Source organism: Roseburia hominis A2-183, from assembly GCF_000225345.1.
Lineage (GTDB): Bacteria > Bacillota > Clostridia > Lachnospirales > Lachnospiraceae > Roseburia > Roseburia hominis.
In genome coordinates, this window is the sequence record NC_015977.1 from 1,844,901 (window position 1) to 1,902,571 (window position 57,671).

Consider the following 57,671-nt stretch of genomic DNA (forward strand, 5'->3'; position numbering starts at 1 on the left):
CGCGAACTCTCCGACTCTCGTGCGGAGCAGCGATTCCATGCACGCACCGCAGCCGAGCACCTCCCCCACATCCTGGCAGAGCGTGCGGATATACGTTCCCTTGGAACAACAGACACGCATCCTGACACGCGGCAGTTCGATCGAAAGGATCTCGATGGAAAAAATATGAACCGGACGCGCCGCACGTTCCACGGTCACGCCGGCCCGTGCCAGATCACACAGCTTCCTGCCGTCAACCTTTAAGGCAGAATACATCGGCGGCACCTGCATATAATCACCTACAAACGAGAGAACCGCTTTTTCCACTTCCTTTGCACTGCAGCGCACCTCCTGCTGCGTCAGGGTCTCGCCCGTCACATCCTGCGTGTCCGTCGTTCTTCCAAGCAGCATGACAGCCTCGTATTCCTTCGTCTTGTCCGTCAGCAGTTCGCAGATCTTCGTCGCCTTGCCGATACACACCGGGAGCACCCCCTCCGCATCCGGATCCAGCGTTCCCGTGTGTCCGATCTTTCTGGTCTTTAAGATCCCCCGAAGCTTAGCCACGACGTCAAACGAGGTAAATCCCTTTTCCTTATAGATATTGATAATTCCATTCATCATACTGCTTTTTTCTCACTTTATCTGTTCTGCCAGATCCGAAATAATCTGTTCGATGATGGCATCCGCATCGCCAGTCATGGAAAATCCGGCTGCCCGGATGTGTCCGCCACCGCCGTACTTTACCGCCACCTTCGAGACATCCACCACTTCCCTGGATCTGGTGCTCGCCTTAAACGTGCCGTCTCCCGTCTCATACAAAAAGACTGCCACTTCCACATCCTTGGTCACGCGGAGCTGATTCACAATGCCGTCCAGATGCTTTGGCAGCACGTCATACTGCGTCATCTCCTCCTCCGTGATCACGCTGGAAATACATTTTCCGTTCAGGTGCAGCCTGCTCTTTAACAGTGCAAGCCCCATAATGCGGTTCTGGTTGTATGTCTTTGTGTAGAAGGTATCATCCACAATCTTCGGATAATTGATCCCGCACTCCATCAGCGCTCCGGCGATCTCCATCGTCTTTCTCGACGTACACGAATACTGGAAGACGCCGGTATCATGTACCATTCCGGTATAAATGCACTCGGCAATCTCCTTTGTGATGCGCTCCTTTGGAAGCAGTTCATAGACAAGCTCCGACGCGGAACTTGCCTGCGGGAAAATGTAGTTGTCCTGTGCAAAGCTCTGGTTGCTGATGTGGTGATCCACACAGACGGTATGCTTCGCCTGCTCAAAGAAATGCGCCGCACCGCCCAGACGTCCCGTATCCCCGCAGTCCTGCGCGATAAACAGATCGTATACCGTATCCCCGGAAAAATCGGAGACGATCTCATTGGAGCGCGCCATAAATTTGAAAATATTGGGAATCGGCTCCAGATAAACCGTCACGTCGATGTCGGGATACCATGTTTTAATGTAATTATAAGTAGCAAGGCAGGAGCCCACACAGTCGCCATCGGGACGGATGTGTCCGCCGATGGCAACCGTATGAACCTCTGCCAGAAAATCATCAAAATTCGTCATTCTTCTGTTTCCTCTTCTGCCTCATCCGTCCGATCCGGAATATCCTTTGTCACATCATCAATCATCTTGGACATGCGCACACCGTACTCGATGGACTGATCCAGCACAAATGTGATCTCCGGCGTATTCCGGAGGTTGATGCTGTGGGCAAGCTGCCTGCGGATGTAACCCTCCGCACTTCTAAGACCTGCGAGCGTTGCCTTCTGGGATTCCTCATCCCCGAGCACGCTGATATAGGCCTTGCAGGTTTTCAGATCCGGTGCAACCTCCACCGTGACCACGCTGGTCATCGGGTTGATCCGCGGGTCCTTGATCTCCCCGCGGATGATATTCGACAACTCGCGCAGCACTTCCCCGTTGATCCGGGTATTTTTAATACTGTTTTTTCTCAATTTATAGCTCCTTCCATACACGCAAAACGTTTGTTAACGTGGTACCTCCACCATCGTGTATGCCTCAACGATATCAAGCTCTGCAATGTCATTAAAGCCCTCAAAGACAAGGCCGCACTCGTATCCGGCTTTTACTTCCTTCACATCGTCCTTGAAACGCTTTAAGGATGCCAGATTACCCTCGAAGATCTGCTCTCCGGCGCGGGAAATACGAACCTTGCAGCCTCTCTGGAACACACCGTCAAGCACATAGGAACCTGCGATATTTCCGATTCCGGATGCCTTGAAGATCTGGCGCACCTCCGCATGACCGAGCACCTTCTCCTCGAAGATCGGGTCGAGCATTCCCTTCATAGCCGCCTCTACATCCTCGATCGCATTGTAGATGACCTTGTAGAGACGCATATCGACGTTCTCCTTGTCCGCTGTTGTCTTCGCCATCGGGTCCGGACGAACGTTGAATCCGATGATGATCGCATTGGATGCGGATGCAAGGCTGACATCGGACTCGTTGATGGCACCGACACCGCCGTGAATTACTTTTACTACTACCTCTTCGTTGGACAGCTTCTCCAGACTCTGCTTTACAGCCTCCACAGAACCCTGTACATCTGCCTTAACAATAATATCCAGTTCCTTGACGTTACCGGACTGAATCTGCGAGAACAGATCATCCAGCGACATCTTCGCCTTGGTATCTTCGATCAGACGGTTCTTGCCTTCGGAAATATAGGTCTCGGCAAATGCTCTTGCCTCCTTCTCCGTATCCATGGCAACGAATGTCTCGCCTGCCTCCGGTACCGATGAAAGTCCGAGAATCTCCACCGGTGTGGACGGTCCCGCTTCCTTGACTCTTCTTCCCTGGTCGTCAATCATTGCACGCACTTTGCCGTAGCAGCTTCCGCATGCAATCGGCTGACCAACCTTTAAGGTACCCTTCTGTACCAGAACGGTGGCAACTGCACCGCGTCCCTTATCCAGACGAGCCTCAATGACAAGGCCTCTCGCATTACGCTTCGGATTTGCCTTTAACTCAAGTACCTCTGCGGTCAGAAGGATCATCTCCAAAAGGTTCTCGATACCTTCCTTAGTATGTGCAGATACCGGACAAAATACCGTGCTTCCGCCCCAATCTTCCGGAATCAGTTCGTACTCGGACAGCTCCTGCTTCACGCGCTCGATATTGGCACTCGGCTTATCAATCTTGTTGATGGCAACGATAATCTCAACTCCCGCCGCCTTCGCATGGTTGATTGCCTCAATCGTCTGCGGCATGACACCGTCATCTGCAGCGACTACCAGGATCGCAATATCTGTGGAATTTGCTCCACGCATACGCATTGCCGTGAATGCCTCATGTCCCGGTGTATCCAGGAATGTGATGTTCTGACCGTTGATCGAAACAACAGATGCACCGATATGCTGTGTGATACCGCCTGCCTCTTTGTCTGTCACACGGGTGGAGCGGATCGCATCCAGCAGGGATGTCTTACCATGATCGACATGACCCATGACGCAGACAACCGGCGGACGTGCCACAAGTGTCTCTTCCGGATCGTCTTCTTCTTTTAAGAGTTCTGCGATCACATCGATCTTCTCTTCCGGCTCACAGATGCAGTTGAACTCAAGCGCGATCTCCTCCGCCGTCTCATAGTCCACTTCCTGGTTCACCGTTACCATCGTGCCTTTCATGAAAAGCTTCTTCACGATCACGGACGGCTGCACTTTCATCTTATCGGCAAGCTCTTTGATCGTCAGCTTCTCCGGCAGAACGAGTGTCTTAATCACATCCTCTTCCTGCTTCGGCTGCGGCTGCTGGTTCGGCTTCTTCTTGCCGCCGTTCTTCTCCAGATTTACGAAGCGCTCCTGCTTCTTGCCGCCAAGTGCATCATAATCGTTTCTCTGTCTGTCGTTCTTGTTGCGGTCTTTCTCGCGCTCTCTGGACTCCTTGCCGCGCAGTTCCTCTGTGGATGCTGCGGTCTCCTTGTTCATACGGTCGATCTCACGATCCAGTCTGCCGGACGGGTTGCCACCGCGGTAACCATTGCCGCCACGGCCTCCGTTTCTGTCTCCCTGACCACCGTTTGCGCCAGGTCTTCCTCCGCCGTACGGTCTTCCTCCGCCATTATTGCCGCCGCGGTTGCCGTATCCATTCTGTCCCGGTCTTCTGTCGCGGTCTCCCTGCGGGCGACGATCCCCGTTCATCGGACGGCGGTCTCCGTTTGCTCCCGGTCTTCTGTCGCGGTCTCCCTGCGGACGACGGTCCCCGTTCATCGGACGGCGGTCACGGTCTCCCTGCGGGCGTGCCTGCGGATTCTGTGCATATACGTTCTCATACACATTCTCGTATACATTTTCACGGCGTTCCGGCTGCTTTGCTGCTGTCTCCTGCGGCTTTTTCTCCGGCGCTGCCGTTCTGGCCGCCTTTGCGCGCTCCGCTGCCTGACGCTCTGCCTCCTCGGCTGCCTTTGCAGCCTCCGGGTTGATTGCGCGCTCAAATGCTCTCTTGACATCAAAGCTGTTTGCCGGTCTTGCCTGACGCTGCTCCGGTCTGCCTCCCTGTGGGCGGCGGTCTCCATTCATCGGACGACGGTCTCCGTTCATCGGACGGCGGTCACGGTCTCCCTGCGGGCGGCGTCCGCCTCCCTGCTTGCTGTACTGCGGATTAAATACCGCGGTAATGCTGGACTTCTTCTTTGGACGCTCCGGTCTGCCCTCCGCGTTCTCAGCAGCCTTCGGTGCCGCTTCCGCCTTCGGTGCCGCTTCCGCCTTCGGTGCTGCTTCCTTCTTCGGCGCTGCCTCCGCCTTCGGCGCTGTCTCCGTCTTTGGTGCTGCCTTTTTCTGGAACTTGTCGCGCACCATTTTCTGCACATCATCCTCAATGCTGCTGCTGTGCGACTTTACCGCATGCTCCGTCGTACTTAAAAATTCAATAATCTGTTTGTTTTCTATTCCTAACTCTTTTGCAAGTTCATGAACTCTCATTTTTGCCATATATCCTGTTTCCTCCATTATTCAGTTGTTAACGTCAGTTTCAATTTATCTTCGATCGAATGGGCCAGCCCTTCGTTTGTCACTGCAAGCGATGCACGGAATTCCTTTCCAATGAAATGTCCCAATGTCTCTTTTTCTCCGTACACATACATCGGAACTTCATAAAAAGTCGTCATATCCCGGAAATGCTTCTGTGTATTCTCAGACGCATCCGACGCGACAATGACAAGCCATGCCCTGCCATCCTTCACCGCTTTTTCTGTGGAAAACTCTCCGCTTGCCACACCGCCCGCCTTGGCTGCAATGCCAAGCATCGACAACACTTTATCTGGTTTCAAACTTCTCCATCTCCTTTGTCAGTGTATCATAGACTTCCTTTGGAATTGGCATTTTTAATGATCGTTCCAGACCCTTGTTTTTTATTGCCGCGCGCAGGCACTCACTGTTCGGACACACATAAGCGCCTCTGCCGTTTTTCCGCCCCGTAGCATCAAGTACAATCTGTGAGGAGGCCTCATCTTCCGCCGCCGTCTTGATTACCCGGATCATATCTTTTTTCGGCTTAAGCTCTCTGCACCCCACGCACTGGCGCATTGGAATCTTTTTGTTTGCCATTCTCTGATCAACCCCTGCCTACTCTTCTTCATTCTCTGTGTCTGTCTCATCCGCAAGTTCGGATTCCTCAGCGTATTCTCCCTCGGCATCCGCATCCTCAGCATATCTGTCCCCGGCATACTCGCCGTCTTCGGTATATTCGCCGTCCTCTGCGTACTCGTCATCCTCGTAATACTCGTCGTCCTCGTACTCGCTCTCATAATCCATGAAGTCGCCGGACTCTCTGGCCTGTGTCTCGCTCTTGATGTCGATCTTAAAGCCGGTAAGTCTTGCCGCAAGTCTCGCATTCTGTCCTTCCTTGCCGATCGCCAGGGAAAGCTGATAATCCGGAACGATGACTTTCGCCGACTTCTCCTCCGCATCCGCGATAACAGAAATAACCTTTGCCGGGCTCAATGCGTTCTCGATCATCATTGCCGGATTCTCATTCCAGGTAATGATGTCAATCTTCTCACCGCGCAGTTCGTTGACGATCGCATTGACTCTCGCACCGTTCATACCGACACATGCGCCCACCGGATCCACATCCGGATCATTGGACCAGACGGCAATCTTGGTTCTGCTTCCTGCCTCCCGCGCGATCGCTTTAATCTCAACGATTCCCTCTCTCACCTCGGTCACTTCAGACTCGAACAGGCGCTTTACCAGCTCCGGATGGGTTCTTGACACGAGAATCTTCGGTCCCTTGGACGTATCCTTCACCTCCAGGATATAGACCTTGATGCGCTCGGTCGGCTGGAATACCTCGCCTCTCACCTGCTCGTTCTCGGTCAGGATCGCATCCACCTTGCCAAGGTTGACGCTCACATTTCTTCCGATGTAACGCTGTACCACACCGGTCACAACATCCTTTTCCATGCTGTAATACTGGTTGTATAAAACCTTGCGCTCCTCTTCACGGATCTTCTGTAAGATGACATTCTTGGCATTCTGTGTTGCGATGCGTCCGAACTCCTTGGACTGGATCTCGACATTCACGATATCTCCGATCTCGTATTTGGAATCCACCATCTTGGCATTGACAAGGCTGATCTGCTCTACCGGATCCTCCACCTGCTCTACTACGGTCTTCTCCTGGAACACATGATACTCACAGGTCTGCGGGTCCATCGTCACCTTTACATTCTCGGATGTACCGAAATGGTTCTTGCAGGCGGTCACCAGTGAATTCTCGATTGCCTCAAGCAGTGTCTCCTTGCTGATATTCTTCTCACGTTCCAGTATATTCAATGCTTCTAATAACTCATTATTACTACTCATTTTATTATCCTCCTGTTTCCTTAGTGGTTATTAGCATATATTTTATCAAAAATCGAATGCCAGACGGATCAGCGCGATATCCGGCTTCTCAAACGTCATTTTCTCTCCGTTTTCTGTCTCTATTGTCACAGTACTTTCATCATATGCAGATAAAATACCATAAAATTCCTTTTCCCGGTTGATTGCACGGTAAGTGCGGATCTCAATCTCCTTTCCCATGCTCCGGACATAATCTTTTTCTTTCTTGAGCGGTCTGCCAAGTCCCGGGGAACTTACCTCGAACACGTAGGAATCTTCCACGAAGTCCTCGCGGTCAAGAATCTCATTCATCTCTCTCGCCACTGCCTCGCAGTCGTTGACGGTGATCCCGCCCTCCTTGTCGATGTAGGCTCTCAGATACCAGGTTCCGCCTTCTTTTACATACTCCACATCCACGAGTTCAAAATGCATGCGCTCTAAGATCGGAGTAATCAGTTCTTCGGTGCGCGCTTCGTATGTTTCACGCTTTGACATGTGTACACCTTCTTTCTCCATATTCAATTTTAATTGTAACAAACTGCCCACCCGGCCTTTACACAGACTTTACAGGGCATAAACGTGAATTGAGAGAGGGCTTTCGTCCTCTCTCAATCAAGTCATCGTGTTATCATATATTAAAGTAGCACTTTTTTATGGGAAATGCAAGCTTTTTCTCGAAAATACAGGCTTTTATGCCGGCAGTTTGCAGACATCTACCCAGCACACCGGTTTTGCAAGCTGCTCCAACTGCGGTATCGTCAGTTCAATCGCGCTGTTGCTGCTCCCACACGCCGGAAAAACCGTCTCATATTTTTTCAAAGTCTCGTCCAGATACACCCGCACGCCTTCCTTGATTCCAAACGGGCAGACGCCTCCGATCGCATGTCCGATCCGTTCCTCCACCTCATCCGGCGCAAGCATCTTCGCCTTCGCACGGAAAAATGCCTTGTATTTTGCATTGTCAATCCGGGCATCTCCCGCACACACGATCAGCACCGCCTCTCCGTCCACCAGAAAAGACAAAGTCTTTGCAATCCGCCCTGCTTCCGTGTGCAGTGCTTCCGCCGCCAGTTCCACCGTTGCCGAGGAGACGGGGAACTCCCGGATCTGATCTTCCATCTTATATTCTTTTAAATATGCCTTTGCCCTCTCCAGCGACATCGCACAAACCTCTCTTTCTGCGTCAGGAAGTATCGTTTCTGCTTTTACTTTCCTGCACTTTACCACGTTACTCTATCGCAATCCATCATACTCCTTTTTTCACGAATTGTACAGAATTTTCAGCTTTTTAAAAAAATTTCAAAAAAGGGGTTGCTTTTTTTTGAAAGCCTGTTATAATAGCATTTGTTCGGTTCCTTGGTCAAGCGGTTAAGACGTCGCCCTCTCACGGCGAAAACAGGGGTTCGATTCCCCTAGGAACTGCTCAATTTCATAATATATTTGGTATACCGTATGGTTCCTTGGTCAAGCGGTTAAGACGTCGCCCTCTCACGGCGAAAACAGGGGTTCGATTCCCCTAGGAACTGCTACTGTTAGTAATAACAGCCCAACCCGAAGAAGAAAGCGTTTACGCTTTCTTTTTTTATTTCCAGAAAACGGAGTTGTCATGCTTTGCATCTTACCGGGATACGTTTTATGACAAGAAAAAGGGACTATCGCGTTCCAGATGCAACCGGAGGCGGCAATTCTTTGGAGGAAAATCCGAATATTTCTTCCATGCCGCGTTGGACATCGAATTCTGTGTCTTTCCATGTTTGGACTTTCCACAAGGTGTGTCCGGCAAATCCACAGACAATGAGCGGACTTTCTGGTGCCCCTAGTGGCACCGCTTCACAGACAATATAAAACCGCGTGAACCGAAACTCACTGCCATCTGCTATTGAAAATAAGGCAGATGGCAGCTCAGACATCGGCTTCGCGCGGTTATGTTTTGTTCATTGGTGCCAACAAGGGGCACACACAAAAGTCCTAAAATTGTCTGCGGATTACGAACACACCTTGTGGAATGTCCGAAACTTGGAAAAACACAGATCATCCAGAATGTTCGACGCGGCATGGTTAGAAATACCGGATTTTACGATTAGAATTGCTGTCCCAGATTGCATCTGGAACGCGATAGTCTCCTTTTCTTATCGCAAAACGTATCCCATTTAAAATACAATATCGTGTGGCAGCCCCGTCCGCTGCTTCACATCTTAATCTTCATATCCGTTCGGATTGTTCTTCTGCCATCTCCAGGAATCCTCACACATCTCACGGATACCATACTGTGCCTCCCAGCCAAGCTCGTTCTTTGCCTTGGACGGATCACAGTAGCAGGTTGCAATATCGCCCGGTCTTCTCGCCTTGATTACATAAGGAATCTTCACACCTGTTGCAGCCTCAAAATTCTTCACGATGTCAAGCACGCTGTAGCCGTGTCCGGTACCCAGATTGTAGATGCAGAGTCCCGCTTTCTCCTCAATCTTCTTGAGTGCCTTCACATGTCCGATGGCAAGATCGACCACATGGATGTAATCTCTCACGCCGGTACCGTCCGGTGTGTCATAATCGTTGCCGAATACACCGAGTTCTTTTAACTTTCCGACAGCCACCTGTGTTACATACGGCATGAGGTTGTTCGGGATACCGTTCGGATTCTCTCCCATCGTGCCGCTCTTGTGTGCACCGATCGGGTTAAAGTAGCGAAGCAGAATCACATTCCACTCCGGATCTGCCTTCTGGATGTCGGTCAGGATCTGCTCTAACATGGACTTTGTCCATCCGTACGGATTGGTGCACTGACCCTTCGGGCAGTTCTCCGTGATCGGGATCTCTGCCGGATCGCCGTATACTGTCGCTGAGGAGGAGAAAATGATATTCTTGCAGCCGTTCTGACGCATCACATCCACCAGTGTCAGCGTACCTGCAATGTTATTGTTGTAATACTCCCAAGGCTTTGCCACGGACTCGCCCACTGCCTTTAATCCCGCAAAATGGATACAGCAGTCGATCTTGTGCTCCGCAAAGATTTTGTTCAGGATATCACGGTCTAAGATATCCCCTTTATAAAAGGTTACCGGCTTTCCTGTCAGCGCCTCCACACGCTGTAAGGACTTCTCGGAGGCATTGCTTAAATTATCCAGCACTACCACGTCATATCCGGCATTCTGTAATTCTACGCATGTATGGCTGCCGATATATCCGGCTCCGCCTGTTACTAAAATCGTCATAATGATTCCACCTTTCCCCGTTATGATTCATTGTTCCATCTGCCTTACGAAAATTATATTACTCTATCCTCCGTAAAATGTATAGCCCAAAATGTATGAAATATATGTAATAATGTTGCTTTTCGGCTTTTCTGTTTTTATAATGGACTTATACGATAAGGATTTTACTGTCAGAAAGACAAGGAGTGTGTTCTATGCCGCATCATTACAAAAATTCCTACAAAGTGACCGAAAAAGAACTGGTTTCCCTCTCCGTCTACAACGTCGGCTTCCAGAAATGTGACGCCCTCTACCAATGGGGTCCCGGTATCCGCGATCACTATCTGATCCACTATATCATTTCCGGAAAAGGCACCTACCGCGTCGCCGGTCAGACTTACCATCTGTCCGGCGGAGATACTTTTTTGGTCTACCCAAACACCGAGGTTGTCTACTGCGCGGATGAGCAGAACCCCTGGGAGTATGCCTGGGTCGGTTTTACCGGAAGCGACGCCTCCATGATCCTGAAGGCCACGGACTTCTCCCCTGAGAATCCTTTTATACGGGACACCCCACGCGGCAATGATATTCACCGGCAGATTCTGCACATCTACGATGCACGCGGCAACGAATTCGAGCACGCGGTGGAGATGACAGGACGTCTCTATACCATGCTCGCCCTGTTCATGCACGGTGCTACGCACGCCGGCAGCCAGAATTCCGCGAACAGCTATGTACAAAAAAGCATTGAGTACATCTCCTCAAATTATTCCTACGCCATCACCGTGGAGGATATTGCTGGCTATGTCGGCGTGAGCCGCAGTCATCTGTTCCGCTCGTTTGAGGCTGTCCTAGGGCGCTCCCCCAAGGAATACCTGACGGATTTCCGCATGAAGCAGGCGTGCTATCTGCTGGAGCACTCCAGCCTGTCGATCACCGCGATCGCAAACTCGCTGGGGTTTGACAACAGTCTCTATTTTTCCAAAACCTTTCACCGGCAGAAAGGCATGTCGCCCAAAGAATACCGGGAAAAGAACCGCTCGTAATCACTCGCTTTTGCAGCCGTCCAACAGTTCCACCGCCTCTCTGCCAAGCACCGCGCGGGTAAAGTCATGGACGTCTTTTAGTTTTCTGGGAAAGACCATACCGCCGCCGATCATATGCGTGGTGTGCTGGTCTGATCCCGCTGTAAATGGCAGATTGTGCTCTTTTCCATAGGCCAGAGCCCGCTCGTTAAACAGCGGGTTCTTGTGGCAGTCGCTCGCCCTGCTCGAATGCATGGCGTTTACGCCCTCCACCGCATCCACATATTCCGGAAACAGCCGGATTTCGGGAATGTAATCCTCCTCCCGGAACGGATGCGCATGGCTTATAATGCCGCCGCCCTCATGTACCAGCGCGTACTGTTCTTCGATCGATGCATCCTTAATCTGCGGATGTGCAAGCAGCCATGCCTGATCCAGTCCGTATACCAAAAACTCCGTCCCCTCATAACATGCTTCCCATCCAAAAAACACCGAGAGCCCGATGCGTTCCCCCTCTGCCTTTGCATGCTCATATCCGAGACAGAAGCGCCGTACCCACTCCTCCCACGGCAGGGAACGGTCCACCGAAGTATTTCCGTAAAAAAAGTGATCCGTTACAATAATGCCGGTGTACCCTGCCTCTTTGTAGGCGCGCGCCATCTGGGCACCCGTGCTGCCGGCGCATGCGCTTGCCTCCGATGTATGCATATGTGTCTCATACAGGTATCTTTGTGTTTCCATCTTCATGCTGCTCCTTCTATTCTTCCTCATATCGGTCCTTCCCCGGTATCTCAACCGCAGACAGTTCCTCAATCGCTATGACGGTTCCATCTTCCATCCAAAGCGTCTTTTCGTATTCGTCTATCTTTTTTACCGCTCCGGTGACTGTCACATAGGCACCGCCCGCTTTTTTCGCGTCCGGGCGAAAATAGGTCACCGTCACCCGCTCTCTCGCATCCGGGTGCTCCCGCAGCCAGACGAGCTGCTCGTTTAACTCCTCTTTGCGGCTCTCGGAAAGCTCTGCGCGCTCCGTCGTAAGACGTGCCGTCTCGCGGATCGCGTCCTCGTGTCCGCTCAACGCGGCAAACGGAGAGAACTGCGCCGCCCGATCCCACAGGGACATCGGCGGATGCACGCGCGATCTGTGATGCACAAGCATCCGTATATCGTCATATTTGTGTTCCTCTGCCGCATGATCCCAGCCCATTATGCCTTATGCCCTCCAATCTGGCTGTTCCGCTCCATCGCGGTCGCGCCCTCCTGCAGATTCATGCCCTTAAGCATCGCGTTTTTCCCGTACTTTTTCTTCACGGAAAGCATTGCCTCCTGCAGGCTGCGCTCCTTTTTCAGCCGCAGTTCTTCCTGTTTTTTCTCCTCTTCCTGTCCGCCTGTATCTGTAAAAAGCTCCAGTTGTTCGTATTGTTCTTCCGCCTCGGCGCGGGCTTCTTCCACCAGCCGGTTGCCCACAAGCGTGATTCTCCGCACGAGAAGCTTTGGATTCACAATGTCGTCATACAGCCCCATCACCGCCTCCATAATCTTACGGGAAGAGGAGGTTCTGGTTTTCAGGTTGACCGTACCGTGCGCATGCTTGGGAATCTTTCTCCCGTAGCGGTCCGCCACAATCTCTCCGCGATAGTCTGCATAAAGTGCCGGATTTGTAATATTTTCAATGTCATAACCGACGGTAAGCACAAGCTGATCCGTCACAAGACGCCGTTCCACCAGATCCAGCGCCAGCGCATCCGCCATCTCCTGCACCACCAGCCGCGCGCCCTTCGCGTCGTAGGGGCAATGCAGTACCTGCCCCGAACTTATGCTGTTCACCTGCGGTCTGTACGCCTTAATCTGTTCCATCGTCACCGGCTCCCAGCCCCATGCATGATCGATGAGCAGCTCCGCATTGATGCCGAACAGCCGGTATAACAATTCCTCGTTGTGGAACTCTCTGGCTCCTCCCAGCGAGCAGCGCGCAATGTCTCCCATCGTATACAGACCGTTCTCCTCCAGCTTCTTCTGGTAGCCCCGTCCTACCCGCCAGAAATCCGTCAGCGGACGGTAATTCCAGAGCAGTCTGCGGTAACTCATCTCGTCCAGTTTTGCAATGCGCACACCATTCCGATCCGGCTTTACATGTTTTGCCACAATATCGAGCGCCACTTTGCACAGATAGAGATTGGTTCCGATCCCGGCGGTTGCCGTGATGCCCGTCTCAGCAAAGACATCCTGTATCATTTTCGCCGCAAGTTCTCTCGCTGTCATGTGGTATGTCCCCAGATAATGCGTGACATCCATAAACACCTCGTCGATAGAATAGACATGAATATCCTCCGGCGCCACATAACGCAGATAGAGATTGTAAATTCTGGTGCTGTAATCCATGTAGAGCGCCATGCGCGGCGGTGCGATCTGATAGGTCAGCCGCTCTTTCGGATGCCCAGCATTCACTTCTTTTACTTTCTGTACGACCTCAAAGAGCCTCGCTCTTCCCGGAATGCCATAGGCTTTCAGGGAAGGTGATACTGCCAGACAGATTGTCTTTTCCGTGCGCTCGGGGTCTGCCACCACAAGGTTGGTCGTAAGCGGATCCAGCCCACGTTCCACGCACTCTACCGATGCATAGAAAGACTTTAAATCAATTGCAATATACACGTGTGCTTCGTCCATCTGCGCCCTCCTTTTTTCTCTATTATAGCAGAAAAAAGGACAGAGTATCCAACAACTTACTCTGTCCTTTGGCAAAACCATCAAAAATTCTTCTGTTTTGCAAAATACTGCTTCGTCTCGGCTGCCACCACACCGCTTAGCGCCACCAGTGCAATCAGATTCGGCAGCGCCATCAGTCCGTTAAAAATATCCGCAATCGTCCAGACTGCCGACACGGTCATAAACGGTCCGATCAATACCGCCAGAATATACAGCCAGCGATAGCATTTTAACACCCCGGGACGGTTGCCCACCAGATATTCCAGACATTTCTCGCTGTAATAATTCCAGCCAAGGATCGTTGTAAATGCAAAAAACACCAGACACAGCATCAGTAAAAACGAGGAGACGCGTTCCGGGAACGGAAGCCCGATCTGAAACGCTCTTGTCGTGACATCCACCCCGTCCAGACCGATGTTCCACGTATCCGTGATGATGATGGACAATCCGGTCATCGTACAGATAATCAGCGTATCGATCACCGTTCCCATCATGGATACCAGTCCCTGCGCCACCGGCTCATCGGTCTTCGCGGTAGCTGCAGCGATCGGCGCACTTCCAAGCCCCGCTTCGTTGGAGAAAATACCTCTCGCGATTCCCTTCTGCATCGCAACAAGGATTGCGCCAAGTGTTCCTCCTGCCGCTGCACGGAGTCCAAACGCGCTTTGTACGATGGTGGCAAGTGCTGCCGGAATCTCTCCCAAATGCGTCAGCAGAATGATCAGCACAGTCACCACATACACAAGCGCCATAAACGGCACAACCACCTGTGCCACGGAGGAAATCCGCTTAATCCCTCCGATAATAACGAGTGCCACGCACACGGTCAGTATCAGCCCGGATATCACAACGCTCCACGAATAGGTGTTGCTAAACAGATGCACCGAACATGCCGTCTCCGGATCAAAAAAGCCCTTTACCGCACCGGTAATTCCGTTGATCTGCGTAAAGGTTCCGATGCCGAGCAGACCGACTCCCACGCCGAAGAATGCGAAGATCTGTCCCAGCCAGCGGAATTTTCTGCCCATACCGTTCTCAATATAGTAAAACGGTCCGCCGACCACATGTCCATCCGCTTCCACCACGCGGTACTTGATCGCCAAAAGACATTCCGTATACTTGGTCGCCGTGCCAAACAGCGCCGCAATCCACATCCAGAACAAGGCGCCCGGCCCGCCTGCCACGACCGCCGTCGCCACTCCCACGATATTACCGGTACCGATCGTTGCCGACAGCGCCGTGCAGAGTGCGCCGAAACTCGACACCTCTCCGTCCTTGCCGTCTTTTTCGTTTGCAATAATGTGTCTGACCGCAAGCGGCAGCTTCGTGATCTGAAGTCCCCGCAGACGGATCGTCAGAAATATGCCAACCGCAAGGATCAGCACGATCAGGGGAACTCCCCAGACAAAATCATCAATGATCTTTAGCATAACCGTTCCATTCCTCTCCATGTAATACTGCACTGTTGCAAAGTAGCATAGCACGAATGTGCGCGGTTTGGCAAGGGATTTTTTCAAAGCTTTGAGAAAGATCTTCACTGGAAAATCAAGAAATTTATAGAATAAAAAGCAAGGAACATACCGCTTAAAGTATATTCCCTGCTTTTCAATTAAATACGATACTACTTAGAACTTACCAGCTTTGTGAGCTTCCTCAACACTTACTGCAACAGCAACTGTAGCACCAACCATCGGGTTGTTACCCATTCCGATCAGACCCATCATCTCAACGTGAGCCGGTACGGAAGAGGAACCTGCGAACTGTGCGTCAGAGTGCATACGTCCCATGGTATCTGTCATACCGTAGGAAGCAGGACCTGCTGCCATGTTGTCCGGGTGAAGGGTACGGCCTGTACCACCGCCGGATGCAACGGAAAAGTATTTCTTACCCTGCTCGATACATTCTTTCTTGTATGTACCTGCAACCGGATGCTGGAAACGTGTCGGGTTCGTAGAGTTACCGGTGATGGAAACACCTACGTTCTCGTGATGCATGATTGCAACACCTTCCTGAACGTCATCTGCACCGTAGCACTTTACAGTAGCGCGAAGTCCGTTGGAGTATGCCTTCTCGTATACAACGTTTAATTTTGCTGCCTTGTAGTCATACTGTGTCTCAACGAATGTAAATCCATTGATACGAGAGATGATCTGTGCAGCGTCTTTTCCAAGACCGTTTAAGATAACGCGCAGAGGTTTCTGACGTACTTTGTTTGCCTTCTCAGCGATACCGATTGCACCCTCAGCAGCTGCGAAAGACTCGTGACCTGCCAGGAAGCAGAAGCACTCGGTCTCTTCCTCTAATAACATCTTACCAAGGTTACCATGTCCAAGACCTACTTTTCTGTGGTCAGCAACAGAACCCGGGATACAGAATGCCTGAAGACCCTCACCGATTGCTGCAGCAGCATCAGCAGCCTTTGTGCATCCTTTCTTGATTGCGATTGCAGCACCTACTGTGTAAGCCCAGCAAGCGTTCTCGAAACAGATCGGCTGAATCTTCTTTACCTGATCATATACATTCAAACCAGCATCTTTGGTAATCTTCTCTGCCTCTTCGATGGAGCTGATACCATAGCTGTTTAATACAGCGTTGATCTGGTCAATTCTTCTTTCATATCCTTCAAATAATGCCATTTTCGTCCGTCTCCTTTCCTACTCTTCTCTCGGGTCGATGATTTTAACAGCATCTGCTACACGGCCGTACTGTCCCTTTGCTTTCTCCCAAGCAGTGTTCGGATCATCGCCTTTTTTGATGAAGTCAGTCATTTTTCCAAGAGAAACGAACTGGTATCCGATAACCTCGTTGTTCTCGTCAAGAGCGATACCTGTTACATAGCCCTCAGCCATCTCCAGATAACGAACGCCCTTCTCCTTGGTTGCGTACATGGTACCAACCTGGGAACGAAGTCCTTTTCCTAAATCCTCAAGACCGGCACCGATTGCAAGTCCATCATCAGAGAAAGCACTCTGTGTACGACCGTAAACGATCTGTAAGAATAACTCTCTCATTGCTGTATTGATGGCATCACAGACAAGGTCTGTATTGAGTGCCTCAAGGATGGTCTTACCCTGTAATACCTCTGCTGCCATAGCTGCAGAATGTGTCATACCGGAGCATCCGATGGTCTCAACTAATGCCTCTTCGATCACACCATTCTTCACATTCAGGGAAAGCTTGCAGGCACCCTGCTGAGGTGCACACCAGCCTACACCGTGTGTAAAGCCTGAAATATCTTCAATTTTTTTGGAATGAACCCACTTGCCTTCTTCCGGAATCGGAGCTGGTTCATGTTTTGCGCCCTTTGCGACTGGGCACATGTTTTCAACTTCCTTAGTGTAAATCATTTTAAGACTCCTTTCGCATAAATAGAACTGAGTTGTTAAACATTGTTACACATTTAACATACTGCATTTATTCTCTCACATTTTCTTGATTTTCACAAGTGGGTACTGCAAATTTTATGCACTTTTGTCAAAACAGCTGCTTTTCTTACATTTGCGTCACAGGTAAAAACCCTTCCGTTCCGTCTTTTGCACGCACATACATCCAACCGTCTCCGTCCGACCGGATACAGTAGATGTCCTCCCCTGCCGCAATCGTCTGTTCTGCTGATGTCTCATCCATCGAAAAATACACGGTCAGTGCTCCCTTATGCTCCAGCTTACACGGCTCGTAATAGGAATAAAGCCCGCCGTCCGCATGCTCGATCTTCTTCTCCGAACTGTTGTACCAGGCATACCCCTGCAGGATGCAGTCTGCCGGCTTGTCGTAACGGATCAGATCCATCACACCGCCCTGGCCGTTAAAACCGCTGAATCCGGCATTCCGGTCCCGGAACGGGAATCCTCCGACCTCTCCCAGATAGTAAAGATCTCCATCATATTTGAAAAAATGGGTCGCCCCGATGCCATCTGTTCCTTCATCAAGTACGGCAATCTCCAGACCATCATCCTCTTCCGGTGTTCCGATGTTCTCCACAAGGTCTGTCACATAAAACGCATCCTCAACCGGCGCGTGCATCTGAATGTACTCGGCAAGGTCGTACGCTGTCCCGTCGATCGTGAGCGTGCAGACCACCTGCTCCCCCTTACCGGTTACCGTGTAGCTGACTTCGTTAAGAACTCCATTGTCCAAAAGAGCGATCTCTGCGGTCTCGCCTGCCGAATAGGATTTCGGATATATATGTTCCGCTTCATATGCCGTCTGCATTGCCTTGATCAGTTTCAGATTCGCCTGCTCAATCTCACTTAATCCCGCATCGCCTGCAGTCGCTCCCCCGGCGGGCGTATACCAGCTGCACGCATCAAAATGCGCCTGCAGGTAGGTGTCATCAAAGGTTTTTCCATGTCTGGCATAAATCTCGTTTGCCGCCAGATAGAGTTCCTGCTCTGACAGATCCGACAGATTCTCCTCCGTCACCGGCAGTATTGCGCCAACCGGAACGACATACTGATCGGCATCGTAATGAACGTCATCCGCATCGATCTTCACACTTGATGCGATGGCCGTGACCTCCTCCATCATGGATCCGTACTCTTCCACGATTGTCTGATCCTCCGTATCGCACGCAACATCCGTCGGCTGCATCAGGTAATACAGCGTTCCGTCCTCCGTGTAGGCGATCAGGTTCTCTCCCGCACCGTAATTCATCCATGCGTCGCTTTTTTCAAAGGAACACAGGTAGCCAAGTCCTTCCATCTTCTCATAGGAAGCCGTCTGATAGATGGTAAATCCATTCTCATCCTCTTTGATCGTACAGCGGTCCGCCCAGTCTTCCGGAAGCATCACTGTAATGTCGTTCCATGTATAATCTTTACCGTTCTCCACAGGTGAACTGTTCTTTGCGCCGCATCCTGTCAAAATCAGCATTCCTGCAAGAAGCATTCCCTGCACCCATCTTCTCTTCATTGTCTCTGTCCCTCTTCTGTTGTCCTACCGCTTTTCCACTACCTCGCTGCGGTTCTTGTAAATCGAATTTGCCGGAACCACGCCACGCACGCTCGAAAGCGGATAAACATTGGTGTGGCTTCCGATGACGGTTCCCGGATTCAGCACGGAATTGCAGCCGACTTCCACATAGTCGCCGAGCATTGCTCCGAATTTCTTTAACCCTGTTTCAATTTTCTCATCATGATCCTTTACCACCACCAGCGTCTTATCCGACTTGACATTGGAAGTGATCGAGCCGGCACCCATATGGGATTTGTAACCGAGAATCGAATCTCCCACGTAATTGTAATGCGGAACCTGCACGGAATTAAAAATCACAACGTTTTTCAATTCTGTTGAATTGCCCACCACGGAGCCTTTTCCTACGATGGCATTCCCCCTGACAAAAGCGCAGTGTCTGATTTCCGCATCCTCATCAATAATTAAAGGTCCATTTAAGAAAGCAGTCGGTGCAACCGTCGCACTCTTCGCCACCCAGATATTCTCGCCGCGCTGCTCATAGACCTCCGGGTCAAGCGTCGGTCCCAGCTTCTTTATAAAGCCGCTGATTTTCGGCAGAGCCTCCCACGGATAGGTCAGTCCCGCAAACAGTTCCGCCGCAATCGTCTCCCCTAAGTCATATAACTGGCTGATTTTTGCTGTTTCCATCACACAAATTCCTCTCTATTCCCTGTAATTTTTATTGACATAAGCCTGGATCTCTTCGCTGTCCTCCGGCATACGGCATCCGACAATGAACTCACCATCATTATCCGTACTGCGGATGATATGTCCGTCCAGCGTCCGTGCCTCCTCCAGCGGGAAGTCCGGGATTTCCAGCAAAATATCCTGCCCGATCGCATTTGCGAAATCCTCCTGATGTGCGCTGAATGCGAAACCGCCTGCGCTGATATTGATCATCCTGCCGTTGTAAGCTTTGCCGGATTTTTTCAGCGTCACGGTACATGCATTGGCAACCGGCATACGCGGATACTTTCTGCGGTTGATGACCTTCGGGTTTGTCGCCACAGCAATCCGGTAGCTGTCGGCACCCGCATTGGAAGCGGCGGATACGCTGACATCCTCCCATGTATACAGTGCATTGTTGACACAGATCTGCAGTTCATATGTAATGTCTTTTTTCTTTATCTCAATCGTTTTTCCGGCTTCCGGCTTGATCTTTACCAGAACTCCGTCGCTCTGACTCTCAAACACTTCCCCGTGGAACTCCGTCCCGGCTGCCTGTGCTCCGTTCTTAGCGACTAACACCACATGCATTCCCGGCTGCGCATCGCCAATTCCCATGAATCCGCCGCTACCGAGTTCTTCCATGAGCTTTCCTACCACACTCTCAATCTTATCCACATTGACGGAAGACTCCTCGTATTTGCTGAGCATCGTGCGGGACGCTTCGTCGGACTGGTTGATGCACTCCGTCATGACCTCCATGGTATCGCAGATCTGCTTCATGTTCTCCACCATGTCGCTGTTGGAAGCTTCCACTTCCTTCATAGCGCCGTCAATTACCCCGATATTCTGTCCCAGCTTTTTGGAATCATCGGTAATGCTTGTGACACTCTCCTGCACCTGCGTGAGCTTCTCTCTTGTCATGCGGATCATCTCAAGCGTCTTGGTGATGGATTCCGTCATCTTCTCCGAAGTCTCCTCCAGATGATCCAGTGCGTCCCTGATACGTCCGGAAGAAGTCTTGGTTCCCATGCTCAGATCCTGTATCTGACCTGCCACCACGGCAAAGCCCTTTCCGGCTTCCCCGGCTCTCGCCGCCTCAATCGAAGCGTTCAGTGCCAGAAGGTTCGTCTGGAACGTGATTCCCTCTATGGTACCCGTCTCTTCCTTTACCATTTCAAATTTCTGCTTAAAGTTCTCGAGCACCTGCTCGACCTCGCCGGAAAGCGCCGCCATGGTATCCGTCGTATTCATGACATCCGCAAGTTCTTCCGCACTCACATCCGCATGCTCAACCGACTCCTGGATCAGCGTCACCATCTCATCGATCAGTCCCGCCACATTCTGCACCTGCGTGCTGATGTCGGTACTCCGGTCCATGGAGGACATCGTCTTATTGTGGAGAACATCGTTGTTCCGGGTGAGTTCCTCCATACTGCTTACGACGGAATCCGCTCCCTGCCGGTTCTCATCCGCCAGCTCACGCACAACCGTAACGCCGTCCACAATCGAGTTGCTCGCTCCCTTTACCTGTCCCACCGTCGTCACGACCCGGCTCAGATTATCCCGGATCGATGCCACCAGCGCTCCGTCCGACTCATTTAAGTGGTCGACAGAAAGAATATAACAGATATAACACAGAAGCAGTGTTGAAAACTGCAGGTAATAGTCTGTCATTTTCACATTCGGATTCAGGCCGAGGAAGACATGGAGCAGTGCACTGAGCACAATGACGATCTCGTTTGTGACCGCGCACCGTATCATATAACTGCGATCCTTGAACAGAATCAACATACTCGTCAACGGCAGAATATATGCATAGGCGGTCGCCGAGTCCGTGATACACACCACATAGGCATAGAAAAAGCCATATCCGAGAGCCAGGACATCCTTATAACACGGTGTCGCTCTCCCCTTTAACTTCAACGTCAGCAGTCCGATTGCAAACGGCACCCACGCCATAACCAGAAAAACAACATACTGCGTCGCCGTATAGATTCCCTTGGAAAGGTCGCTTCCGTATGACAGTGTCATAATCGCAATCAAAGCCAGCCATACTTTCATTGCCTTTAAATTGGCTTTCTCTTTAAAGGCCTGCTCATTGTACTCCATGCCCTGTTTCCTCCTGTGTCTTCTGCCGGATTCTATCAATAACTACTCAAATTTTAATGACATTTTATCCGGCTGTCAATAGCAAGCATGCACCGCACGCCATCCGATTTTTACTTTCTTTTCTCATTCGTTTCTCATCCAGGAAATTCATCCAGAAAATTGGATGCAGCCGCCTGCTGTTTTGCCTCTTCCTCCTCGTAAGCCGCATACTCCTCCGCCATCGCATCATAAAACGGAGGCACGTCCTCCTCAATGTACTGTGCGCCGTCCTCAGCCGCCAGCGGCTGCGGCTGTGCATTTTCTTCTAATTCCTCATAGAACATGCGCTCCCCGCCCTTGCCGTCGGAAGCACCCTCACGCTTTGTGCCGGGATTGTCAAAATCAAACACAATGCGGTCATCCTCCAGCTTTAGGCAGGTGTCAAACGTGTTGCCGGCTTTTGACACAAACCCGGTCACTTTATCTTTGGTTTTCCCTGTCTCTAACAGTTCGCGCATGACCTCCTCGGTCAGCGCCACCTTCGCCACCGTGTGGGAGACCTTAAAACCGCACTCACACTCGTAATACCACTGGCTCTTCTTTAACATTTTCCCGCATTTCGGGCAGGCAAGTGTTGTCTCGACGGGCTTTGGCTTCTCCGGAAAATCAAATGCGATCTGCCCTTCCGGCGTCAGCTTCAGCGGCGCGTCGAACTTCATGCCGGTCTTCGCCACAAATCCCTTGATCACGTCCGTCTTCCCGCGGAGCAAAAGTTCCTTTACCTGTGCTTCCTTTAATGAGACACCCGCGATCTTGCCGATTGCGAACCGGCAGCTGTCCGGATTCTCCTTTGAATAGTTGGCACAGCCGTATCCAAACATCGTCTTTACGATATCTCCGCCGCAGACCGGACATTTTACATCCTTTACCTTCGGCGCTTCCAGATCCGTAAAATCAAACTTCAGCCCCGTGACCTTTCCCTTCTCATCCTTTGCCAGTGCGACGCGCGCATCAAATTTCTTCCCGCTCTTCGACTTAAAGCCGCGGATCGTTCCGGTTCTTCCGTTGGTCAGAAGCTCCTTTACGTTCGCTTCCGTCAGTGCCTTCTCCGCCATCTTCCCGACAGAGAACCGGCAGCTGTTCGGATCGTCCTTCACATAATTGGCACAGCCAAAGCCGAACGGCGTCGCCACGATATCACCGCCGCAGATCGGGCACACCACATCCTTGATCTTTTTGGCTTCGACATGTTCAAAATCAAATCTCAATTCAATTCTTCCGTCTTCCGTGTGTTCCAGAGCGACACAGGCGTCAAACTTCTTCCCGCTCTTCGACTTGAATCCGCGGATCGTTCCGGTTCTCCCCTGATTTAAAAGCTCCTTCACCTGCGCTGCGTTTAAGTCCTTTCCCGCCATCGTACCGATTGCAAACCGGCAGCTGTCCGGGTCATCCTGCCTGTAATTCGCGCAGCCGAACCCGAACGACGTCTCCACAATCGCCCCGCCGCAGATCGGACACACGACATCGGGAACAACGGCGGCATCGTTCTGTGAAAAATCAAATGCAATATTCTTTCTTCCGTCCTCCGTCTGCTCCAGCTTTAAACAGGCATTGAACTTCTTTTTATTCCTGGCAGTAAAGCCGCGGATCAGACCGGTCTTTCCGGTCGTAAGAAGCTCCGTCAGATCATCGACGCCCAGCGCCTTTCCCGCGATCTTTCCCACGGAAAAATAACATTCATCGGGATGCTCGTGGTGCTTGACGCAGCTATAGCCAAACGGCGTGATCTCCACGGCAGAACCGCACACTGGACATACGACACCCTCCAGGATTTCCGGCTGGTTCTTTGAAAAATCAAATCCAACCGAAACTTTTCCCTCATCATCCTTTTCCAGGATGAGGCTCGCCGAGAACTTTTTCTTCGACTTCGAGACAAACCCGGACAGCACGCCGGTATGTCCTTCGGTCAAAAGCTCCTTTACTTCCTCATCGTTTAAGTCTCTTCCGGCGATTGTACCGATGGAGAAGCGGCATCCGCCGCCATCTTTCTGATAATTGCTGCACCCGTAACCGAACGGCGTCGTCTCGATCGTTCCTCCGCACACCGGACAGGGAATGCCGAGGCTGCGCTTCGCCGCAAGCCCCTTTCCGCCCTTTCCGACGAGCGGGTGGATCCGCGTGGCAATCTGGCCGGTCAGATCCTGCTCGATCATGGCGACCGTCTCCCTGCGGATAAAATCCTCCAGTTTTGAGCGGTAATCCTCCATCACGACCGCTCCCCGCGTAATTCCGTCCAGTCCCTTTTCCCAGGAAGCTGTCATCTTGGGGTTGAGCAGTGCCGGAACCGTCATCGAAACCACCTCAAAGATCATTTCCCCCAGCCGCTCCGGCGTGAGAACCTGCGTCTTTTTGTTCAGATTCAGATAGCCGACCCGAACCAGCTTTTTGATGATCTCTGCCCGCGTGGCAGATGTACCGATTCCGGAACCCTTGATCTGCTCTCTTAATTCTTCCTCCTCGATGAGCTGTCCGGCATTCTCCATGGCGAGCACCATCGATCCTGACGTGTAACGCTTCGGCGGGGAGGTCTTCCCCTCACGGATGACATAGCCGTCCGAAAAAAGCGTCTCTCCCTTTTGAAGCTTGTCGGCATACGCCAAAAGCCCGGCGTTCTCCTCTTCTTCCTGTGCAGCCTCAGCATCACCGCCCTGCGTCTGCTCCTCCCCGTCCGTCTTCGCCGCATTCCGCTCCTTCGCCGATTTCGGAATGCCTGCAATCTCCAGATAGCCCGGAACCTTTAACTGCTTCGCGGAAGTGTAAAGCTTCTCACCGCCTGCCGCAACGACAAGCTTCACCGTCTGATACTCCGCCGGCGGATAAAAAATGCTTAAGAAACGGCGCACAATCATCTCATAGACGCTTCGTTCAAGACTGTTTAAAGATTCCAGCTCTGTGAGCTGTCCGGTCGGAATGATCGCGTAGTGGTCGGTAATCTTGGAATCATCCGTATACTGCGTGTTCGCAATGTTCCGGCAGCGGCCTTCCTTCATGATGCGCTCCACATAAGGAGCCACCGGCGCAAAATTTTTCAGTCTGCTGATATTTTTTGTAATCTCTTTTGCCACCGCCGAGGAGAGCACACGTGCATCCGTTCTCGGATAGGTGGTAAGCTTCTTCTCATACAGATCCTGCGCCACCTGCAGCGTCTCATCCGGACTGATCTTAAAACGCTTGGAACACTCCGCCTGCAGCTCCGCAAGATTGAAAAGCAGCGGCGCACGCTTTTTCTGCGTCCCTGTCTCCACGGAATCAATGAGCGCTTCCTGTCCCTTTAACTCCGCAATCAGCGTCTGCGCGCTCTCTTCCTTTTTAAAGCCGTTTTCCTTATATAAAAGCGGCGACTCAAAATATTTAGAGCCTTCTATTGCCTTCCACTCCGCCGTGATCCGGCATTCTTCCTCTCCTTCGGGATGAAAGGTTCCCACGACACGGTAAAACGGCGTCTCTGTAAAATTGCGGATCTCGCGCTCCCGGATCACAACCATGCCAAGAACACAGGTCATGACGCGGCCGACCGCGATCGCCGTATAGCTCGATGTTCCCGCCGCATCATTCAGAAGTTTTCCGTACTTTACCGACATGGCTCTGGAAAAATTGATTCCCATCGCATAATCCTCGATCGTCCGCATCACACCCGACTTTGCGAGATTGTCATACTCCGACATATCTTTTGCCTCACGGATGCCGCGCAGAATCTCCTCCTCAGTCTGCGAATCGATCCAGACGCGGAGCTCCTTCATGCCCTCGCGCACGCCGCCGAACTTCCGGATATTTTCCTCGATCGTCTGTCCTTCTTTTCCGGCATCTCCTGCCCAGTAGACCGTGTCAATATCCTCGCGGTGCAGCATTTTATGTACCACATCATACTGCCTGCTCACAGATGGGATTACATTATATTTGTAATCCCGCGGCAGAAACGGCAGATCTTCCAGCCGCCATTTTTTATACCGCTCATCATACTCCTCCGGGTACACCATCTCCACCAGATGCCCCACGCACCAGGTGATGACATACCCGTCGTTCTCTATATAACCGTCATTTCTTCCGGATACGCCGAGAATCCGCGCGAACTCCTGCGCAACACTCGGTTTCTCCGTGATGATCAAAGATTTTGCCACAATCTGTTCCTCCAATTACTTTCGCATGAAGCAAATTATAGCATTTTTCTCGACATCGGGCAACTTACAGTTCATTCATATCCACGAGCACGAACCGCTTATCCCGCTCCGCCATGGCGGTAACCTCCGGTGCAAATCCCTGTGCGGAAAAGAGGAAATAATATTCCGCGCCGATTTTTGCCCGCTTCATGTTAAGGAACAGCGCCTCGCACATTTCCATCGTAAGCTCGGGTTCCTGCCAGTTGCAGAGTCCGACCATATTCTGTCGAATCTCATTCTGCGCAATGATGTCGATATTCCCCTCTTTGCCAACCCAGGTTCCCATGCGTGCAATCTTAAGCGGAAGCTTTCCCACCATACCGAGAAGTCCCAGATATTCCATGCATACCTCCACAAAATACCGGGAGAGGTACGCATCCAGTCCGGGCGCGATATATCTGTCGTAGAATTCTTCCGGGCGGGTCATATACAAATCCGACAGATGCGGATAGATAAAGTGAAACCAGAAATTCACATAATTGTCGCAGATCCGATACACACCTTTCTTCGTGTTCTCCCAGCCGCCCGTCTCAAACGATACCACCTTCTGGATGATATCAAATGCCGCCAAATTCTTCATATAGACGCTGATCTTGGCGCGCGAGAATCCGGTCGTCCGGTACAGATCATTCAGCTTGTCCTGCCCGGCCGCGATCTGCGCCAGGATGGTCTCATAGACAGACAGTTCCCGCAGACTCTCCCCGATCAGATCTTCCGCCGCATGGTACAGATAGCCGCCCGGCGAAAGAATCAGTCTACAGATATTGGTCTTTACATCCGCTTTTGCGTTCCAGCGGTTGATGTATCCCGGCACACCGCCGATGATGCCGTAAGTCTTGATACATTCCGCCACCGGATACTCGGGCAACGCCCGCACCACTTCCAGAAAATTCAGATTCGTAAATTTGATTTTCCGGTCTATTTTGCGGCATGCCGCCTCACCGATACACTCTGGAAGTTCCCGCTCTGCCCATGACACCGCCGAGCTGCAGAGCAGAATCATCACAGGTCCCGGATAAAGCCTGTGCGCTTTCAGTTTCAGCACCGCCTCCATAAAAGTAGGATCCTTTTTGGCAATATACTGAAATTCATCGATCACGACTACCAGCTTCGTGGGATCACCGCTCTTTACCCGGTTAAAATATTCCTCATAGGTATACTTCTGCAGCATCACCTCAAACCGCGCCGTCAGTTCACGCCCCATCTGCGCGCGCTGCTCTCGCTCCGCCACCTGTCTCGCGCGGTAATAAAAATGCTTCTTGTTCTGCACAAATGCGCTAAGCAGCCTCTCCTTCTCCGAGTCCGTCCGCCCGTACAGCACAACCAGCTGATTGCCCGGTTCCCGGTAGCACTCTTCCAGTTCCATTAACACCGACGATTTTACGACCATCTCTTCTCCTCTGCACTTTCCTGCCGGGCACGAAAAGCCACACCGCATCCCATATCCGGCACATTCTATCTGTCCATATGTTCTGCGGAAATTATATCATTTTTTAACTTTCCGGGCAATAAAAAAGAATCTCGCTTGCGAAATTCTCCGCGCGCAAGCGGTTCGCAAAGCGATATTTTCCTTACCGCGAGCTGCGCATCCTCGCGGAGCGTTTTTTATTTTCATAGGGAAGTTCTACTTTCACACATTAACGTATCACGCTATTTCCTATGAAATAAAAAAGAATCCTGCAAGCAGGATTCTTTTTTATTCTTTATTTCGCTGTGATGTATCCCTGTGCTTTCAAAAGCTCTGCGCAGAGCACTGCACCGCCTGCGGCGCCGCGCACGGTATTGTGGGACAGTCCCACGAACTTCCAGTCATAGACCGTGTCCTCTCTCAGACGTCCTACCGAGATACCCATACCGTTCTCATAGTTGACATCCAGAGCGATCTGCGGGCGGTTATCTTCCTCGAGATACTGGATAAAATGCTCCGGTGCGCTCGGAAGCTTTAACTCCTGCGGAACACCGCTGAAATTGCGAAGTGCCTCGATCAGCTGCTCTTTTGTCGGGTTCTTCTTAAACTTTACGAACACCGCCGCAGTGTGACCGTTTAACACCGGCACACGGATGCACTGGCAGGTGATGACCGGGGATTTGGCCGGAACGATCGCTTTCTTCTCCGGGTCCACATGTCCCCAGATACGAAGCGGCTCCTTCTCCGACTTCTCCTCCTCACCGCCGATATACGGAATGATATTGCCAACCATCTCCGGCCAGTCCTTAAAGGTCTTGCCGGCTCCGGAAATGGCCTGATAGGTTGTTGCCACCACCTCATACGGCTCAAATTCCTTCCACGCCGTAAGCACCGGCGCGTAAGACTGAATGGAGCAGTTCGGCTTTACAGCCACGAAACCGCGCTTTGTGCCAAGACGCTCCTTCTGGTATTTGATGACCTCCATATGCTCCGGGTTGACCTCCGGAACCACCATCGGCACATCCGGTGTCCAGCGGTGCGCGCTGTTATTGGAAACGACCGGAGTTTCTGTCTTCGCATACTCCTCCTCAATCTTCTTAATCTCTTCCTTTGTCATGTCCACTGCGGAAAATACGAAATCGACCTCTGCCGCAACCTTCTCCACTTCGTTGACATTCATAACGACAATCTTTTTCACTGCTTCCGGCATCGGTGTGTCCATCTTCCAGCGGTCTCCGACTGCCTCCTCATAAGTCTTACCGGCACTTCTCGGGCTCGCTGCGATCGTTGTCACTTCAAACCACGGATGATTCTCCAGCAGAGAAATAAATCTCTGACCAACCATACCTGTACCACCCAGAATACCAACTCTCAACTTTTCACTCATGACTCTTCTAATCTCCTCATCTTTTTCTTATGACACCCGCTGTGGCATACGACTCCGCCTCTCATTGCCTCTGCCGGATCATCACACGTACCTGCTTTTTGCACTGTTCGTGTCCGTCGGTGGCGAACAAGTGTCGTCATAGTGAATATATTATGCCATTTCCCGTCAAAAAGCAATGCTTTTTTCGTAAAACTTCCCGGCTTTTTTTGACAGTTCTTGTACATTTCTCACAATGTCACGTTACTGTATTGAAGTTTCAAGAGGCTTCCACTCTTCCTCCAGGTACTTCTTCTCCGCTGCGATCACCTGTTCCATCGCCTCTTTTCCCGGTGCTCCCACCGTCAGACGCTTGTTCACGCAGGTTTCCATGGAGATCGCCTCATAGACATCATCCTCAAACACCGGACTGATTGCCTTTAACTCCTCCAGGCTCATATCATCGATCGCAATTCCCTTTTCGATGCAGTAAAGCACGATCTGTCCCACAATTCCATGTGCATCGCGGAACGGCACCCCGTGGTTCACCAGATAGTCGGCGGCATCCGTCGCGTTGGTAAAGCCTCCGTTCGCCGAAGCACGCATGCGCTCCCTGTTGAACTTCATCGTGGCGAGCATGCCGTTAAACAGCGCGATACAGCCTTTGACCGTGTCCATCGCGTCAAAGGAAAGCTCCTTGTCCTCCTGCATGTCCTTATTGTACGCAAGCGGAATTCCCTTCATCGTCGTGAGAAGCGACATCAGCGCGCCGTAGACGCGTCCGGTCTTTCCTCTGACTAATTCTGCGATGTCCGGGTTCTTTTTCTGCGGCATGATGCTGCTTCCGGTACTGTACGCATCATCAATCTCCACAAACTGGTACTCGTTGGAATTCCAGATAATGACCTCCTCCGAAAAGCGTGACAGATGCATCATGATCGTGGCGCAGGCAGACAAAAATTCGATCAGATAATCGCGGTCAGACACGCCGTCCATGCTGTTTAAAGTCGGTCCGTAAAAACCGAGCAGTTCTGCCGTGTATGCACGGTCAAGCGGATAGGTGGTGCCTGCGAGCGCTCCGGAACCAAGCGGACAGTAATTCATCCGCTCGTAGATGTCATGCAGGCGCAGGCGGTCTCTCTTAAACATCTCAAAATAGGCCCCCATGTGATGCGCGAGCGTGATCGGCTGAGCTTTCTGCAGGTGTGTGAAACCCGGCATGATCGTCTCCGTATTCTGCTCCATGATATGCAATATCGTGCCGAGCAGTTCCTTTAAGAGCGCATCCACATGGAGCAGCTCTTCTCTGGTGTAGAGACGCATATCGAGCGCCACCTGGTCGTTGCGGCTGCGCCCGGTATGCAGCTTCTTTCCGGTGTCTCCCAGACGGTCGATCAGATTCGCCTCCACAAAGCTGTGAATATCCTCATATTCATCCGTTATAACAAGACGTCCGGCTTCCACATCCGCAAGGATTTCCTTTAAGCATGCGACGATCGCCTGCATCTCCTCCTCGGTTAAGATTCCCTGTTTCCCGAGCATCCGCACATGTGCAATACTTCCCTCAATGTCCTGTTTATAGAATTTCTGGTCAAACGAAATAGACGCATTAAAATTATAGACCAGCTTGTCGGTCTGTTTGGTAAAACGTCCTCCCCATAACTGAGCCATTTTAAAAACCTCGCTTTCACTACATTTCCTATCATTCTACATGAAGTTCGCGCTTCCCGCAAGTCCTTTCATGCTTTACCGCATCAAATTCCCTGTGCCGCCGCTTTTGCAGCAATCTGGGCATCGCGCTCCCGCTTGGAAAAAACGCACCCGCAATAATACTGCCGGTACATTCCGTATTGTTCGGAAAGCTCTACCGAGCGCTTGTAGCCATTTTTCTTTTTGAAGTCAGAATTCAAATATGCCACGCCGTATTCCTCCGCCAGCGCATCCCCGATCTCATTTAATTTTTCCGCATTCTTGAGCGGACTGATGGACAGCGTCGTGGTAAAGTAATCCATGCCAAGGCTTTTTGCGGTCTCCGCCGCCTCTCTCAAGCGCAGCTCATAGCACCGGAAGCAGCGTTCGCCGCCCTCCTTTTCCTCCTCCATTCCGCGCGCCATCTCATAAAAACGCTCCTTATCATAGGCGCCCTCCCGGAATGCGATCGGATATTTTGCCGGAAGCTCCCGAATCAGCCGCTGCTGCTCCTGCACCCGCATATGATACTCTTCTTCCGGATAAATATTGGGGTTGTAATAATCCACGGTGATATGAAAATACTGCGACAGATACTCGAGGCAGTACGAGCTGCACGGCGCGCAGCAGCTGTGCAGCAGCAGCGTTGGCACACGGTTCTGCTCCTTTAATCCAGCGATCGTCGCCTCCAGCATTTTCTGATAATTCTTCTGTGCTCTCATGCTTCCACCTCCTCTGCAAATGCGAGGATCTGCTCCGCACGGCGCTTCCATGTATATTCCCGCTCAAAGGTCTCATAGGCAGAAGCCGCAATCTTCTCACGAAGTCTTACATCCGTAAGTGTTCTCTCCGCCTGCTCACACAGCGTGTCCGGTTTTTCCAGCGAATAAAAAAGCAGCTCCTTCCCGTCTGTAAACGTTCTTCTTAAATACGGATTTTCATCGGTTAACACCACCGCATGATTCGCCATTCCGGCAGGAACCCGGTCGTGCATTCCCCGGTTAAAAATCGGTGAGACATTTAAAAGCACATGGGCTTTGGCAATCCGCTCAAAGGAGAGCGCAAACGGCACCGCCGGCTCGCGCCGCAGGCTGTGCTCGTCCCCGCAGGAATATTTTTCCCAGCCTTCCCCGAATACGGTAACCGGCAGTTTCTCCGCGAGCAGCGCGTCCAACACCGCCTTGCGGAAATAATCACGCACATAGGCATCCACCGCATACATGCTGTTCATAAACAGCGCAAACTGTCCGGCAGGAAGTTCCAGTTTCTCCTCCTTAAGCTGCTGTGAAAATGCTTCCTCCATCGGCAGTGTGGGATCGGCAAGCCTCCGCTCAATCAGATCTTTCATCATGCTCCCAAGCGGCTCGGGAGCATTCTCTACAATCTGATAAACCGCGTCCGGTCTGTCATACGTTCCCGGAAATAAAATCCGGCACTCCGGCTCTTTTGTGCCCTCGTAGACTGCTCTTGTCGCCCCGAGCGGCAGCATGTGAACGCTCGCCACCTTTTCATAATATTTTTCTACGTACTTCTGCTGTGCCTCGTCGAGGACAATCGCATGCAGGTTTTTCACACCGCTTGAAAGTCCCTGATAGTGAAACAGCGGGTGATCTAAAATATAGTCAAAAAACGGTCCCGCTAGGCGGTCCACATAGGGAGTGCCGTCGTCTAACACCATCCGCGGCAGAAGGGAATTAAAATCCAGAATCAGGCGGTACGGCTGTCCGATATAGCGCGCAAGCTTCGCATCCAGATCATCCTCCTTTGAGAGTTCGCACACCGTCACCTCATATCCCAGTTCCTCAAACGCCGCGCCGATCTGATTTGCGAAAAAGTTGCTGGACAGATAGCAGATTTCCCTGGAACTGAATACCAGAATTTTTCCCTTCTGCTTCCTTTCCTGCATCATGACACACCTCCAAGTGCAAACATGCTCCGGCAGATCCATTTTCCGGTCTCCGTCGCAAAAATCCTCTGATATGCCGTCTCTACAGCCGCTTTATCCGGCACAAACCCGCCGTCTCCGTCCGTTCTGCCGTCCTCATACAAATTCACCAGAAAATCCGCCTCCACCAGAATCTGATAGTCTCTGCCCTCTATGCCCGTGTAGGTGTGGTGATGTCCGATCAGATAGCAGACGCGCTCAATCACATTCTCCGCAAAGCCCAGCCGCATCAGCATCCCGCGTGCCACCGCAGGGCCTTCCTGCTCCTGCAGCTTTCCCTCACTGCTTCCATACTTCTCCTCCGCCGGCTTGATGCCGATATCGTGCGTGTATGCAGCTGCTTCCAGAATATAGAGTTCCTCCGGCGAAAGCTGTTCGCGCTCCCCGATCAGCTTTGCATAGCTGTGTACCTTTGTAAAATGCTGGATCCGTTTCGGGTCTCCGCTGTAATATGCGATCATTTCCAAAAAAAGTTTCTCTAACATCTTTTCTCCTTTGACAGAAAGAAGACCTTTACCAAGCATCCGCTTCATAAAGGTCTTATCATTACGCTCTTGCTTCCCGCAGTGTCAGTATCGCAAACACATAGATCAAAATACACAACAGGCAGAATACGGCTCTGCCGCAAAGTACCCCGGCAACCAGCTGTACTGCGGCGACCACGGCGTGTACCCACACCGGTACCTCCTGCAGACAGGCAGCAATCGCCACCTCGATCAAAACGATCACACACACCGGCACCACCGGAATCTTCATCGCTAAAACGGCGATCAGAATCGTCGCAAGCGCCGCAACCACCTCTGCAAACAAAATCAGCATCTTCTTATTATCACGATTTGCAATCTCTCCCATACAAATGAACTCCTTTATTGTCTTTCTATTCTGTCTGCAGGTCTTCACCCGCATGCGCTCATTATAGCAAGGATCGAAAAAAAGAACAAGTCCACTGGAAAAATACCTTCACTTCCGCTATAATAACGCAGGAATATACTCTTATATTCCTTACCAGTAAATAATAAAGAAAAGAGAACAAACTTATGAATGATACAAAATGGGTCTCCATGTGGGGCAATGCCATGTCCATCGCAGAACATCATCCGGAAGGCTACGCAAAAGATCTGACGCTGCGCTATCCGGTCTATGCACCTTTTTCCGGAAGCGCACTCCGCTTCACGCTCGACAACTACTGCGGAAAGGAACCTGTCACCATCCACCGGGCAACGGTGGCGGTGTGTGATTCCGATCTCACCGGGAAAGTTCCTCTTTCCTGTCCGCTTGCTGCAGGCACCATCCGCGATATTACCTTTGACGGCAGCCATTCCGTCACACTGGCAGCGGGTGCATCCGCCGCGAGCGATGCACTCTCCTTTCCGGTATCTGCCGGTCAGACGCTCTGCGTCAGCCTGTATTTTGACGGCTACACTGCCATGCAGTCCGCCGTGCTGATCACAGGTCCATTGTCCCGCGGCTATTTTTCCTACGGCGACCAGACGCACAGCGAAGCGCTGCCCCTTGCCACCTCCAAGGCGACAAACTGGTTCTATTTTCTTAGCAACATCGATATTCTGACAAAGGAAGATTGTCATGCCATTATCTGCTACGGAGATTCCATCACCGCACAGGCATGGCCGGACTATCTGACGCTGCGCCTCATCGAAGAAGGGCACAACCATACCTCGGTGATCCGCCGTGCGGCAAGCGGTACGCGTATTCTGCGCCAGTACGACTGTATCACCTACGATTCCTACGGTCTTAAGGGAACCAACCGTTTTGCCCACGAAATTCCAACCGCCGGTGCGGATACCGTCATCATCCAGCAGGGCATCAATGACATCATCCATCCGGTCGGAACCGACGTCAATCCGTTCCGTCCCATGAGTGATCTGCCGACTGCCGCCGAACTGATCGACGGTCTGAAATGGTATATCGAGGAGGCCAGAAAGCTTCACGACAGCGTCTATCTCGGAACCCTTCTGCCGATTTACGGCTGGCGCACCTACGCACCGTTCCGCGAAGAGCTGCGCGGTGCCGTCAATGACTGGATCCGCTCCAACCACGAGAGCGACGGCTGTATCGATTTCGATCAGGCACTTCGTGCCGCCGATGATCCGCGCTCTTTCGCGGAAGGATATGACAGCGGCGATCATCTGCATCCGAGCAATCCTGCATATAAAAAAATGGCAGACACAGTGCCTGCCACTTTATTGCGCTAATTATTTATTCTTTAAATGTTTGCGTACGCGTTCAATCAGCATGTCAAGCGCCACGATATTTTCTCCCCCTTCCGGGATGATAATATCTGCCCGGCGCTTGCTCGGTTCTACAAACTGTTCATGCATCGGCTTTACCGTTGTCAGATACTGGGTAATCACGCTGTCTAACGAACGCCCGCGTTCCTTTACATCACGGATGATCCGCCGCAGAATCCGCACATCCGCATCTGTATCCACAAATACCTTGATATCCATAAGATCACAGAGACTCGGCTCAGCAAAAATGAGAATGCCCTCCAGCACAATCACCGGTGCAGGTTTTACCAGAATGGTCTCCTCGGAACGATTATGTATCGAGTAGTCATAGACTGGCATATAAATCTGCTCTCCCGCTTTCAGCTTACAGATATGTTCACACAACAGTGCTGTATCAAACGCATCCGGATGATCATAGTTTAACTTCGACCGTTCCTCATAACACATGTCGTCATGGCGTTTATAGTAGTTATCATGACGCAGAATACTCACCTCATCATCGCCAAAGCTGTCGATCAGTTTGTCGGCAAGTGTTGTCTTGCCGCTTCCGGTGCCTCCTGCAATTCCAATCAAAATTGTATTCATCCTACCGCTCCTGATTACTATTTCCCAATGATAGCAAGTGTAGCGCTCGTTCCAAGGCGGCTTGCTCCGGCATCGATCATTGCCTGTGCTTCCTCTGCCGTGTGAATTCCGCCGGATGCCTTCACACCCATATCATCGCCCACGGTTTTTCTCATCAGTGCGACATCTTCCGCCTTTGCCCCTCCGGTGGAAAATCCGGTGGAAGTCTTTACGAAATCAGCTCCTGCTTCTTTTGCCAGCTCACATGCCTTCACCTTTTCCTCGTCTGTCAGAAGACAGGTCTCGATGATGACCTTTAAGACAATATCGCTGCCACAGACTTCTTTTAAGGTATGAATATCATTTTTTACATAGTCATACTTCTTGTCTTTCAATGCGCCGACATTGATTACCATATCGATCTCCTGTGCGCCGTCCTCGATGGCAGCCTTCGTCTCGAATGCCTTCACACCGGTGTCGGACATTCCCAGAGGGAAACCTACCACTGTGCACACCTTCACGTCAGAACCTTTTAACTTCTCTGCCACAAAACGGGTGTAATACTGGTTCACGCACACGGATGCGAAATCATTGGCAAGCGCCTCATCACAGATCTTTGCCACCTGTGTCTCCGTCGCCTCTGCCTTTAAAATAGTATGGTCAAAATATTTGCTTGAAATCATGATCTTAGAATCCTTTCTGTTTGTTATCATATGCTCCCGGACGCTTCCGGAAATTCCGGTCTCTTACGCCGTCTTCCTATCTGGCACCCTTATCATACGGAATACCCTCCGCTTTCGGTGCCTGGGAATTCTTGGATGTAAACGCAAGAATAATCATGGATGCGATAAACGGCATCATGCTGTAGATATTCTTGGACAATCCGAGGTTTGCAAGCACGGTGGAATCCGCGATGTTCGCCAGGGAACGGAATACCGCAAAGAACACGGCTGCGCCCGCAATGTTGAACGGCTTCCACTGTCCGAAAATCATAACTGCCAAGGCGAGGAAACCGGCTCCCGCTACGCCGACCTCAAAGTTCCAGGTGGTAACGGATGGAACGATGTAGGCGAAGCCTCCGATTCCGCCGAGTGCACCCGAGATCATGACACCGGTATATCTCCACTGATACACATTGATACCGACCGAATCGGCTGCCTGCGGATGTTCACCGCACGCGCGCAGACGTAAGCCCCATTTGGTCTTGAACAAAAATACATAGCTTACAATCAGAATGATAATTCCGATAATCAGGAAAATGTTGATCGTGAGCGGTCCGATTTTATAGATAAATGCCTTGTTGCTGTAGGAAAGCTTTGCGGAAGCCGCACCGTTTCCCGCTGCCGAGGAGTTGTTGAACGCTTTTACCGCTACGATCGCCACCGCTGTGGCAAGCATATTTAAAGCCGTTCCGCCGATTGTCTGATCCGCCTTTAACGTGATGGCGGAAAATCCGAGCAGAAGGGAATAGAGAATTCCCGCTACCGCACTTGCCAGGATGGACACCGCCACCAGCACGCCGGACGGAAGGGAATCCCCGCAGAGTGCCAGGACGAAAACGCCCGCCAGACCGCCGATTGCCATGATACCTTCAAGTGCAATGTTGATTACACCGCTTCGCTCCGAGAACATACCGCCAAGCGCCACCAGCATCAATACTACCGCATAGAGTAATGTAAACTTAATCAGTAAGAACATTATTTCACATCCTCCTTCTTCGCTTTTTTCCTGCTGAGCTTCGATACGACCACGCTCTTAAAGAGCATAACAAACGCACACAGGTAAATGATGACTGCCACGATCAGATCCGCAATCTCCGGCTGATAATACTTGGTTGGTAGATACGCGCCTCCCACGGAGATATGTGCGACAAAGATTGCTGCAAATACCACGCCGATCGGATTGCTCAGCGCCAAAAGTGCTACCGGGATACCGTTGAAACCGATCGCCGGAAGCGCTGTGGACACCTGCGGATTCCACTCGGATGCACCGGACAGATAGTAAAGTCCCGCACCGATACCTGCAAGTGCGCCGGAGATTGTCATGGAAAGCACAATGTTGCGTTTTTCATTGATGCCCGCATATTTTGCGGCGTCTTTGTTAAAGCCACAGGCTTTTAACTCATAACCGAATGTGGTCTTATTGAGTACCACATACATGATAATTGCGATCGCCATCGCGATAAAAATGGCAATCGTGGTCGAGCTTGTCTTAAAAACAGCGCTCATGCCGCAATCTGGAATCAATGACTGCGGTGCTGCGGAACTCAGCTTGTAAGTACGCGTCGTCTTCTGGTCGTACATTCCGGATACCGTGCTGTACATCAGCTCGTTCACCAGATATAAACCGATCCAGTTAAACATGATGGAGGTGATAACCTCATTGACATTAAAGTACGCCTTGAAAATTCCCGGAACAGCACCCCAGATGGCTCCGCAGACCATTGCTGCCAGAAGACATACATACCACGGCATCTGCAGAATCAGTGCAAAATACAATGCACCGAACACGCCCAAGGTATACTGGCCTGCCGCACCGATGTTGAACAGTCCCGTCTTAAAAGCAAACGCAACGGAAAGACCCGTCATGATCAGCGGTGTCGCCTGCGCAATCTCACTTCCGATTCCCTTTGGTTTGAGGTAAAAGCCACCCTTGATAATTCTTGAAAAACCATCCAATGCATTCTCTGCATTGATACAATAAAGTATGATAAGTCCCACGAGAAGTCCGATCACAATGCAAAGAAGCGATGCAAAGATGGACAATAGGACATCCTTTGTCTTTTCACTCATTGTCATATTTCCTTTCTGTTAATCTGTAAGGCCTCGCCTTTATGCTTTCTTTGCAACCTCATCCCGCTTTGCACCTGCCATGTAAAGTCCAAGTTCCTCCACAGTCACTTTCTTCGGATCCAGTTCTCCTACGATCTCACCCTCGTACATCACCAGGATACGGTCGGACACGTCCATAACTTCATCCAGCTCCAACGAGACTAACAGCACGGCTTTTCCTTTGTCGCGCTGTGCCACAAGCTGCTTATGGATATACTCGATCGCGCCTACGTCAAGACCTCTGGTCGGCTGCACTGCCACAAGAAGCTCCGGGTCTTTGTCAATCTCTCTTGCAATAATCGCCTTCTGCTGGTTACCGCCGGACATACTCCGCACAATGGTCACAGGTCCCTGACCGCTTCGCACATCATACTGCTCGATCAGCTTCTGCGCATATCTGCGCACCTCGCCCGACTTGATAAAGCCCGCGCGTTCAAACTGCGGCTGCCAGTAGCGCTGCAGCACGAGATTCTGCTCCAGCGTGTAGTCCAGTACCAGTCCGTGCTTATGCCGGTCTTCCGGAATATGGCTCATACCATGCTTGGAACGCTCCCGGATCGTGGTGTTTGTGATATCCTGTCCCAGAAATTTCACGCTGCCCCCTCCGATCTTCTCCAGTCCGGTCAGCCCCTGCACCAACTCTGTCTGTCCGTTGCCGTCGATACCCGCAATACATACGATCTCACCACGGCGCACCTGAAACGAGACATCCCGCACGGCATTGTTCTCATGTGATCTGCTTGCCACCGTCAGATGCGATACCTCAAGCACCGTATCCCCCGGCTTTTTCTCGTCCTTGTCAACGGTAAAGCTTACATTTCTGCCCACCATCATCTTGGAAAGTTCTTCCTTCGTCGTATCCGCGATGTCGACCGTTCCGATGTACTTTCCTTTTCTTAAGATCGTACAGCGGTCCGCCACCTCCATGATCTCATTCAGCTTATGCGTGATGAACAGAATGGATTTGCCCTCGTGCGCGAGATTCTTCATAATCTTCATCAGTTCCTCGATCTCCTGCGGCGTCAGCACTGCCGTCGGCTCATCAAAGATCAGCACCTCGTTATCACGGTAGAGCATCTTAAGAATCTCAACACGCTGCTGCATACCTACGGTGATATCCGAAATCAGCGCATCCGGCTCCACCTTAAGCCCGTACCTCTCACTCAGCTCCAGTACCTTTTTTCTGGCACCATCTTTTTCAAGGAACAATCCTTTCGATGGCTCAACACCAAGGATAATATTATCCAGCACGGAGAAACACTCCACCAGCTTGAAATGCTGATGAACCATTCCGATGTTCAGATCATTCGCGTCGTTCGGCGTATTGATCTGTACAACCTGCCCGTTCTTTTTGATCGTACCGGACGTCGGCTGGTACAGACCAAACAGAATACTCATAAGGGTAGACTTCCCTGCACCATTCTCACCAAGCAGTGCATGAATCTCTCCCTTTCTCAACTGCAGGGTAATATTATCGTTGGCTTTGATTCCTGGAAATTCTTTCGTGATGTTCAACATCTCAATAACATATTCGTTTTCCATATACATGTATCCTCTTCGTTCTTTTTTTTCATGCGCCGCATGAGTCATTCCTGCATATCTTATAGTATAACATCTTCTGGATATAAAAAAAAGAGGAAGAGAAACTATTTCTCTTCCCCTTTAAAGAGTCCGCTTACTCTACATAGTCAACGGTCACGTGAGAACCTACCTCCGGCTGATTCTCTGTATCGTTAGAAACAGTGATGCTGCCGTCCTTGAGTCCGTCTAATACTGTATTGTACTCATCTACCGTAAATGTTGTAAAGCCCCAGGAATCTGTATCCGTCGGAAGACCAAGATAATCGCCCTGTGCCAGACCGAGCTGCTCAGACTTGCCACCGATGGAAGCCCAGTTGCCGCCAAAGTATGCATCCAGTGCAGAGTTCACTGCAGAGCCTAAGCCCTTCATAGCAGAGGTAATGCACAGATCACCGATCTTCGGACGCTGGTCAACATCGACACCGATTACCTTGCCGTCGTACTGCTCTGCAGCCTCAACAGCAGATGTGTAGATACCGCCGCCGCATGCGAATACAACCTGTGTGCCATCCTGATACCAGCCCTCCATACGAGCTGTGATCGCATCACTTCCGTAGAACTGACCGCCATAGTAGTATTTCACATCTACATCAACGCCCATCTCTTCTGCTGCATCGTTGATACCCTGAATATAACCGTAACCATAACGGATAACTGCCGGAACTGCGATTCCACCGAGGAATCCAAGGCTTGTGTAACCATCCTTAACTGCCGCATAACCTGCAAGGTAACCTGCCTGCTCCTCCTGGAAAGAACAGATATATACGTTGTCGCTGATTCCGACTGCGTTGCCGGAAAGATCTACGATGTCAGCCTCTGTCACATCAACTGCGATAAAGGAAACATCCGGATAAAGATCCTGCTCCTCAGCGATTGCCGGTCCGAACAGATAACCCGGCATAACGATTACGGTTGCACCGTCTGCAACTGCAAGGTCGATTGCGTTGATTCTCTCCTCGTCTGTGTCCTCAGCCGGCTTATAGTACTGATACTCAATACCGTTCTTATCACCGTAAGCCACACAGGTCTCCCATGTGATCTGGTTGAAAGACTCGTCTGTGATGTCACCGGAATCGGTAATCATTGCGATCTTTCCATCAGCGGATACTGCAGGAGCAGCTGCCTCTGTGCTCTCCTCTGCTGCAGCCTCTGTCGCTGCCGGTGCTGCTGTCTGATTGTTGTCTGCAGTTGTATTCTCCTCGCTGGAAGAACCACAGCCTGCGAACATGGTGGTTGCCATTGCTGCAGTGAGCAGTAAGCTAATCACTTTTTTCTTCATAATATTTTCCTCCTTTTGCACTCAGTCATAACCCGCTCTAATAAACATTGATAAGCATGTGTTATAACTAGCATATAAATAAAAATCTCCCAGCACAATTACTGAGAGTTTTTATTTAAAGCCGATAGTCGGACTCGAACCGACGACCTACGCATTACGAATGCGTTGCTCTACCAACTGAGCCATATCGGCAGGTCATGTTTAACATCACATTGAGTTATTATAACGGAATTTCAAAAAATTGCAACTACTTTTTTTCAATTATTAAAATAAAATCTTTCTTATGCTATGAAAATACTGCAAAATCAGCATATCATCGATCTCCCGCAGACATGCGGGTGCATTCTGCATATATTAAGAAAGGACTCCCCCGAATGAGCAAAAAACTGATCAATCTTATGCACATTGCCAAATCCTACGGTGACAATGTCATTCTGGACGATTTGAACCTCTACATCCGTGAGAATGAATTCATCACACTGCTCGGTCCGTCCGGCTGCGGCAAGACAACAACCCTGCGCATTATCGGCGGATTTGAGACCCCTGACAAAGGCCAGGTTCTGTTTGACGGAAAGGATATTACCGCCCTCCCGCCCAATGAGCGCGATCTCAATACTGTATTCCAGAAATACGCCCTTTTTCCGCATATGTCCATCGCGGAAAATATCGCTTTCGGACTTAAGATCAGAAAAAAAAGCAAGGCATACATCGACGACAAAATCAAATACGCCTTAAAGCTCGTAAACCTGGACGGATTCGAGCACCGCTCCATCGATTCTTTGAGCGGCGGACAGCAGCAGAGAATTGCCATCGCCCGCGCCATCGTCAATGAGCCGAAGGTTCTTCTCCTCGACGAGTCGCTCGGCGCACTGGACTTAAAGTTCCGCCAGGAAATGCAGTATGAGCTGATCCGCCTGAAAAACGAGCTCGGCATCACCTTTGTCTTTGTTACGCACGACCAGGAGGAAGCCCTCACCATGTCCGACACCATCGTCGTCATGAACCAGGGCTACATCCAGCAGATCGGCACACCGGAAATGATCTACAATGAGCCGGTCAACGCGTTCGTAGCCGATTTTATCGGGGACAGCAATATCATCGACGGTATCATGATGAAAGACCGGGTCGTTGAGATTCTCGGCACCAGGATTCCCTGTGTGGATGAAGGATTCGGCACCAACACGCCGGTCGACGTCGTCATCCGTCCGGAGAATGTGGAGATCGTCGCACCCGGGGAAGGCTTTATGGACGGCGATATCACTTCCGTCATCTTCAAGGGCGTCCACTACGAGATCGAGATCATGGCGGGCGGCTTTGAGTGGCTGGTGGACACCACGCAGTTTTACACCGTCGGAACCCATGTCGGGATCCGCGTGATTCCATTCAACATCCAGATTATGAACAAACCGGAATCCGAGGACGAGGAGGCAGCAGGAATCGATGTCTAACTTCAAAAAACAGCTTCTGGCAGGACCTTATCTGATCTGGATGATCGGATTTATTCTTCTGCCGCTTGTATTTATTCTCTATTATGCCATCACTGCGGCGGACGGCAGCTTTACCTTTTCCAATATCGCCGCCATCGCCGATCCGGTGCATGTCAAGTCGATTCTTCTCTCTTTAAAGCTCGGCTTTCTGTGCACGCTGTTCTGCCTTGTTTTGTCCTATCCGCTCTGCATGATTTTAAGCACATTCCGCTTCCGTCACCAGAGCTTTGTCGTCTTTTTGTTCATCCTCCCGATGTGGATGAATTTTATGCTGCGCATTCTCGCGTGGAGACTTCTGCTCTCCAACAACGGTATTGTCAATGCCATTTTAGAAGCCGTCGGCACCGGCCATGTGAAGATGCTCAACACCCCGACCGCCGTTGTGTTCGGCATGGTGTACGATTTTCTTCCTTTTATGATCCTGCCGATCTACAACTCCATGGTGCGGATCAACAAGGACGTCATCGAAGCCGCCAGGGATCTCGGCGCGAACAATCTGACCGTTCTCGTAAAAATCATTTTTCCGCTCACCCTCTCCGGCGTGTTAAGCGGAATCGTCATGGTCTTTGTGCCGGCACTGACCTCGTTCGTCATCTCCGACCTGCTCGGTGGGGGCAAGGTGCTCTTAATCGGAAACGTCATTGAGCAGGAATTTATGCAGGGCACCAACTGGCATCTGGGTTCCGGACTGTCCGTTGTGCTGATGCTGTTTGTCATTGCAAGTATGGCACTTATGAATGTGCTGGATAAAGACGAAGGAGGTACCGCGGTATGGTAAAGAAATGGGGACAGCGCATCTATCTTGCCGTCATCTTTTTATTTTTGTATCTACCGATCCTCGTACTCATCGTGCTCTCTTTTAACAATTCAAAATCACGTGTCGTATGGGGCGGTTTTACACTCAAATGGTACGCTTCCTGTTTTACGGACGAGACCATCATGAATGCGTTTGTGACAACTCTACAGGTCACACTCACCGCAGCCATCGTCTCGACCGTCATCGGAACGCTTGCCGCGATCGGCATCAGTGCCATGAAAAAAAAAGAACCGCACCATCATGCTCGGTGCCACTCCGATGTACGCGTTCTACAAGGTGACCTGGCCGGAGATCAAATCCGGTGTATTTTCCGGATTCCTGATGGCGGTTACCATGTCGCTCGACGATTTTTCCATCGCCTTTTTTACCAAAGGTGCCGGCGTCAACACCCTGTCGACGATGCTCTACACAGAGCTGCGCAAGGGGGTGTGCCCGGAATTGTACGCCCTGTCAACCATTTTGTTTGCATTTCTTCTGCTTCTTGTCATGAACCGCCGTTCGGACAGAATCGCCGGGAATCATGCCGGTATCCATTAAAGGAGGTGCCACTTACTTATGAAACGATTCCATTATGCACTGATTACCGCCGCGTTTGCCGCCCTGCTTCTCTCGGCGTGCGGCAGCGCGGATACCGATACCGCCGGCAGCTCCGGCGACAATTCCCTCGTCGTGTTAAACTACGGCAAATATCTGGATGCCTCCGCCATCAAAATGTTTGAGCAGGAAACCGGCATCAAGATCAAGCTCGAGGAATACGAGAGTCCCGAGGAGATGTACACGAAGTTTTCTGCCGGTTCCATCAGTTACGATGTCGTGTGCACCTCGGATTATATGGTGGAGCGGCTGATCCACGAGGGAAAAGTGGCGCCGATTGATTTTTCCTCCTTCTCCTACTATAAGAATCTTGATCCCGCTATTCTTGCTGCCGCCGAGGTCTTCGACCCGCAGAACCAGTATTCCATGCCGTACTTTTACGGCACGCTGGGAATCCTGTACAACACGACCATGGTGAGCGAGGAGGAGACCGAGAGCTGGAACATCCTGTGGGACGACCGCTACCGCGATACCATCATCATGCAGAACTCCGTCCGGGATTCCTTTGTCCCGGCGCTCCGTCTTCTGGGCCGCGACATCAACACGGAGGACGAGACCGATCTGCGTGACGCGCTCTCGCTTCTGGTGGAGCAGAAACCCCTCGTCTACGCTTATTATGTGGATGAGACCGCAGATGAGATGATCGCGGGGAATGCGGCGTTAGCGCTCGTCTACTCCGGCGAGGCAGCCACCGCCATGGAGTCCAACGCCGATCTCTCCTACACGGTTCCGAAGGAGGGATCCAACCTCTGGATCGATTCCTGGTTCATTCCGGCTGACAGCACACACAAGGAAAACGCCGAAAAGTTTCTGGATTTTCTGTACCGCGAGGACGTCGCCATGCTCAATTTTGACTGCGTCTGCTACGCCACGCCAAATCAGGCCGTCGTCGATGCGCTTGACGAGGACACCCGCAATGATACCACGATCTTTCCTCCTGACGATGTCTTTGCGAACTGCACGGTCTACAAACAGCTCGGCAGCGATACCCCAGAGCTTTACAGCTATCTCTGGAAAACATTAAAGTCCGAATAGCATCCGACATTTTTAGTAATATTGTCCAATTGCTTTTTGACTTTCTATATGATAAATTAAATCCACATAAATGCAGCTACGCATTCATGTGGATTTTTCTTCCCCATCTGTACGATTTTACTTCCCCTCCATTCATTCGGAGGATTTTATGAATTACCACGATTTCAAGCAGCAGATCATCTCTACTCTCTCGGACCGCCTCGGCTCCGATGTCCGCATCACTGTTTCAGACATTCTCAAAAACAACGATACCCATCTTGACGGACTCACCATTCTCGCGCCCGGTCAGAACCTGGCGCCCACCATTTATCTGGATTACTACTATGGACAGTATGAGCGCGGCAGATCGTTTTCCGACATCACAGACGACATTCTGACCGCCTATCGGGAGAACCGTCCCAAATCCCCTGTTGACATCTCTTTTTTCACCGACTATGACAAGGTAAAATCCCGCGTCACAATGAAGCTGATCAACTATGAGCGCAACCGCGAACTGTTAAAGCGGGTTCCCTACTATCGCTTTTTGGATCTCGCCATCGTCTTCTTATGCCTGGTGGAATCTGATTCTTCCGGCACAGCAACGGTCCTGATCCACAATGAACATCTCACTTACTGGGGGATTACCAGAGACGACCTCTACGCCCTCGCCATGGCAAACACACCGCAGCTGCTCCGCTATGATCTGCGCAGCATGACCGAAGTTCTGCGCGAGCTGTTTGCGGATGAATTTGCGGATCCAGCGGGAAACGATCTCATTGAGCCTTTTCCGATCTACGTTCTGTCCAACCAGCACAGGCTCAACGGCTCCTCCTGTATTCTCTATCAGCATCTGCTGCACGATTTTGCCCGGCGCATCGGCAGTGATTTTTATATTCTGCCGAGCAGCGTCCACGAAGTTCTTCTGATTCCCGCAGACAACCAGATCAGTATGTCCACACTCTCCTCCATGGTCCGGGACGTCAATTCGTCCCAGCTGGCCAGAGAAGAGATTTTGTCGGATCACGTCTACTACTACTCCCTCGAGACGGACCAGATCACTATGTGATCCTATGGTCTGCCCACGATATCCTCATACAGCCGCGCATACATCTCCGCTGACTTTTTCCAGGAGAAATCCTCCCGCATCGCACGCTCCGCAATGCCGTTCCAGCATTTTCTCTGCGTGTAATACACGCGCATCGCATAGCGGAGGACGCCCAGCATTTCATGCGCATTATAATTGGCAAAGGAGAATCCTGTGCCGGTCTGCTCGTATTCATTGTACGGCATCACCGTATCTTTCAGCCCGCCCGTCTCGCGCACGATCGGCACGGTTCCGTAGCGAAGACTCATCAGCTGCGACAGACCACACGGCTCAAACAGCGACGGCATTAAAAACGCATCGCAGGAGCCGTAGATGCGGTGTGCAAGCTCCTCCGAGTAGCCGATCGTCACGTGAATCTTCTGCGGATATTTTTCCGCAAAATAGCGCAGCATCTCCTCGTAGCGCGCCTCACCGGTACCCGCCACCACAAGCTGCAGACGCTCGGTGCTCATCAGTTCATCCATCACATAGGCAATCAGGTCAAATCCCTTCTGATCCGTCATCCGGGACACCATTCCAAGTAAAAATACGTCCTTATCCACCGGGAGTCCCAAAAGCTTCTGAAGCTTTAACTTATTGAGTCCCTTCCCCTCCGTGTGATTGGTCTCGTTGTAATGGTTCGCCAGATAGGCATCTGTCTGCGGATCATATTCCCTGATATCAATGCCGTTTAAGATTCCATACAGGCTGCCTTCCCGGGCGCGCATCAGACCGTCCAATCCCTCTCCGCCCTCCGGCGTCATGATCTCTCTCGCATATGTGGGGCTCACCGTCGTGACCGCATCGGCATACACCACACCGCCCTTCAGGTAGTTGGCCTCCCCGTAGGACTCCAGCTTATCCGAAGAAAAGATCTGCTCTGGCAGACCGGTAATATCTATAACCGCCGGCAGTGAGAACCTTCCCTGAAACTTCAGATTGTGAACGGAAAAGACCGTGCGGATATTGGAATAACATCTCTGATCCCCGTAAAATGTCCGCAAGAATACCGGTACCAGTCCCGTCTGCCAGTCATGGCAGTGAATGACATCCGGCCAGAAATCCAGATACGGCAGCGCCTCTAACACCGCTTTCGAGAAGAATGCGAACTTCTCCACGTCCTCATAGATATTGTGATACGGCTTATCTCCCGCAAAGTAGAATTCATTGTCCACAAAATAGTATGTAATGCCGTTCTGTACCGTTTCAAAGATACCGACGTACTGTCTCCGCCAGCTGAGATTCACATAGAAATGGCAGACAAACCGCAGCTGTGCCTTCCACTTTTCATCCATGCATAAATACTTTGGCATGATAATGCGCACATCAAAATGCTTCTTATCGAAATACCCCGGCAGCGATCCGGTCACATCCGCCAGACCACCCGTTTTCATAAACGGCACTGCTTCCGAAGCTGCAAATAAAATCTTCATCATGTAATCACCCCCAGGCTTTTTGATCCCTCTATTTATTATAGCGCTTATTGTTTCTTCTGAAAAGTGCGAATCTTACCATGCGCCGCAGCCGCGCGGCAGGCACCATAATAGCTCTGCGCGCCGGTCTGAGCCATAGCCACACCACACTTAACATCCGGTATCCCGGATTCCCCACATCCATATAGCGTCCGTCTCTTACCATACCGGTCATTTTCCCCTTGACCTGCTCCCGCCGCACGGGTCCCTCGATGGCTGTCTGGTGATCCCCCAGCAGATACAGTCCGTCCTGCCCGATCTTATAAATCCGGTGCAGTACCAGCATTCCGTTTTCCCTGCGATAAAGCACAACGTCCCCGCGCCGCAGCGCGCTCCCATCCTCTATGCCGGCAAGTACCACCTCGTCCCTCCGCGGATCTATAAACGGATACATGCTGTACCCCTGTGGATGAATCTGTATGCATACTCCCGCCTTAAGGAGCGGCTCAATCTCATAGATCTGCTCCATTCTTCCCCTCCCGTTTCTCTTCATTCATTGTAGCATTTTTTACCTCTGAATGCTATAATAAGCATACTTATGAACCGCTAATAAAGGAGTGACACCGGTATGAAACTCAACGATCGATACATCAAGGCAACGCTCGCAGGTATTCCCTATCTGCTTCCTTACGGACAGCTCATCGCAGCTCCCGCTCCTGCCACCCGGCTCAACGATTCCGGGGCACTTCTGTGGGACGGCATCTTAGAGGGCGATAGCCGCGAGGAACTGCTCGCCCTTCTCGCAGACCGTTACCATGCCACAGAGCGCGAGCGCGCGGCACTTGCGGAAGATGTCGACCAGTATCTTCATTCCCTGTGCCGTATGGGAATTCTTCTTGCGGATACACCCGAAAGCCGGGGCGATGATACGCCTCCTCTTTTCTACCGCATCGGTCCTCTGGTCTTTTCCTACCGCGGTCCCTCTCTCCTATACGACCGCTTCTTCTCCGCTTTTTCCTGCGAAGAGGAAGACTTCGACCAGGAGGTTCTTATTCTGACCGGGAAACCGGCTTCCATTCCTTACGGCGCCGTGCTTATTCACACGGAGGAACTTACCATCTGCGACAGCGGAAGTTCGTATTGTTTCTTTTTTGCAGCGCCGTGGGGCATCCGCGAAATGCATGTAAAAAAAGACGGCTCGCGCGCCGTCCTTTACCGCATGCCGGATCCGGATGATATGCACATCGAAGACCTGTTTCACGCACTTCGCTTCGCTTTTCTCATCCTGGCTCAGCAGAAGGAGCTTTATGTGCTGCACTCCGCCTCTTTTTTGTACCGCGGGCGCGCCTTTCTCGTTTCCGGCAGTTCCGGAACCGGGAAGTCCACACACTCTGCCCTGTGGCATGATCTGTACCAGACGCCCCTCTTAAACGGCGACTTAAACCTGCTCGGAATCAGAGACAACATACCCTACGCCTATGGACTTCCATGGTGCGGCACATCGGGCATCTGCACCCCGAAAGACTATCCGCTCGGCGGCATCATCTTCTTAAAGCAGGCTGCCATAGATCAGGTGCAGTCCCTGCAGCCGGACGAAAAAGTGCTCCACATCCTGCAGCGGATGATCTCCCCCGCGTGGACAAAGGAGCTTCTCCTTCGCAATCTGCATTTTTCCGAAGCCCTCGCTCCGCTCATCTTTTCCTGCCGGCTGTACTGCACGAAAGAGCCTTCCGCTGCCAGGACCTTAAAAGCCGCCATCGATGCTCTTTAGAATTCCCGCATCATCTGACGGATCTCTTCCTCCTGCATCTGCACACACTTCTGCTCCCGGATGCGGTACACCTTCTGACAGATGGACAATACCGTCGGGCGGTGTGTTGTGACGATACAGGTGCGTGGCTCCGTGGTGCTCATGATATTCCGCAGCACTCTGCGCTCCGTTACGACGTCTAACGCCGAGGTCGCCTCATCCAGCAGAAGAATCGGTGATCGGCGAAGCAGTGCTCTGGCAATCGACAGACGCTGCGCCTGTCCCTCCGAGAATCCGCCTCCACGCTCTCCAACCATGGAATAGATCCCATCGGGAAGTTTTTCCACAAACTCCCAGGCACATGCCGCCTTTAACACTTCACAGATTTCCTCATCCGAGGCTTCCGGTCTTACATTTCTCATATTTTCCGCGATTGTTCCCGAAAACATGGTATTCCCCTGCGGCACATAGGAAAACAGCCGTCTTGCAGAGGGATCTACGGCGATCTTCTCCCCGTCCGTCTCCCCGATCAGGATCCGCTCTCCCTCCTGCGGATGCAAAAGCCCCAGCATCAGGCGGAGCATTGTCGTCTTCCCCTCCCCGGAAGGTCCCACGAGAGCGACAATCTCCTTGGGACGCGCCAAAAAGTCTGCACCGCAAAACACCTGCTTTCCATTATGATAGGCGTAACTCACCCCGGAAAAGACGATTCCGATGCCATCCGACCGATTCTGTCCGGCGAACTGCTCCACCTGATCGGCATCCGAAAAATCTTCCTTGGGCATATCGAGAATGTCCATCAGTCTTCCCGCCGATGTGGTTAAAGACACTGCCGTGGGCACCAGAGACACCAGCTGGTTTAAGGTTCCCGTGAGAGAGCCCGACAGCGATAAAAACATGGTCATGGTACCGTAGGAGATCGCACCGCTCCACACACGGTAGATTCCAAACCCGTAGCAGCTGTAAGACACCGCAAGTCCCACGATCGACAGCAGAATTGAGGTCGCCATAGACATTTTCTGAAACTCCAGCTTCATGGTGAGATACTCCCGCTGCAGACCGCGCAGACGCTCCGCGTACAGCCGGATCAGATCAAATGCCTTGATCGTCTGGATATTGGAAAACGCCTCCTGATTAAAGCCCGACATCTTTGCGCTCATCGCCGCACTCCGCTCATTATTCCCCTTCATGCGGCGAAGCAGCGTCTTCGACATCAGCATGCTGACCGGCATTCCGATCAGCGCTAATAACGCGAACATCGGATCATGGTAGAACACGACCGCAAAGGTGCTGACAAAACGCACCGTATAGATCACGAGATTCGGAATCCAGTTTAGGACACCGCTTGAAATATTGGAGGCATCCGAACTCCAGCGCGTTAAAAGATCTCCCGTGTGGTAGTTCTGGATTGACTCCAGATCCGTCAACAGCATTTTTTCAAAAATATCCGCCTTGATGGCATTGTCCACGCTGATGCTGATCTTGTTCGCAAAGTAATTGGAGATCTGGGAAATCAGGACATTTCCAACCGAGAACCCGATATAGAGGCAGAAGGTGCGCGCCAGAAGCCCCGCCTGCTGTCCTGTGATAATATCCACCATATCGCGGGAAATGAGACTTGAAATGAGCGATACCAGCGTTCCCGCAAGTCCCAGAAGCGTATAAAATATCATCTGCTTCCAATAAAGTCTCGCATATTCGTAGATCCATAGCGTCTGTCTCCACATATCACGGAGCATTCCCTCTTTGATCCGCTCTCTGTAATGTCTGAACTTCTCAAGCATTGTAATTTTCCTATTCTTTCATAAAAATGAATTCTGTCTGCAGGATTCTCCGCCTGCGGCGGGTCGCTCTTGCGACATCTTTCGTCTCCGCCGCAGTGCGATCCCTGGAGAGTTTTTTATGTAATAGGAAAGAAGTTTCCTATTACATAAAAAAGAGCTTCACAGGAGGAACCGATTCCTCCCGCGAAGCTTTTGACTTCTCACATCCGCCCGGTCGCCTGCCGGCTTCTTAATCTGTAATGTTCACGCTTGTCACCGCAAGCCCCGCATCTGCCTGCACAACCAGATCCCCGAGTCCGATATTGTCGGTCGGATTCTGATGATAGTTATAATTGATCACAAGTGTATTCGTTCCGCTGCCGGATACCAGTGATCCGCCGGAACTGGTGTAGGTTACCGGAAGACTGAACGAAATGGTCAGTGTCTGCGCCTCTTTCGTATGATCGGCACTGTGCTGACCGTTCACCTGGATACGGTACTCCCCGCTTCCGGACTGCGGTGTCTGATGAATGTACGCACTCGCCGTATAGCATCCGCTTGCAAGATAGACCCCTTCCGCAAGCTCTTCTGTTCTAAGAATCACAGGACTCTCATAATTCGTCATAGCATTTCCCCCGTTTTAAAGATTGTTACATGTTCCAGTCTGTGACCGCATCATCCGGACCATAGCCCTTCTTCTCCCATGACGGCTTACGGTTACCATTATCCACATCGTAACTTCCCGCATACCCGGAATCCACATAATGGCTCAACAGACCGCAGCCGGAAGCAGTATTCGCCGGGCATCCAAGACATCCGAACTGCTGCTTGTATCCGCGTGTGGTGCCATTCCAGTCGGAATAATCCGGCGCCTGCCACACACCGTTCATGTAGACACTGTCACACTTGATGCCTCCGCTTGCAAGATAAACCCCCTCTGCAAGCTCCTCCGTCCGTATCATCACCGGACGCTCATAATTCTTCATAAAACCAGCCACCTTCTAACACTTTTTTGCGGCACTTCTGCCGCTGACTCATACACATATTTTAAGTATAAAATTCTGTGTTTACGCTGTCAAGCATGAATTTTCTGCCAGAACGGCATGCCGGCATTTTCTCTACCAGACCATGGCATCCGGTGTCAGTCCCTGCTGTTCCCAGACAGGCTGATAGACATTTCCGGCGACTTTTGCATCACCCTTTTGCAGCTTGCAGCCGTCACCGTCATCCGCCGCACAGCCCTCGCAGCCTTTTCTGTCATAGGCACGCATCTGCACATTGCTGTTGCTGTAATCCGGCTTTTTCCAGGCTCCCTTCATGTACCGGCTGTCACATCCACCTGCCGTCGGATCTTCCCCGGTCTGTCCGCCGCTTGCCAGATAGACGCCCTCCGAACATTCCGTCATCAAAATCACTTCCGGTTTTTCATAGTTCTGCATAAGAAACCACCTTCCACAATCCCACCACATACAGGATTCTTTTTCTTTTCATTATAGTGGTTTCTGCGGCGTGATTCCTCGTACAAACTTGTGATTTCTTGTACGATTTTGCACTTGTAAGCCTTTGTACTTGCATCGTTGTGCACCTATCGCACTGCCACCTCACCGAGGCAGTATCCGTTTTCTGTGGCATCCGCTTCGTTTGCAAGTAAAATCTGTTCCCCGCTGTCTGCATCGCTAAGATTGATATATACCCGGTAAGTCCCGCTCTCCCAGCCGCGGATCGGAATGGTTCCGGTGAGCGCCAGTTCCCTGTCGTCCTCATTTCCGCCGGAAAGCTTAAGTAGCTCCTCTTCCCATTCATCCGTATAGCAGACTGCCCCCGTCTCATCTGTAACGCTCACACAGACTTTTGTCTGCCGGTAAAACGGTGCAAACCCGCTGTTTTTTAAAGCAGCATTTACCTCCACCGTATCCGCCCAGAACGAATGGCTCAAAGCGGCACCGGCAATCCACAGGCGGTACCCCAGATGCCGTTCCACATAAGACCAGCCGTCCATTCCGTCGTAGCAGTCATCTGTATTCACGACCGTCCCTGCCCACTTATCCAGGACATTCCTGTCATAGTCCTCGTTTAAGTAACTCACATGCATGGTTTTCAGATCCGCGATCGCATTTTCAAGATCATTGTACGGGTTATCGACAATCACTTCCCCGCCGGACGGCACACTGCTGCACAATACATCCTGAAATGCCAGTTCTTCCTCCCGCGTCCACGCCGAAAAATCCCCGGCGTCCTGTCTGGTGTTATCGCTGTAAGTTCCGTAATCGCTCACGCTTCCCAGCATGCCGTCATTAAAAAGTCCAAGCCTTTTGGCCAGCGGGTTCTCTGTCCAGCCGTCCGGTGCCGCCTCCCCCGTGATTTTTCTCCACTGCGCCGGCGTCCGCACGGAGAGAAACGTGGACGCATCGCTCACATCGGCAAGGCGTGCCGCCAGTTCTCTCATAGAATCCGGATCCGTGTATTTTGTTCCGTTCATCTCCCCCCAGTTGCCGATAAAGAGTCCCTGAAGCGTATAGATACAGCTGTGATACTCCCGGAGCACATCTCCCACCTGCTCCATATGCTGCAATATAATGTCAAGATTCTCCGGTTCATACTGCTCGTTCTCCCCGTTCCAGTCATAGAGGAAACGGACGATCCATTTCTTGTCGCTGTCCGCCATGGCTGCAAACAACTGCCGGACATTTGACAGCCCCTCCTCCGATATGGCACCCGTCCGGTATTCCCGCAGATTGATCTGCATCATTCCAAGCCGCGTCGCGTCATCTTCCCTCGTCCTGTCTCTTAAATCTGTGGCATAGTCGACCGGTTCATCCGTAATGCGGTAGCCGTAAATGTAATAAAATCCGCGGTCCGGATTGGAAAGCCTCCTGGATGACTCTGCAAACGCCGCCGGCGTACATGTCACCTTCCAGTGAAACAGACTGCCCATTTGAGCTGCTGCTATAAGACACAAAACAACCGCTGCGCCAAGCGCCAAAATCCTTTTCCAACGTCCACTCATGATTCCTCCAGCTGATATAACCGATAGGTGTTCTGCCGTATCATATAGCAGCAGAAATTCTCATCTTCATAATATACCTTCATCTCCTGCGGATAGGATGCTTCAAACTTCCTGCACCATTCGTACGCTTTGGATTCCAGTATCGTGCGGCTGTCCAGATTGGAATAGGTCTGCGAGAGTTTTGAGAATGTCATCATCTCCCTCTCTGCCTGCTCCCGCGAGATCTCCGAGGCATTGATGCTGTTCCCCTCGCTGAAATAGGTCGTATAGTAAGAAGTGTATTTTTCCTCTGCCAGCCAGTCCGGTCCGGTAAAGAAGTGGTTCTGCGCGTATTGGATCGGCCGCTTCTCCACATACACAAAAATGTATTCCGTCGGCAGGGTATAGCCACTTCCGTTCACCCGGTTCAGGAAAGTCAAAAGCTCCTCATGCCGCCCCTGTTCGATCACCTGGTAAAGTTCGTCCGTGGTAGACACAATCGTATAGCTGTTCTCCGGGAATTTATCCGTGATGTCCTGTGTCACCATCACCGCCGCATTGTATCTGGTCAGTTCATAGTAGAGGTATCCGTGAAAAATGCCACGCTGTCTCGTCCCCACATAGATCACCGCCACTCCCGCGGCAAGCGCAAGCGGCAGCACACGTCTGCCGGGCGTAAGGGCGATTGCCCCGGCAGCCAGATCCACCGGAATGACCACGACCGCCAGAATGAAAAGCTGTTCCGTAGAGCATAGCCTGGAGCCTGCAATAAGCTCCGGCAGCCCGAGGAACGGCGCCGCATAGACAATCATAAGCAATACCGATATTCCGACCAGCACCGGATATCCGTCAAACAGCTGCCGGATCTTTTTGCTGTCACTTCCCTTTTTTAGCAGGCCGGTGATAATCCCCGCCGCCATCCGGTACACCGCCCAGAGGATCAGTGCCAGACCGCTAAAAAGCACAATCCATTCCGCCCGGTTCTCACGGTACAGCTGCACATACCCGTATTTCCAGACCAGTTGTGCCTTGCCGGCGAACGATGCCGCCATCCGTTCTGCCATCGCAAGCATATGATTACCGGCAGATTGTTTCGGAGCGCTATTTTGTCCCGCATCCGCACTCCCGCCATCCGGTGTCTGCCCGTTCCCCCCGTGGGATTGTTCCGTCGGCTGCACCGCTGCTTCTGTCGTCTCCCCGCTCTCTGTCATCCTCTCACCGGACCATGTCTGCTCCTTCGATGTCTGCTCACTCGATGTCTGCGCCTGTTCTAAGATCTGTTCCGCCTGGCTGGTACGCCCCTCCGCGGTATCCGTACCGTTTATGACATTGACCGCCCATCCGATCGATCCCTGGAACGGTACACCCTTCGCATACGCAATTCCCATCGGCAGCACCGCTATCAGCACACCGAGGCAGACCGCCTTTACGAGAGATACAAACCTTCTCTTTTGAAAAAGAGCGGGAAGCCTGCACGCGGCAATCACCACGCAGAGGAAAAACGCCATCATCGTGACATAAAAATGAATGGCAAGGGAAGCCGCCAGTGACAGCAGAAACAGCAGCAGATTCTCATCCGTCAAAAACTTTCTGATCCGCTCTCTCCGGCTGCCGGATCTGTCGCTAAAGTCCGTCTTAAGGCAGCGAAGCAGAAACAGTGCGCACAGGAATTGTGTATACAGTCCGAACTCCTGCGGCAGCGTCCACTGCAGACGGGACATGGAAAAGATCTCGTCAATGCACAAAAGATCCACGGTCAGGAACAACGCCAGTGCAAGCACCGCGGTTCCATCCCATGCAAATAATTCCTTCAGCAGCAGATACGCGCTGACCAGAAAAACCGCGACGTGGATTCCCGCCAGAAACAGCTGGCTGCTATAAATCTTTACCCCGAACAGCACGCGCATGGCGTAGATAAAGCAGTGCATGGCTTCCGGGTAGATTCCCTCATAAAAAGGCGTACCGTTTAACAGCCCGTAGATCCACGAGTGGTGGCGGTACATATCGCCAAACCCGTAGGAGTAATCATGGAATGCCCCGTAGGAAAAATACACCATGCCAAAGCACACAACCACCCCCAGCATCAGATAGACGCAGCGCCGTCCCCGTATGCTCCGCCTGAATTGTGCATGTGCACGCCCAATCCCGTTTTTTACCCTGTTGCGCAGGCGAAGCAGCAAAAGCCGGATGCCGTAGGTTCCCAGAAACAGGCGGGAGATCTTTTTGATCTGCTCCCGCCGCACGGGGTGCCATCTCAGCAAGCCAAGCAGCAATGTGCCGTAAAACAGCACGGCAATCAGCCATCCGTACAGTATATGAAACACGCCCAGACTTAGTACCACCGTATTGAGCAGCACAACCGGAACCGTCACACAGAAAGCAAACCGCACCGTACGGCTCCTGCCTCTTAAATAATCCCGGAATACCACAGACGGCCACACAAACAGAATCATCACATAGGCAAAAAATACCCTGACATATTCCAGTGCCCAGTACCATGTATCCATTTTGCTCTCCTCCTTTCCCGTCGAACATCCTATTTTCTAGCGGAACAGCTTCATCTCCTCCACAAGCTTTCCGCGCGCTCTCGCCTTCTTTAACACCGCGTACCCCGATACCCGGCGCATCTTAACGTTGCGGTATGCAAAACCGCAGAACATCATCACCCACAACACCGGATGCAGAATGCGGTAGCGCCCTGCCCCTGGATAGGTGAGCAACATCTGATGATGAAATTCCCGGCAATAATCCCGCCAGCCGGTTCCCCGCAGCGCCACCATACGGTCGGCACTTGACTTGCCGAACTCCTCCGCTTCCAGAATCTCTGTCAGGAATGCTTCCAGATTTGCAGCTTCCGCCTCCCAGTCAAATCTGCAAAGCAGCAGGGGCACTTTTTCCCCGGAAAGTCCCAGATATTTTACACAGACCGCCGTCACCAGCCGCGCAAATCCCATCACGCGGCATTCCTCTGCCATGGAGAAAAAACGCTCCTCTACCCCGCTGCCGTATCCCTTTTCCCAGAATACGACCCAGTCGCAGAGCAGCTTTAACCCGAATCCGGCACGCAGGAAATGCTGCAGCATATGAAGCAGCAGGTAAAACGCATGATATGCCGGCTGCAGCACCGGAAACTCTACGCCCATCACCGCCGTCCTCTCACAGTGCGCCAGAAATTCCGCCTGATGTGCGGCGAGCCACTCGTTGACGCTTTTGGAGTCGAACGGCTCTGCCAGCGCAACGTGAATTTCTATTCCGATCTGCTCTGTGCCAACGCAGACGATATGATGGTGCGCGTGCTGCTCTGGGGCTTTCCGGAATCCATGCTCATGCAGCACCTCATACGCCTTTTCTCCCGCTTTCTGATCCGCAACGAGCAGATCAATATCCCCGGACTTGCGAAGTTCCGGCACCGGATAGAGTCCCGCCGTGCCGCTCCCCTTTAAAAGAACCGTCTCGATTCCATGTTCCCGCAAAAGTCCTGTCACATATTTCCCGAGGAACAGCAAGCGGTAGCTCTGCCGCACCGTCTCTGCGCTTCTCTTCTCAAGGCGCTTCCGGTTCTCATCCTCCTCGGGCAGCTTGGGTGCCAGCACGTCGTACAGCAGCGGCAGCACGCGATGCCGGTCTGCCAGTTCAAGAATGGCTCCGTATTTTTCAGCCGGCGGGAGCATTTCCGCCGGTCTGCCGTGCAGCGCCGCATCCAGCAGCCTGCACAAATCCCATTGTTCTTCTTCCATCTGCTGTCTCATCACATTCCTCCCCGATGCAGCCTGCCCCACTCGATGCGCCGCAGGCGCTCCAACACCCGTTTCCATTCTTTCGTCCTGCCGTATGCCATAAAAAACAACAGATTGGGCAGCACCACGCAGAGCGGCAGCCGGATGAGAAGAACGGTAAGCGGACTTCCCTCTGCCAGTCCGCAGACCAGGTCTGTCACAATCCATACCGCTCCCACACAGACCGCGTATAAAAGGTAGCGCAAATAAAACCGGTGCACCGGCAGGTGCAATCTTCTTCGGTACAGGACAAACGGCTCCACCCACACCGACGTGAGAATCGTTGACAAAAACGTTCCGATAAATACGCCGAGCGTCTGATACTGTCTTACCAGAAGAATCGACAGCACCAGATTGAGCGCCGCCTCCGCCAGCGCCTTGTAGCGAT

Annotated in this window: 52 protein-coding genes and 3 tRNA genes (2 of these 55 cut by a window edge); 10 read left to right on the forward strand and 45 right to left on the reverse strand. The window is 51.6% G+C overall.

Going from position 1 to position 57,671, the window contains the following annotated elements:
- The 9 genes from truB to RHOM_RS08310 all read right to left on the reverse strand — a co-directional run.
- Window positions 1-600, reverse strand: partial view of a tRNA pseudouridine(55) synthase TruB gene (truB, locus tag RHOM_RS08270; RefSeq protein WP_014079848.1) — the 5' portion only. It extends 324 nt beyond the left edge of the window; 600 of the gene's 924 nt are visible here — the first part of the coding sequence; its start codon is at window positions 598-600; its stop codon lies beyond the left edge, outside the window.
- A 12-nt stretch (window positions 601-612) separates the two neighbouring features.
- Entirely contained in the window at window positions 613-1,563 is a 951-nt protein-coding gene (locus RHOM_RS08275; RefSeq protein WP_014079849.1) for a DHH family phosphoesterase, read from the reverse strand.
- The gene (gene rbfA, locus RHOM_RS08280; protein WP_014079850.1) at window positions 1,560-1,955 is read right to left on the reverse strand and encodes a 30S ribosome-binding factor RbfA; all 396 of its coding nucleotides are present in this window, start codon (window positions 1,953-1,955) and stop codon (window positions 1,560-1,562) included. Before rbfA ends, RHOM_RS08275 begins: the two co-directional genes overlap by 4 nt.
- A 33-nt stretch (window positions 1,956-1,988) precedes the next feature.
- On the reverse strand, window positions 1,989-4,949 hold the full coding sequence (gene infB / locus RHOM_RS08285) for a translation initiation factor IF-2 (RefSeq protein ID WP_014079851.1): 2,961 nt from the start codon (window positions 4,947-4,949) through the stop codon (window positions 1,989-1,991).
- A 17-nt stretch (window positions 4,950-4,966) separates the two neighbouring features.
- Complete coding sequence (locus tag RHOM_RS08290) at window positions 4,967-5,287, reverse strand: L7Ae/L30e/S12e/Gadd45 family ribosomal protein (RefSeq protein WP_014079852.1); 321 nt, start codon at window positions 5,285-5,287, stop codon at window positions 4,967-4,969.
- Window positions 5,274-5,564, reverse strand: coding sequence for an RNase P modulator RnpM (rnpM, locus tag RHOM_RS08295; RefSeq protein WP_014079853.1), 291 nt, complete (start codon window positions 5,562-5,564; stop codon window positions 5,274-5,276). Before rnpM ends, RHOM_RS08290 begins: the two co-directional genes overlap by 14 nt.
- A gap of 18 nt (window positions 5,565-5,582) precedes the next feature.
- A complete protein-coding gene (gene nusA, locus RHOM_RS08300) occupies window positions 5,583-6,824 on the reverse strand; it encodes a transcription termination factor NusA (RefSeq protein ID WP_014079854.1) in 1,242 nt (413 codons plus the stop codon).
- A 45-nt stretch (window positions 6,825-6,869) separates the two neighbouring features.
- The gene (gene rimP, locus RHOM_RS08305) at window positions 6,870-7,337 is read right to left on the reverse strand and encodes a ribosome maturation factor RimP (protein WP_014079855.1); all 468 of its coding nucleotides are present in this window, start codon (window positions 7,335-7,337) and stop codon (window positions 6,870-6,872) included.
- A gap of 195 nt (window positions 7,338-7,532) precedes the next feature.
- Window positions 7,533-8,003 carry a YbaK/EbsC family protein gene (locus tag RHOM_RS08310; protein ID WP_014079856.1) on the reverse strand — a complete coding sequence of 157 codons (471 nt, stop codon included), beginning with the start codon at window positions 8,001-8,003 and terminating at the stop codon, window positions 7,533-7,535.
- A 189-nt stretch (window positions 8,004-8,192) separates the two neighbouring features.
- On the opposite strand from RHOM_RS08310, the gene RHOM_RS08315 reads away from it, so the two are divergent.
- Window positions 8,193-8,264 (forward strand) — tRNA-Glu (locus RHOM_RS08315).
- Window positions 8,265-8,296: 32 nt separating this feature from the next.
- Window positions 8,297-8,368: transfer RNA gene (locus RHOM_RS08320), tRNA-Glu, on the forward strand.
- Window positions 8,369-9,037: 669 nt separating this feature from the next.
- Here RHOM_RS08320 and galE read toward each other — a convergent pair.
- The gene (gene galE, locus RHOM_RS08325; protein ID WP_014079857.1) at window positions 9,038-10,054 is read right to left on the reverse strand and encodes a UDP-glucose 4-epimerase GalE; all 1,017 of its coding nucleotides are present in this window, start codon (window positions 10,052-10,054) and stop codon (window positions 9,038-9,040) included.
- 194 nt (window positions 10,055-10,248) lie between these two features.
- On the opposite strand from galE, the gene RHOM_RS08330 reads away from it, so the two are divergent.
- A complete protein-coding gene (locus RHOM_RS08330) occupies window positions 10,249-11,079 on the forward strand; it encodes an AraC family transcriptional regulator (RefSeq protein ID WP_014079858.1) in 831 nt (276 codons plus the stop codon).
- Here RHOM_RS08330 and RHOM_RS08335 read toward each other — a convergent pair whose 3' ends face one another.
- The 17 genes from RHOM_RS08335 to RHOM_RS08415 form a co-directional block, all read right to left on the reverse strand.
- Complete coding sequence (locus RHOM_RS08335; RefSeq protein WP_044024932.1) at window positions 11,080-11,799, reverse strand: PHP domain-containing protein; 720 nt, start codon at window positions 11,797-11,799, stop codon at window positions 11,080-11,082.
- Between the two features lie 16 nt (window positions 11,800-11,815).
- Entirely contained in the window at window positions 11,816-12,265 is a 450-nt protein-coding gene (locus RHOM_RS08340; RefSeq protein ID WP_014079860.1) for a hypothetical protein, read from the reverse strand.
- Window positions 12,265-13,725 (reverse strand): Y-family DNA polymerase, encoded by a 1,461-nt coding sequence (locus RHOM_RS08345; protein WP_014079861.1) that lies wholly within the window; start codon window positions 13,723-13,725, stop codon window positions 12,265-12,267. Before RHOM_RS08345 ends, RHOM_RS08340 begins: the two co-directional genes overlap by 1 nt.
- An 80-nt stretch (window positions 13,726-13,805) precedes the next feature.
- Window positions 13,806-15,215, reverse strand: a complete 1,410-nt coding sequence (locus RHOM_RS08350) for an alanine/glycine:cation symporter family protein (protein ID WP_044024651.1) — start codon at window positions 15,213-15,215, stop codon at window positions 13,806-13,808.
- A 174-nt stretch (window positions 15,216-15,389) separates the two neighbouring features.
- A complete protein-coding gene (locus RHOM_RS08355; RefSeq protein ID WP_014079863.1) occupies window positions 15,390-16,400 on the reverse strand; it encodes a GGGtGRT protein in 1,011 nt (336 codons plus the stop codon).
- 18 nt (window positions 16,401-16,418) lie between these two features.
- Window positions 16,419-17,111 (reverse strand): iron-sulfur cluster assembly scaffold protein, encoded by a 693-nt coding sequence (locus RHOM_RS08360; protein ID WP_006858743.1) that lies wholly within the window; start codon window positions 17,109-17,111, stop codon window positions 16,419-16,421.
- 145 nt (window positions 17,112-17,256) lie between these two features.
- On the reverse strand, window positions 17,257-18,675 hold the full coding sequence (locus tag RHOM_RS08365) for a YARHG domain-containing protein (protein WP_014079864.1): 1,419 nt from the start codon (window positions 18,673-18,675) through the stop codon (window positions 17,257-17,259).
- Window positions 18,676-18,699: 24 nt separating this feature from the next.
- Complete coding sequence (locus tag RHOM_RS08370) at window positions 18,700-19,365, reverse strand: acyltransferase (protein ID WP_014079865.1); 666 nt, start codon at window positions 19,363-19,365, stop codon at window positions 18,700-18,702.
- Between the two features lie 15 nt (window positions 19,366-19,380).
- Window positions 19,381-21,495 carry a methyl-accepting chemotaxis protein gene (locus RHOM_RS08375; protein ID WP_014079866.1) on the reverse strand — a complete coding sequence of 705 codons (2,115 nt, stop codon included), beginning with the start codon at window positions 21,493-21,495 and terminating at the stop codon, window positions 19,381-19,383.
- Window positions 21,496-21,629: 134 nt separating this feature from the next.
- A complete protein-coding gene (locus RHOM_RS08380) occupies window positions 21,630-25,652 on the reverse strand; it encodes a DNA topoisomerase III (RefSeq protein WP_014079867.1) in 4,023 nt (1,340 codons plus the stop codon).
- Window positions 25,653-25,716: 64 nt separating this feature from the next.
- Entirely contained in the window at window positions 25,717-27,081 is a 1,365-nt protein-coding gene (locus tag RHOM_RS08385; protein WP_014079868.1) for an ATP-binding protein, read from the reverse strand.
- Between the two features lie 313 nt (window positions 27,082-27,394).
- Window positions 27,395-28,486, reverse strand: a complete 1,092-nt coding sequence (asd, locus tag RHOM_RS08390; protein WP_014079869.1) for an aspartate-semialdehyde dehydrogenase — start codon at window positions 28,484-28,486, stop codon at window positions 27,395-27,397.
- 240 nt (window positions 28,487-28,726) lie between these two features.
- Window positions 28,727-30,133 (reverse strand): argininosuccinate lyase, encoded by a 1,407-nt coding sequence (argH, locus tag RHOM_RS08395; RefSeq protein ID WP_014079870.1) that lies wholly within the window; start codon window positions 30,131-30,133, stop codon window positions 28,727-28,729.
- Window positions 30,134-30,216: 83 nt separating this feature from the next.
- Entirely contained in the window at window positions 30,217-30,873 is a 657-nt protein-coding gene (locus tag RHOM_RS08400) for an epoxyqueuosine reductase QueH (RefSeq protein ID WP_014079871.1), read from the reverse strand.
- Window positions 30,870-32,060 (reverse strand): glycosyltransferase, encoded by a 1,191-nt coding sequence (locus tag RHOM_RS08405; protein ID WP_014079872.1) that lies wholly within the window; start codon window positions 32,058-32,060, stop codon window positions 30,870-30,872. Before RHOM_RS08405 ends, RHOM_RS08400 begins: the two co-directional genes overlap by 4 nt.
- Entirely contained in the window at window positions 32,057-32,581 is a 525-nt protein-coding gene (locus tag RHOM_RS08410; protein ID WP_044024935.1) for an HD domain-containing protein, read from the reverse strand. Before RHOM_RS08410 ends, RHOM_RS08405 begins: the two co-directional genes overlap by 4 nt.
- A gap of 61 nt (window positions 32,582-32,642) precedes the next feature.
- Complete coding sequence (locus tag RHOM_RS08415; RefSeq protein WP_014079874.1) at window positions 32,643-32,948, reverse strand: hypothetical protein; 306 nt, start codon at window positions 32,946-32,948, stop codon at window positions 32,643-32,645.
- Between the two features lie 185 nt (window positions 32,949-33,133).
- Here RHOM_RS08415 and RHOM_RS08420 point away from each other — a divergent pair, with 185 nt between their 5' ends.
- Window positions 33,134-34,309 carry a GDSL-type esterase/lipase family protein gene (locus tag RHOM_RS08420; RefSeq protein WP_014079875.1) on the forward strand — a complete coding sequence of 392 codons (1,176 nt, stop codon included), beginning with the start codon at window positions 33,134-33,136 and terminating at the stop codon, window positions 34,307-34,309.
- Here RHOM_RS08420 and udk read toward each other — a convergent pair whose 3' ends face one another.
- The 7 genes from udk to RHOM_RS08455 all read right to left on the reverse strand — a co-directional run bounded on the left by udk (window position 34,310) and on the right by RHOM_RS08455 (window position 40,792).
- Window positions 34,310-34,930: a uridine kinase gene (gene udk / locus RHOM_RS08425; protein WP_014079876.1), complete on the reverse strand. Its 621-nt coding sequence runs from the start codon at window positions 34,928-34,930 to the stop codon at window positions 34,310-34,312.
- A gap of 17 nt (window positions 34,931-34,947) precedes the next feature.
- The gene (gene deoC / locus RHOM_RS08430; RefSeq protein WP_014079877.1) at window positions 34,948-35,592 is read right to left on the reverse strand and encodes a deoxyribose-phosphate aldolase; all 645 of its coding nucleotides are present in this window, start codon (window positions 35,590-35,592) and stop codon (window positions 34,948-34,950) included.
- 76 nt (window positions 35,593-35,668) lie between these two features.
- On the reverse strand, window positions 35,669-36,607 hold the full coding sequence (locus tag RHOM_RS08435; RefSeq protein WP_014079878.1) for an ABC transporter permease: 939 nt from the start codon (window positions 36,605-36,607) through the stop codon (window positions 35,669-35,671).
- Window positions 36,607-37,701, reverse strand: a complete 1,095-nt coding sequence (locus tag RHOM_RS08440; protein ID WP_014079879.1) for an ABC transporter permease — start codon at window positions 37,699-37,701, stop codon at window positions 36,607-36,609. The genes RHOM_RS08435 and RHOM_RS08440 overlap by 1 nt, the downstream gene beginning before the upstream one ends.
- 39 nt (window positions 37,702-37,740) lie before the next feature.
- Window positions 37,741-39,288, reverse strand: a complete 1,548-nt coding sequence (locus tag RHOM_RS08445; protein ID WP_014079880.1) for an ABC transporter ATP-binding protein — start codon at window positions 39,286-39,288, stop codon at window positions 37,741-37,743.
- Window positions 39,289-39,415: 127 nt separating this feature from the next.
- A complete protein-coding gene (locus tag RHOM_RS08450; protein ID WP_014079881.1) occupies window positions 39,416-40,600 on the reverse strand; it encodes a BMP family lipoprotein in 1,185 nt (394 codons plus the stop codon).
- 119 nt (window positions 40,601-40,719) lie between these two features.
- Window positions 40,720-40,792, reverse strand: a tRNA-Thr gene (locus tag RHOM_RS08455).
- 182 nt (window positions 40,793-40,974) lie between these two features.
- On the opposite strand from RHOM_RS08455, the gene RHOM_RS08460 reads away from it, so the two are divergent.
- A complete protein-coding gene (locus RHOM_RS08460) occupies window positions 40,975-42,048 on the forward strand; it encodes an ABC transporter ATP-binding protein (RefSeq protein WP_014079882.1) in 1,074 nt (357 codons plus the stop codon).
- A complete protein-coding gene (locus RHOM_RS08465) occupies window positions 42,041-42,865 on the forward strand; it encodes an ABC transporter permease (protein ID WP_014079883.1) in 825 nt (274 codons plus the stop codon). The genes RHOM_RS08460 and RHOM_RS08465 overlap by 8 nt, the downstream gene beginning before the upstream one ends.
- A gap of 19 nt (window positions 42,866-42,884) precedes the next feature.
- On the opposite strand, the gene RHOM_RS18185 is transcribed toward RHOM_RS08465, so the two are convergent.
- Entirely contained in the window at window positions 42,885-43,121 is a 237-nt protein-coding gene (locus tag RHOM_RS18185; RefSeq protein WP_330364730.1) for a hypothetical protein, read from the reverse strand.
- Between the two features lie 41 nt (window positions 43,122-43,162).
- Here RHOM_RS18185 and RHOM_RS18190 point away from each other — a divergent pair, with 41 nt between their 5' ends.
- The 3 genes from RHOM_RS18190 to RHOM_RS08480 all read left to right on the forward strand — a co-directional run bounded on the left by RHOM_RS18190 (window position 43,163) and on the right by RHOM_RS08480 (window position 45,578).
- Window positions 43,163-43,441: an ABC transporter permease gene (locus RHOM_RS18190; protein WP_330364732.1), complete on the forward strand. Its 279-nt coding sequence runs from the start codon at window positions 43,163-43,165 to the stop codon at window positions 43,439-43,441.
- 18 nt (window positions 43,442-43,459) lie between these two features.
- The gene (locus tag RHOM_RS08475) at window positions 43,460-44,533 is read left to right on the forward strand and encodes an ABC transporter substrate-binding protein (protein ID WP_014079884.1); all 1,074 of its coding nucleotides are present in this window, start codon (window positions 43,460-43,462) and stop codon (window positions 44,531-44,533) included.
- Window positions 44,534-44,681: 148 nt separating this feature from the next.
- Window positions 44,682-45,578: a DUF5688 family protein gene (locus tag RHOM_RS08480; RefSeq protein ID WP_014079885.1), complete on the forward strand. Its 897-nt coding sequence runs from the start codon at window positions 44,682-44,684 to the stop codon at window positions 45,576-45,578.
- 2 nt (window positions 45,579-45,580) lie between these two features.
- Here RHOM_RS08480 and glgA read toward each other — a convergent pair whose 3' ends face one another.
- Window positions 45,581-47,032 (reverse strand): glycogen synthase GlgA, encoded by a 1,452-nt coding sequence (glgA, locus tag RHOM_RS08485; RefSeq protein ID WP_014079886.1) that lies wholly within the window; start codon window positions 47,030-47,032, stop codon window positions 45,581-45,583.
- A 28-nt stretch (window positions 47,033-47,060) separates the two neighbouring features.
- A complete protein-coding gene (locus RHOM_RS08490; protein ID WP_014079887.1) occupies window positions 47,061-47,537 on the reverse strand; it encodes a S24/S26 family peptidase in 477 nt (158 codons plus the stop codon).
- 99 nt (window positions 47,538-47,636) lie between these two features.
- On the opposite strand from RHOM_RS08490, the gene RHOM_RS08495 reads away from it, so the two are divergent.
- Entirely contained in the window at window positions 47,637-48,779 is a 1,143-nt protein-coding gene (locus RHOM_RS08495) for a PqqD family protein (protein ID WP_044024654.1), read from the forward strand.
- Here RHOM_RS08495 and RHOM_RS08500 read toward each other — a convergent pair.
- The 8 genes from RHOM_RS08500 to RHOM_RS08535 all read right to left on the reverse strand — a co-directional run.
- Window positions 48,776-50,542 (reverse strand): ABC transporter ATP-binding protein, encoded by a 1,767-nt coding sequence (locus RHOM_RS08500; RefSeq protein WP_014079889.1) that lies wholly within the window; start codon window positions 50,540-50,542, stop codon window positions 48,776-48,778. The two genes, RHOM_RS08495 and RHOM_RS08500, sit on opposite strands and share 4 nt — an antisense overlap.
- Before the next feature lie 229 nt (window positions 50,543-50,771).
- Window positions 50,772-51,146, reverse strand: a complete 375-nt coding sequence (locus tag RHOM_RS08505) for a hypothetical protein (RefSeq protein ID WP_014079890.1) — start codon at window positions 51,144-51,146, stop codon at window positions 50,772-50,774.
- Between the two features lie 25 nt (window positions 51,147-51,171).
- The gene (locus tag RHOM_RS08510) at window positions 51,172-51,507 is read right to left on the reverse strand and encodes a hypothetical protein (protein ID WP_014079891.1); all 336 of its coding nucleotides are present in this window, start codon (window positions 51,505-51,507) and stop codon (window positions 51,172-51,174) included.
- 132 nt (window positions 51,508-51,639) lie between these two features.
- The gene (locus tag RHOM_RS08515) at window positions 51,640-51,960 is read right to left on the reverse strand and encodes a hypothetical protein (protein ID WP_014079892.1); all 321 of its coding nucleotides are present in this window, start codon (window positions 51,958-51,960) and stop codon (window positions 51,640-51,642) included.
- Between the two features lie 146 nt (window positions 51,961-52,106).
- Complete coding sequence (locus RHOM_RS08520) at window positions 52,107-53,528, reverse strand: DUF4832 domain-containing protein (RefSeq protein ID WP_143761689.1); 1,422 nt, start codon at window positions 53,526-53,528, stop codon at window positions 52,107-52,109.
- Window positions 53,525-56,014, reverse strand: a complete 2,490-nt coding sequence (locus RHOM_RS08525) for a hypothetical protein (RefSeq protein ID WP_014079894.1) — start codon at window positions 56,012-56,014, stop codon at window positions 53,525-53,527. Before RHOM_RS08525 ends, RHOM_RS08520 begins: the two co-directional genes overlap by 4 nt.
- Before the next feature lie 36 nt (window positions 56,015-56,050).
- Window positions 56,051-57,256 (reverse strand): nucleotidyltransferase domain-containing protein, encoded by a 1,206-nt coding sequence (locus RHOM_RS08530; protein ID WP_014079895.1) that lies wholly within the window; start codon window positions 57,254-57,256, stop codon window positions 56,051-56,053.
- A protein-coding gene (locus RHOM_RS08535; RefSeq protein WP_014079896.1) for a lipopolysaccharide biosynthesis protein crosses the window boundary here: on the reverse strand, window positions 57,256-57,671 show its 3' portion. It continues 1,129 nt past the right edge of the window; the window shows 416 of its 1,545 coding nt (coding positions 1,130-1,545); its start codon lies beyond the right edge, outside the window; it ends in the stop codon at window positions 57,256-57,258. The genes RHOM_RS08530 and RHOM_RS08535 overlap by 1 nt, the downstream gene beginning before the upstream one ends.

Coding starts and splice junctions, on each gene's coding strand:
- RHOM_RS08275 (WP_014079849.1), bottom strand. CDS start 1,563: ATGACGAATTTTGATGATTTTCTGGCAGAGGTTCATACGGTTGCCATC.
- infB (WP_014079851.1), bottom strand. CDS start 4,949: ATGGCAAAAATGAGAGTTCATGAACTTGCAAAAGAGTTAGGAATAGAA.
- rnpM (WP_014079853.1), bottom strand. CDS start 5,564: ATGGCAAACAAAAAGATTCCAATGCGCCAGTGCGTGGGGTGCAGAGAG.
- nusA (WP_014079854.1), bottom strand. CDS start 6,824: ATGAGTAGTAATAATGAGTTATTAGAAGCATTGAATATACTGGAACGT.
- rimP (WP_014079855.1), bottom strand. CDS start 7,337: ATGTCAAAGCGTGAAACATACGAAGCGCGCACCGAAGAACTGATTACT.
- RHOM_RS08310 (WP_014079856.1), bottom strand. CDS start 8,003: ATGTCGCTGGAGAGGGCAAAGGCATATTTAAAAGAATATAAGATGGAA.
- galE (WP_014079857.1), bottom strand. CDS start 10,054: ATGACGATTTTAGTAACAGGCGGAGCCGGATATATCGGCAGCCATACA.
- RHOM_RS08330 (WP_014079858.1), top strand. CDS start 10,249: ATGCCGCATCATTACAAAAATTCCTACAAAGTGACCGAAAAAGAACTG.
- RHOM_RS08335 (WP_044024932.1), bottom strand. CDS start 11,799: ATGGAAACACAAAGATACCTGTATGAGACACATATGCATACATCGGAG.
- RHOM_RS08340 (WP_014079860.1), bottom strand. CDS start 12,265: ATGGGCTGGGATCATGCGGCAGAGGAACACAAATATGACGATATACGG.
- RHOM_RS08345 (WP_014079861.1), bottom strand. CDS start 13,725: ATGGACGAAGCACACGTGTATATTGCAATTGATTTAAAGTCTTTCTAT.
- RHOM_RS08350 (WP_044024651.1), bottom strand. CDS start 15,215: ATGGAGAGGAATGGAACGGTTATGCTAAAGATCATTGATGATTTTGTC.
- RHOM_RS08355 (WP_014079863.1), bottom strand. CDS start 16,400: ATGGCATTATTTGAAGGATATGAAAGAAGAATTGACCAGATCAACGCT.
- RHOM_RS08360 (WP_006858743.1), bottom strand. CDS start 17,111: ATGATTTACACTAAGGAAGTTGAAAACATGTGCCCAGTCGCAAAGGGC.
- RHOM_RS08365 (WP_014079864.1), bottom strand. CDS start 18,675: ATGAAGAGAAGATGGGTGCAGGGAATGCTTCTTGCAGGAATGCTGATT.
- RHOM_RS08370 (WP_014079865.1), bottom strand. CDS start 19,365: ATGGAAACAGCAAAAATCAGCCAGTTATATGACTTAGGGGAGACGATT.
- RHOM_RS08375 (WP_014079866.1), bottom strand. CDS start 21,495: ATGGAGTACAATGAGCAGGCCTTTAAAGAGAAAGCCAATTTAAAGGCA.
- RHOM_RS08385 (WP_014079868.1), bottom strand. CDS start 27,081: ATGGTCGTAAAATCGTCGGTGTTAATGGAACTGGAAGAGTGCTACCGG.
- asd (WP_014079869.1), bottom strand. CDS start 28,486: ATGAGTGAAAAGTTGAGAGTTGGTATTCTGGGTGGTACAGGTATGGTT.
- argH (WP_014079870.1), bottom strand. CDS start 30,133: ATGGCTCAGTTATGGGGAGGACGTTTTACCAAACAGACCGACAAGCTG.
- RHOM_RS08400 (WP_014079871.1), bottom strand. CDS start 30,873: ATGAGAGCACAGAAGAATTATCAGAAAATGCTGGAGGCGACGATCGCT.
- RHOM_RS08405 (WP_014079872.1), bottom strand. CDS start 32,060: ATGATGCAGGAAAGGAAGCAGAAGGGAAAAATTCTGGTATTCAGTTCC.
- RHOM_RS08410 (WP_044024935.1), bottom strand. CDS start 32,581: ATGTTAGAGAAACTTTTTTTGGAAATGATCGCATATTACAGCGGAGAC.
- RHOM_RS08415 (WP_014079874.1), bottom strand. CDS start 32,948: ATGGGAGAGATTGCAAATCGTGATAATAAGAAGATGCTGATTTTGTTT.
- RHOM_RS08420 (WP_014079875.1), top strand. CDS start 33,134: ATGAATGATACAAAATGGGTCTCCATGTGGGGCAATGCCATGTCCATC.
- udk (WP_014079876.1), bottom strand. CDS start 34,930: ATGAATACAATTTTGATTGGAATTGCAGGAGGCACCGGAAGCGGCAAG.
- deoC (WP_014079877.1), bottom strand. CDS start 35,592: ATGATTTCAAGCAAATATTTTGACCATACTATTTTAAAGGCAGAGGCG.
- RHOM_RS08435 (WP_014079878.1), bottom strand. CDS start 36,607: ATGTTCTTACTGATTAAGTTTACATTACTCTATGCGGTAGTATTGATG.
- RHOM_RS08440 (WP_014079879.1), bottom strand. CDS start 37,701: ATGAGTGAAAAGACAAAGGATGTCCTATTGTCCATCTTTGCATCGCTT.
- RHOM_RS08445 (WP_014079880.1), bottom strand. CDS start 39,288: ATGTATATGGAAAACGAATATGTTATTGAGATGTTGAACATCACGAAA.
- RHOM_RS08450 (WP_014079881.1), bottom strand. CDS start 40,600: ATGAAGAAAAAAGTGATTAGCTTACTGCTCACTGCAGCAATGGCAACC.
- RHOM_RS08460 (WP_014079882.1), top strand. CDS start 40,975: ATGAGCAAAAAACTGATCAATCTTATGCACATTGCCAAATCCTACGGT.
- RHOM_RS08465 (WP_014079883.1), top strand. CDS start 42,041: ATGTCTAACTTCAAAAAACAGCTTCTGGCAGGACCTTATCTGATCTGG.
- RHOM_RS18185 (WP_330364730.1), bottom strand. CDS start 43,121: ATGGCACTGATGCCGATCGCGGCAAGCGTTCCGATGACGGTCGAGACG.
- RHOM_RS18190 (WP_330364732.1), top strand. CDS start 43,163: ATGTACGCGTTCTACAAGGTGACCTGGCCGGAGATCAAATCCGGTGTA.
- RHOM_RS08475 (WP_014079884.1), top strand. CDS start 43,460: ATGAAACGATTCCATTATGCACTGATTACCGCCGCGTTTGCCGCCCTG.
- RHOM_RS08480 (WP_014079885.1), top strand. CDS start 44,682: ATGAATTACCACGATTTCAAGCAGCAGATCATCTCTACTCTCTCGGAC.
- glgA (WP_014079886.1), bottom strand. CDS start 47,032: ATGATGAAGATTTTATTTGCAGCTTCGGAAGCAGTGCCGTTTATGAAA.
- RHOM_RS08490 (WP_014079887.1), bottom strand. CDS start 47,537: ATGGAGCAGATCTATGAGATTGAGCCGCTCCTTAAGGCGGGAGTATGC.
- RHOM_RS08495 (WP_044024654.1), top strand. CDS start 47,637: ATGAAACTCAACGATCGATACATCAAGGCAACGCTCGCAGGTATTCCC.
- RHOM_RS08500 (WP_014079889.1), bottom strand. CDS start 50,542: ATGCTTGAGAAGTTCAGACATTACAGAGAGCGGATCAAAGAGGGAATG.
- RHOM_RS08505 (WP_014079890.1), bottom strand. CDS start 51,146: ATGACGAATTATGAGAGTCCTGTGATTCTTAGAACAGAAGAGCTTGCG.
- RHOM_RS08510 (WP_014079891.1), bottom strand. CDS start 51,507: ATGAAGAATTATGAGCGTCCGGTGATGATACGGACGGAGGAGCTTGCA.
- RHOM_RS08515 (WP_014079892.1), bottom strand. CDS start 51,960: ATGCAGAACTATGAAAAACCGGAAGTGATTTTGATGACGGAATGTTCG.
- RHOM_RS08520 (WP_143761689.1), bottom strand. CDS start 53,528: ATGAGTGGACGTTGGAAAAGGATTTTGGCGCTTGGCGCAGCGGTTGTT.
- RHOM_RS08525 (WP_014079894.1), bottom strand. CDS start 56,014: ATGGATACATGGTACTGGGCACTGGAATATGTCAGGGTATTTTTTGCC.
- RHOM_RS08530 (WP_014079895.1), bottom strand. CDS start 57,256: ATGAGACAGCAGATGGAAGAAGAACAATGGGATTTGTGCAGGCTGCTG.